56 protein-coding genes (2 of these 56 cut by a window edge) are annotated in these 54,940 nt (G+C 65.0%); 24 read left to right on the top strand and 32 right to left on the bottom strand.

Annotated features, from left to right (window positions below):
* The 4 genes from AC3A43_RS13685 to sdhA form a co-directional block, all read left to right on the top strand.
* Nucleotides 1-136: the 3' portion of a hypothetical protein gene (locus AC3A43_RS13685; protein ID WP_487793107.1), read on the top strand. 119 nt of this gene lie to the left of the window's left edge; 136 of the gene's 255 nt are visible here — the last part of the coding sequence; the start codon falls outside the window, past its left edge; the stop codon is at nt 134-136.
* 216 nt (nt 137-352) lie between these two features.
* Complete coding sequence (gene sdhC / locus AC3A43_RS13690) at nt 353-796, top strand: succinate dehydrogenase, cytochrome b556 subunit (protein ID WP_487793108.1); 444 nt, start codon at nt 353-355, stop codon at nt 794-796.
* Nucleotides 796-1,200 (top strand): succinate dehydrogenase, hydrophobic membrane anchor protein, encoded by a 405-nt coding sequence (gene sdhD / locus AC3A43_RS13695; protein ID WP_487793109.1) that lies wholly within the window; start codon nt 796-798, stop codon nt 1,198-1,200. The genes sdhC and sdhD overlap by 1 nt, the downstream gene beginning before the upstream one ends.
* A 1-nt stretch (nt 1,201) precedes the next feature.
* Entirely contained in the window at nt 1,202-3,004 is a 1,803-nt protein-coding gene (gene sdhA / locus AC3A43_RS13700; RefSeq protein WP_487793110.1) for a succinate dehydrogenase flavoprotein subunit, read from the top strand.
* A 105-nt stretch (nt 3,005-3,109) separates the two neighbouring features.
* Here the strand turns inward: sdhA and AC3A43_RS13705 are convergent, their stop codons facing one another.
* The 5 genes from AC3A43_RS13705 to leuC all read right to left on the bottom strand — a co-directional run bounded on the left by AC3A43_RS13705 (nt 3,110) and on the right by leuC (nt 6,804).
* On the bottom strand, nt 3,110-3,403 hold the full coding sequence (locus AC3A43_RS13705; protein ID WP_487793111.1) for a hypothetical protein: 294 nt from the start codon (nt 3,401-3,403) through the stop codon (nt 3,110-3,112).
* A gap of 77 nt (nt 3,404-3,480) precedes the next feature.
* Complete coding sequence (locus AC3A43_RS13710; protein WP_487793112.1) at nt 3,481-3,723, bottom strand: DUF167 domain-containing protein; 243 nt, start codon at nt 3,721-3,723, stop codon at nt 3,481-3,483.
* A gap of 32 nt (nt 3,724-3,755) precedes the next feature.
* The gene (locus AC3A43_RS13715) at nt 3,756-4,751 is read right to left on the bottom strand and encodes an NADPH:quinone oxidoreductase family protein (RefSeq protein WP_487793764.1); all 996 of its coding nucleotides are present in this window, start codon (nt 4,749-4,751) and stop codon (nt 3,756-3,758) included.
* 26 nt (nt 4,752-4,777) lie between these two features.
* The gene (leuD, locus tag AC3A43_RS13720) at nt 4,778-5,377 is read right to left on the bottom strand and encodes a 3-isopropylmalate dehydratase small subunit (RefSeq protein ID WP_487793113.1); all 600 of its coding nucleotides are present in this window, start codon (nt 5,375-5,377) and stop codon (nt 4,778-4,780) included.
* Nucleotides 5,374-6,804 (bottom strand): 3-isopropylmalate dehydratase large subunit, encoded by a 1,431-nt coding sequence (gene leuC, locus AC3A43_RS13725; RefSeq protein WP_487793114.1) that lies wholly within the window; start codon nt 6,802-6,804, stop codon nt 5,374-5,376. The genes leuD and leuC overlap by 4 nt, the downstream gene beginning before the upstream one ends.
* A 114-nt stretch (nt 6,805-6,918) precedes the next feature.
* Here leuC and AC3A43_RS13730 point away from each other — a divergent pair, with 114 nt between their 5' ends.
* Complete coding sequence (locus AC3A43_RS13730; RefSeq protein WP_487793115.1) at nt 6,919-7,437, top strand: sterol desaturase family protein; 519 nt, start codon at nt 6,919-6,921, stop codon at nt 7,435-7,437.
* On the opposite strand, the gene AC3A43_RS13735 is transcribed toward AC3A43_RS13730, so the two are convergent.
* The 7 genes from AC3A43_RS13735 to AC3A43_RS13765 all read right to left on the bottom strand — a co-directional run bounded on the left by AC3A43_RS13735 (nt 7,434) and on the right by AC3A43_RS13765 (nt 13,157).
* Nucleotides 7,434-8,114 carry a glutathione S-transferase N-terminal domain-containing protein gene (locus AC3A43_RS13735; RefSeq protein WP_487793116.1) on the bottom strand — a complete coding sequence of 227 codons (681 nt, stop codon included), beginning with the start codon at nt 8,112-8,114 and terminating at the stop codon, nt 7,434-7,436. The genes AC3A43_RS13730 and AC3A43_RS13735 overlap by 4 nt on opposite strands.
* Complete coding sequence (locus AC3A43_RS13740) at nt 8,102-9,079, bottom strand: NAD-dependent epimerase/dehydratase family protein (protein WP_487793117.1); 978 nt, start codon at nt 9,077-9,079, stop codon at nt 8,102-8,104. The genes AC3A43_RS13735 and AC3A43_RS13740 overlap by 13 nt, the downstream gene beginning before the upstream one ends.
* Nucleotides 9,080-9,149: 70 nt before the next feature.
* Complete coding sequence (locus tag AC3A43_RS13745; RefSeq protein ID WP_487793118.1) at nt 9,150-10,454, bottom strand: serine hydrolase domain-containing protein; 1,305 nt, start codon at nt 10,452-10,454, stop codon at nt 9,150-9,152.
* A 43-nt stretch (nt 10,455-10,497) separates the two neighbouring features.
* The gene (locus AC3A43_RS13750) at nt 10,498-10,947 is read right to left on the bottom strand and encodes a hypothetical protein (protein WP_487793119.1); all 450 of its coding nucleotides are present in this window, start codon (nt 10,945-10,947) and stop codon (nt 10,498-10,500) included.
* Nucleotides 10,940-11,575, bottom strand: coding sequence for a CoA transferase subunit B (locus AC3A43_RS13755; protein ID WP_487793120.1), 636 nt, complete (start codon nt 11,573-11,575; stop codon nt 10,940-10,942). Before AC3A43_RS13755 ends, AC3A43_RS13750 begins: the two co-directional genes overlap by 8 nt.
* The gene (locus AC3A43_RS13760) at nt 11,572-12,447 is read right to left on the bottom strand and encodes an HAD family acid phosphatase (protein WP_487793121.1); all 876 of its coding nucleotides are present in this window, start codon (nt 12,445-12,447) and stop codon (nt 11,572-11,574) included. The genes AC3A43_RS13755 and AC3A43_RS13760 overlap by 4 nt, the downstream gene beginning before the upstream one ends.
* On the bottom strand, nt 12,447-13,157 hold the full coding sequence (locus AC3A43_RS13765; protein ID WP_487793122.1) for a CoA transferase subunit A: 711 nt from the start codon (nt 13,155-13,157) through the stop codon (nt 12,447-12,449). The genes AC3A43_RS13760 and AC3A43_RS13765 overlap by 1 nt, the downstream gene beginning before the upstream one ends.
* A 90-nt stretch (nt 13,158-13,247) precedes the next feature.
* On the opposite strand from AC3A43_RS13765, the gene AC3A43_RS13770 reads away from it, so the two are divergent.
* The gene (locus AC3A43_RS13770) at nt 13,248-14,141 is read left to right on the top strand and encodes a LysR family transcriptional regulator (protein ID WP_487793123.1); all 894 of its coding nucleotides are present in this window, start codon (nt 13,248-13,250) and stop codon (nt 14,139-14,141) included.
* Nucleotides 14,142-14,331: 190 nt separating this feature from the next.
* On the opposite strand, the gene AC3A43_RS13775 is transcribed toward AC3A43_RS13770, so the two are convergent.
* The 5 genes from AC3A43_RS13775 to AC3A43_RS13795 all read right to left on the bottom strand — a co-directional run bounded on the left by AC3A43_RS13775 (nt 14,332) and on the right by AC3A43_RS13795 (nt 18,310).
* A complete protein-coding gene (locus tag AC3A43_RS13775) occupies nt 14,332-14,991 on the bottom strand; it encodes an HAD-IA family hydrolase (protein WP_487793124.1) in 660 nt (219 codons plus the stop codon).
* 16 nt (nt 14,992-15,007) lie between these two features.
* Entirely contained in the window at nt 15,008-15,412 is a 405-nt protein-coding gene (locus AC3A43_RS13780; protein WP_487793125.1) for a hypothetical protein, read from the bottom strand.
* A 50-nt stretch (nt 15,413-15,462) separates the two neighbouring features.
* Nucleotides 15,463-16,566: a DUF2855 family protein gene (locus tag AC3A43_RS13785; protein WP_487793126.1), complete on the bottom strand. Its 1,104-nt coding sequence runs from the start codon at nt 16,564-16,566 to the stop codon at nt 15,463-15,465.
* Between the two features lie 124 nt (nt 16,567-16,690).
* Entirely contained in the window at nt 16,691-17,380 is a 690-nt protein-coding gene (locus AC3A43_RS13790) for a VIT1/CCC1 transporter family protein (RefSeq protein ID WP_487793127.1), read from the bottom strand.
* Nucleotides 17,381-17,389: 9 nt separating this feature from the next.
* Nucleotides 17,390-18,310 (bottom strand): SMP-30/gluconolactonase/LRE family protein, encoded by a 921-nt coding sequence (locus tag AC3A43_RS13795; RefSeq protein WP_487793128.1) that lies wholly within the window; start codon nt 18,308-18,310, stop codon nt 17,390-17,392.
* A 46-nt stretch (nt 18,311-18,356) separates the two neighbouring features.
* Between AC3A43_RS13795 and AC3A43_RS13800 the strand changes: the two genes are divergently transcribed.
* A complete protein-coding gene (locus tag AC3A43_RS13800; protein ID WP_487793129.1) occupies nt 18,357-18,956 on the top strand; it encodes a TIGR02466 family protein in 600 nt (199 codons plus the stop codon).
* 49 nt (nt 18,957-19,005) lie between these two features.
* Nucleotides 19,006-20,439 (top strand): NAD-dependent succinate-semialdehyde dehydrogenase, encoded by a 1,434-nt coding sequence (locus AC3A43_RS13805; RefSeq protein ID WP_487793130.1) that lies wholly within the window; start codon nt 19,006-19,008, stop codon nt 20,437-20,439.
* A 59-nt stretch (nt 20,440-20,498) separates the two neighbouring features.
* On the opposite strand, the gene AC3A43_RS13810 is transcribed toward AC3A43_RS13805, so the two are convergent.
* Nucleotides 20,499-21,260, bottom strand: coding sequence for an SDR family oxidoreductase (locus AC3A43_RS13810; protein WP_487793131.1), 762 nt, complete (start codon nt 21,258-21,260; stop codon nt 20,499-20,501).
* Entirely contained in the window at nt 21,257-21,628 is a 372-nt protein-coding gene (locus AC3A43_RS13815) for a dihydroneopterin aldolase (RefSeq protein WP_487793132.1), read from the bottom strand. The genes AC3A43_RS13810 and AC3A43_RS13815 overlap by 4 nt, the downstream gene beginning before the upstream one ends.
* A gap of 90 nt (nt 21,629-21,718) precedes the next feature.
* Here AC3A43_RS13815 and AC3A43_RS13820 point away from each other — a divergent pair, with 90 nt between their 5' ends.
* The 4 genes from AC3A43_RS13820 to AC3A43_RS13835 all read left to right on the top strand — a co-directional run bounded on the left by AC3A43_RS13820 (nt 21,719) and on the right by AC3A43_RS13835 (nt 24,909).
* On the top strand, nt 21,719-22,222 hold the full coding sequence (locus tag AC3A43_RS13820) for a GNAT family N-acetyltransferase (RefSeq protein WP_487793133.1): 504 nt from the start codon (nt 21,719-21,721) through the stop codon (nt 22,220-22,222).
* Nucleotides 22,223-22,535: 313 nt separating this feature from the next.
* Nucleotides 22,536-23,120, top strand: a complete 585-nt coding sequence (locus AC3A43_RS13825; RefSeq protein WP_487793134.1) for a DUF1285 domain-containing protein — start codon at nt 22,536-22,538, stop codon at nt 23,118-23,120.
* Nucleotides 23,120-23,704, top strand: a complete 585-nt coding sequence (locus tag AC3A43_RS13830; RefSeq protein WP_487793135.1) for a CoA pyrophosphatase — start codon at nt 23,120-23,122, stop codon at nt 23,702-23,704. The genes AC3A43_RS13825 and AC3A43_RS13830 overlap by 1 nt, the downstream gene beginning before the upstream one ends.
* A complete protein-coding gene (locus tag AC3A43_RS13835; protein WP_487793136.1) occupies nt 23,692-24,909 on the top strand; it encodes a CCA tRNA nucleotidyltransferase in 1,218 nt (405 codons plus the stop codon). The genes AC3A43_RS13830 and AC3A43_RS13835 overlap by 13 nt, the downstream gene beginning before the upstream one ends.
* Here AC3A43_RS13835 and AC3A43_RS13840 read toward each other — a convergent pair.
* Together AC3A43_RS13840 and parC are read right to left on the bottom strand one after the other, a co-directional pair.
* Complete coding sequence (locus AC3A43_RS13840) at nt 24,882-26,564, bottom strand: putative bifunctional diguanylate cyclase/phosphodiesterase (protein WP_487793137.1); 1,683 nt, start codon at nt 26,562-26,564, stop codon at nt 24,882-24,884. The two genes, AC3A43_RS13835 and AC3A43_RS13840, sit on opposite strands and share 28 nt — an antisense overlap.
* Nucleotides 26,565-26,653: 89 nt before the next feature.
* Nucleotides 26,654-28,957: a DNA topoisomerase IV subunit A gene (parC, locus tag AC3A43_RS13845; RefSeq protein ID WP_487793138.1), complete on the bottom strand. Its 2,304-nt coding sequence runs from the start codon at nt 28,955-28,957 to the stop codon at nt 26,654-26,656.
* 331 nt (nt 28,958-29,288) lie between these two features.
* On the opposite strand from parC, the gene AC3A43_RS13850 reads away from it, so the two are divergent.
* Nucleotides 29,289-30,629 (top strand): acyltransferase family protein, encoded by a 1,341-nt coding sequence (locus AC3A43_RS13850; RefSeq protein ID WP_487793139.1) that lies wholly within the window; start codon nt 29,289-29,291, stop codon nt 30,627-30,629.
* 41 nt (nt 30,630-30,670) lie between these two features.
* Here the strand turns inward: AC3A43_RS13850 and AC3A43_RS13855 are convergent, their stop codons facing one another.
* Nucleotides 30,671-31,048 (bottom strand): hypothetical protein, encoded by a 378-nt coding sequence (locus AC3A43_RS13855; RefSeq protein ID WP_487793140.1) that lies wholly within the window; start codon nt 31,046-31,048, stop codon nt 30,671-30,673.
* A 198-nt stretch (nt 31,049-31,246) separates the two neighbouring features.
* Nucleotides 31,247-32,923 (bottom strand): M20/M25/M40 family metallo-hydrolase, encoded by a 1,677-nt coding sequence (locus tag AC3A43_RS13860; RefSeq protein WP_487793141.1) that lies wholly within the window; start codon nt 32,921-32,923, stop codon nt 31,247-31,249.
* Between the two features lie 108 nt (nt 32,924-33,031).
* On the opposite strand from AC3A43_RS13860, the gene AC3A43_RS13865 reads away from it, so the two are divergent.
* Both AC3A43_RS13865 and AC3A43_RS13870 read left to right on the top strand, forming a co-directional pair.
* Entirely contained in the window at nt 33,032-34,108 is a 1,077-nt protein-coding gene (locus AC3A43_RS13865; RefSeq protein WP_487793142.1) for an endonuclease/exonuclease/phosphatase family protein, read from the top strand.
* A 54-nt stretch (nt 34,109-34,162) separates the two neighbouring features.
* Nucleotides 34,163-34,888 carry a 2OG-Fe(II) oxygenase gene (locus AC3A43_RS13870; protein ID WP_487793143.1) on the top strand — a complete coding sequence of 242 codons (726 nt, stop codon included), beginning with the start codon at nt 34,163-34,165 and terminating at the stop codon, nt 34,886-34,888.
* A gap of 8 nt (nt 34,889-34,896) precedes the next feature.
* Here AC3A43_RS13870 and AC3A43_RS13875 read toward each other — a convergent pair whose 3' ends face one another.
* The 3 genes from AC3A43_RS13875 to AC3A43_RS13885 all read right to left on the bottom strand — a co-directional run bounded on the left by AC3A43_RS13875 (nt 34,897) and on the right by AC3A43_RS13885 (nt 38,445).
* The gene (locus AC3A43_RS13875) at nt 34,897-35,349 is read right to left on the bottom strand and encodes a MarR family winged helix-turn-helix transcriptional regulator (protein ID WP_487793144.1); all 453 of its coding nucleotides are present in this window, start codon (nt 35,347-35,349) and stop codon (nt 34,897-34,899) included.
* A gap of 115 nt (nt 35,350-35,464) precedes the next feature.
* On the bottom strand, nt 35,465-35,860 hold the full coding sequence (locus AC3A43_RS13880) for an Ohr family peroxiredoxin (RefSeq protein ID WP_487793145.1): 396 nt from the start codon (nt 35,858-35,860) through the stop codon (nt 35,465-35,467).
* A 431-nt stretch (nt 35,861-36,291) separates the two neighbouring features.
* The gene (locus AC3A43_RS13885; RefSeq protein WP_487793146.1) at nt 36,292-38,445 is read right to left on the bottom strand and encodes a prolyl oligopeptidase family serine peptidase; all 2,154 of its coding nucleotides are present in this window, start codon (nt 38,443-38,445) and stop codon (nt 36,292-36,294) included.
* 229 nt (nt 38,446-38,674) lie between these two features.
* Between AC3A43_RS13885 and pip the strand changes: the two genes are divergently transcribed.
* Nucleotides 38,675-39,766 (top strand): prolyl aminopeptidase, encoded by a 1,092-nt coding sequence (gene pip, locus AC3A43_RS13890; protein ID WP_487793147.1) that lies wholly within the window; start codon nt 38,675-38,677, stop codon nt 39,764-39,766.
* A gap of 61 nt (nt 39,767-39,827) precedes the next feature.
* On the opposite strand, the gene AC3A43_RS13895 is transcribed toward pip, so the two are convergent.
* A complete protein-coding gene (locus AC3A43_RS13895; RefSeq protein WP_487793148.1) occupies nt 39,828-40,208 on the bottom strand; it encodes a glycine zipper 2TM domain-containing protein in 381 nt (126 codons plus the stop codon).
* 309 nt (nt 40,209-40,517) lie between these two features.
* Between AC3A43_RS13895 and AC3A43_RS13900 the strand changes: the two genes are divergently transcribed.
* Complete coding sequence (locus AC3A43_RS13900) at nt 40,518-42,317, top strand: DUF885 domain-containing protein (protein ID WP_487793149.1); 1,800 nt, start codon at nt 40,518-40,520, stop codon at nt 42,315-42,317.
* A 177-nt stretch (nt 42,318-42,494) separates the two neighbouring features.
* Nucleotides 42,495-44,069 carry a serine hydrolase gene (locus AC3A43_RS13905; protein ID WP_487793150.1) on the top strand — a complete coding sequence of 525 codons (1,575 nt, stop codon included), beginning with the start codon at nt 42,495-42,497 and terminating at the stop codon, nt 44,067-44,069.
* A 68-nt stretch (nt 44,070-44,137) separates the two neighbouring features.
* Here the strand turns inward: AC3A43_RS13905 and AC3A43_RS13910 are convergent, their stop codons facing one another.
* Nucleotides 44,138-44,731: a hypothetical protein gene (locus AC3A43_RS13910; protein ID WP_487793151.1), complete on the bottom strand. Its 594-nt coding sequence runs from the start codon at nt 44,729-44,731 to the stop codon at nt 44,138-44,140.
* A 380-nt stretch (nt 44,732-45,111) separates the two neighbouring features.
* Between AC3A43_RS13910 and AC3A43_RS13915 the strand changes: the two genes are divergently transcribed.
* Together AC3A43_RS13915 and AC3A43_RS13920 are read left to right on the top strand one after the other, a co-directional pair.
* Complete coding sequence (locus AC3A43_RS13915) at nt 45,112-47,379, top strand: FdhF/YdeP family oxidoreductase (protein ID WP_487793152.1); 2,268 nt, start codon at nt 45,112-45,114, stop codon at nt 47,377-47,379.
* Nucleotides 47,376-48,026 (top strand): DUF1345 domain-containing protein, encoded by a 651-nt coding sequence (locus AC3A43_RS13920; protein ID WP_487793153.1) that lies wholly within the window; start codon nt 47,376-47,378, stop codon nt 48,024-48,026. Before AC3A43_RS13915 ends, AC3A43_RS13920 begins: the two co-directional genes overlap by 4 nt.
* Here AC3A43_RS13920 and mobA read toward each other — a convergent pair.
* The 3 genes from mobA to AC3A43_RS13935 are packed head-to-tail and all read right to left on the bottom strand — an operon-like array spanning nt 48,021 to nt 50,278.
* Nucleotides 48,021-48,530, bottom strand: coding sequence for a molybdenum cofactor guanylyltransferase (gene mobA, locus AC3A43_RS13925; RefSeq protein ID WP_487793154.1), 510 nt, complete (start codon nt 48,528-48,530; stop codon nt 48,021-48,023). The two genes, AC3A43_RS13920 and mobA, sit on opposite strands and share 6 nt — an antisense overlap.
* A complete protein-coding gene (fdhD, locus tag AC3A43_RS13930) occupies nt 48,527-49,330 on the bottom strand; it encodes a formate dehydrogenase accessory sulfurtransferase FdhD (protein WP_487793765.1) in 804 nt (267 codons plus the stop codon). The genes mobA and fdhD overlap by 4 nt, the downstream gene beginning before the upstream one ends.
* A gap of 33 nt (nt 49,331-49,363) precedes the next feature.
* Complete coding sequence (locus AC3A43_RS13935) at nt 49,364-50,278, bottom strand: LysR family transcriptional regulator (RefSeq protein WP_487793155.1); 915 nt, start codon at nt 50,276-50,278, stop codon at nt 49,364-49,366.
* A gap of 88 nt (nt 50,279-50,366) precedes the next feature.
* Here AC3A43_RS13935 and AC3A43_RS13940 point away from each other — a divergent pair, with 88 nt between their 5' ends.
* Genes AC3A43_RS13940 through AC3A43_RS13950 form a run of 3 tightly spaced genes read left to right on the top strand, consistent with a single transcriptional unit; the run spans nt 50,367 to nt 53,279 of the window.
* Complete coding sequence (locus tag AC3A43_RS13940) at nt 50,367-51,401, top strand: aldo/keto reductase (protein WP_487793156.1); 1,035 nt, start codon at nt 50,367-50,369, stop codon at nt 51,399-51,401.
* Nucleotides 51,402-51,415: 14 nt separating this feature from the next.
* Nucleotides 51,416-52,579 (top strand): MFS transporter, encoded by a 1,164-nt coding sequence (locus tag AC3A43_RS13945; RefSeq protein WP_487793157.1) that lies wholly within the window; start codon nt 51,416-51,418, stop codon nt 52,577-52,579.
* Nucleotides 52,580-52,619: 40 nt separating this feature from the next.
* Nucleotides 52,620-53,279, top strand: coding sequence for an MOSC domain-containing protein (locus AC3A43_RS13950; protein WP_487793158.1), 660 nt, complete (start codon nt 52,620-52,622; stop codon nt 53,277-53,279).
* Here AC3A43_RS13950 and AC3A43_RS13955 read toward each other — a convergent pair.
* Nucleotides 53,276-54,172 (bottom strand): AraC family transcriptional regulator, encoded by an 897-nt coding sequence (locus AC3A43_RS13955; protein ID WP_487793159.1) that lies wholly within the window; start codon nt 54,170-54,172, stop codon nt 53,276-53,278. The two genes, AC3A43_RS13950 and AC3A43_RS13955, sit on opposite strands and share 4 nt — an antisense overlap.
* Before the next feature lie 98 nt (nt 54,173-54,270).
* On the opposite strand from AC3A43_RS13955, the gene AC3A43_RS13960 reads away from it, so the two are divergent.
* A protein-coding gene (locus tag AC3A43_RS13960; protein ID WP_487793160.1) for an SDR family oxidoreductase crosses the window boundary here: on the top strand, nt 54,271-54,940 show its 5' portion. The gene runs 71 nt beyond the window's last position; only the first 670 of its 741 coding nucleotides appear in the window; it begins with the start codon at nt 54,271-54,273; the stop codon falls past the right edge of the window.

Genomic DNA, 54,940 nt, shown 5'->3' on the forward strand with positions numbered 1-54,940 from the left:
AGCCGCGGACAAGGAAGCGACCAAGGGCGAAAACGGCAAGCGCGGCTGGAAAACCGCGGCTGCCGCCGGTCTCGGCATCGGCTCGGCCGCAGTGATCGCTGCTTTGCTTTACGCGAACCGCGGCAAGATCAAGTGACGCATCGGCCCGTTCGGCGATGCTGAACGGGTTGGCAATGCATTATCCCGGGCTTGAGCCGGGATCGGGAAGGGCGGCCGCGTGCCGCCCTTTTGGTTGCCAGGGACTGTCGCCGAACCGCCCGAATTAATCCCCTATGCTCCTAAGCAATTGCATATCGCGGCTGGAAGGATTACCGGCACCGCATCGACCGTTTAGAGTCAAGACAGGGCTGATATGGCTGGCAACAAACCGAGCGCGCGTCCGCGCGCCCCGCATCTGCAAGTATATAAATGGACCCCCGCGATGACGGTCTCGATCCTTCATCGTGCGAGCGGCGACGGTCTTGCGATCGTCGGTGCAGGCATGTTCCTCTGGTGGCTCGGTGCACTGGCGGCCGGGCCCGACGCCTATGCGGCGTTCGTCGCCTGCGTCTGGCACGATCCCAGCCCCGAAGTGGGCCTGTTTCACCAGATCACCAATGTTCTTGGCAAGATCGTGCTGGTCGGGCTGACCTGGGCCTTCTTCCAGCATCTTTTCTCGGGGCTGCGCCATTTCGTGCTCGACACCGGTGCGGGCTATGAACTCAAGACCAACAAGCTCTGGTCGATCGTCGTGATCGCCGCGGGCGTGCTCGCGACCGCCGCGACCTGGCTCTTTATCATGGCAGGGGCACTCTGATGGGCAATGGCACGCACATGGGCAAGGTCCGCGGGCTCGGCTCGTCGGGGCATGGCTCGCAGCATTGGCTGCAACAGCGGCTGACCGCGCTCGGCAACATCCTGCTCGTCGGCTTCCTCTTCGTCTCGCTGATCCGGTTGCCGCTCGGCGACCATGCCGCGGTGCTGCGCTGGGCAACAAACCCCAGCGTCGCGCTCGCGCTGATCCTGATGGTGGTCAGCGTCTTCTGGCACCTGCGTCTCGGCCTGACGGTGTTGATCGAGGATTATATCCACGGCGAGGCGACCAAGCTGTTGTCGCTCGTCCTTCTCAACTTCTACGCGATCGGCGGCGCCGCTTACGGCATTTTCGCGATCGTTCGCATTGTATTGGCGCCCCTGTCCGTCGCGCCGGGGGGCATGTGACATGACCGAAGCCTACAAGATCATCGACCATATCTATGACACCGTCGTCGTCGGCGCTGGCGGTTCGGGCCTGCGCGCCACGATGGGCAGCGCCGAAGCGGGGCTCAAGACCGCGTGCATCACCAAGGTGTTCCCGACGCGCAGCCACACCGTCGCAGCGCAGGGCGGCATCGCGGCATCGCTCGGCAATAATTCGCCCGACCATTGGCAATGGCATATGTACGACACCGTCAAGGGCTCCGACTGGCTCGGCGATCAGGACGCGATCGAATATATGGTCCGCGAAGCGCCGCAGGCGGTGTATGAGCTGGAACATGCCGGGGTGCCCTTTTCGCGCAACGCCGACGGCACGATCTATCAGCGTCCGTTCGGCGGCCATATGCAGAATATGGGCGAAGGCCCGCCGGTCCAGCGCACTGCGGCGGCGGCTGACCGTACCGGCCATGCGATGCTCCACGCGCTGTACCAGCAGTCGCTGAAGTATGACGCCGACTTCTTCGTCGAATATTTCGCGCTCGACCTGATCATGGAAAATGGCGAGTGCCGCGGCGTCATCGCTTTGTGCATGGACGATGGCAGCGTCCACCGTTTCCGGTCGCAGGCCGTGGTGCTCGCGACCGGCGGTTATGGCCGCAGCTATTTCACCGCAACCTCGGCGCACACCTGCACCGGCGATGGCGGCGGCATGGTGCTTCGCGCCGGCTTGCCTTTGCAGGACATGGAGTTCGTCCAGTTCCACCCGACCGGCATTTACGGCGCCGGGGTGCTGATCACCGAAGGCGCGCGCGGCGAGGGGGGGTATCTCACCAACTCCGAAGGCGAGCGGTTCATGGAACGCTATGCCCCGTCGGCAAAGGATCTGGCCTCACGCGACGTCGTGTCGCGCTCGATGGCGCTCGAAATCCGCGAAGGCCGCGGCGTCGGCCCGCACAAGGACCACATCTACCTGCACCTTGATCATATCGATCCTGCGGTGCTCCATGAACGCCTGCCCGGCATCACCGAAAGCGGCAAGGTATTCGCGGGCGTCGACCTGACGCGCCAGCCGTTGCCGGTCGTTCCGACGGTTCATTATAATATGGGCGGCATCCCCTGCAATTATCATGGCGAAGTCGTGACTTTGGGCAAGGACGGCCCCGACACCGTCGTCCCCGGCCTGTTCGCGGTCGGCGAAGCCGCGTGCGTGTCGGTCCATGGCGCGAACCGCCTCGGCTCGAACAGCCTGATCGATCTCGTCGTCTTTGGCCGCGCGACCGGGCACCGCCTGCGCGACATCATCAAACCGGGTGCGGCGCAGCAGGCGCTTCCCAAGGACAGCGCCGACCTCGCGCTCGGCCGTCTCGACCATTTCCGCAACGCCAATGGCGGTTCGCCGACGGCAGAGATTCGCCTCGAAATGCAGCGCGCCATGTCGGCGCATGCCGCGGTGTTCCGCACCGACGAGCTGATGGCTGAGGGTAAGGAAAAGCTGACCAAGACCTATCAGCGGATGAACGACATCGGCGTTACCGACCGCAGCCTGATCTGGAACACCGACCTCGTCGAAACGCTCGAACTCGACAATCTGATCAGCCAGGCGACGGTGACGATGCATTCGGCGTTCAATCGCAAGGAAAGCCGCGGCGCCCACGCGCACGAGGATTTCCCGAACCGCGACGACGCGAACTGGATGAAGCACACGATCGGCTGGTTCGATGGCTGGGGCGGCAAGGGCGGCGGCGTCCGCCTCGATTACCGCCCGGTCCACGAATATACGCTGTCCGACGATGTCGAATATATCAAGCCGAAGGCGCGCGTCTATTAAGACGGGTGAACTGACAGCTTAGCCTTCATTTCGGCGAAGGCCGGGATTTACCGCTGCGTCTTGATTGTTCGGGACTATGGTCTTCGCAGGCCAGCGCAAGCGGCGTTATTCGCCGAGGATGTCGTCAACCGGATTGAGGTCGGAGAAAGGCTTCTCGACATTCTGGCCCATGATCCAAAGCTTCTGGCACGCGATGGCGAAGAACATCAGCGCGATCGTCCAGACGATGAAAGTCTTGCGAGCGACCCAGCGGCGCTCGGCTTCGGCCGCCTTGGCGCGGGCCTTGTGATCGATGCCCAGCTCGCCCTCGAATTCGGCAACAAGCTGTGCGCGGCGGGTACGCGAAATATTCGCGATACTCGCGTCACTTTCATCGCTTGTCGATCGGCGAGTCGCCATAGTTTCACCTTGGCCCCAGCTAGTCCTGGCCCCCGGATATAACGCCCAGCCCCTGCCAATTGGTTAACCCGGTACGCTCAATCGGGCGCAACGCCGATTAATTTTATGCGGGCGGACGCACCTCGCAGCAGCGTCAGATCGCGCGGCGGGCGGCCGAGCGCCGCGGCGAGCAGGCGAAGTACGGCGTCGTTCGCGGCGCCATCAGCGGGTGGGGCGGTGACGCGGAGCTGCACCATGTCCGCCTCGACTCTCACCTCGTCGCGGCTCGCGCCCGGCGTGACCCGCACCGCAATCCGCCCCGATGCGGCGAGTGCGCGCAAGGCTTCGGTCAGTGCGGGGTCGGGCCGGTATTTCAGATCGTGACGACCAGCTTGCCTACCGCGCTGCGGTCGCCCAGCTTGGCGATCGCCTTGCCGCCGTCGGCAAGGGCAAAGCTTTCGGTGACCCGCGGCTTGATCTTGCCCTGTTCCCACAGCTGGAACAGCCGCGCGATATTGGCGCGGTTGCGGACCGGCTCGCGCGCGACGAAGGCGCCCCAGAAGACCCCGGCAACATCACAGCTTTTCAGCAGGGTCAGGTTGAGCGGCAGGCGCGGGATGCCCGCGGGAAAGCCGACGACAAGATAGCGGCCTTCCCAGGCGATCGAGCGCAGCGCAGGCTCGGCATAATCGCCGCCGACCGCGTCATAGATGACGTTGGCGCCGTTCGGACCGACCGCCGCCTTGAATTTTTCGGCGAGCGCCTTCGACGCATCCTTGTCGAAGGGTTGATAGCCATAGACGACAACCTCGTCAGCGCCGGCTTGGCGTGCGATCTCGGCCTTGGCTTCGCTCGACACGCCCGCGACGACGCGCGCGCCGAATGCCTTGCCGAGCTCGACCGCCGCGATGCCCACGCCGCCCGACGCGCCAAGCACGAGCAATGTGTCGCCCTCGGCAATGTGGCCGCGATCGACGAGCGCGTGGATGCTGGTGCCATAGGTCATCAGCAACGAGGCTCCTTCGGCGAAATCATGCGCTTCGGGCAAATGATAGACATTGTGGACGCCAACCGCGACGGCTTCGGACATGCCGCCATTGCCGCAGCCCGCGAGCACCCGGTCACCGACCTTGAACTCGGTCACGCCTTCGCCGACCTCGGCAACCAGCCCCGCGACTTCGCCGCCCGGGGCAAAGGGGCGTTCGGGGCGGAACTGATATTTATCCTCGATGATCAGCACGTCGGGGAAGTTGACCGCACAGGCCTTCACATCGATCACGATCTGGCCCTTGCCTGCGGTCGGGCGCGGCAGTTCGCCGAGCGTCAGCGTTTCGGGGCCGCCGGTTGCGGTCGACAAGAGAGCCTTCATCATCTTCTCCTTTTGTGGTGTTTTTATCAGCCTTGGAATTCTGCCGGGCGCAGCCACGGACGATCCGCGTCGAGCTTCGTCTCGTAGGCGCCGATCGCCGCGTCGCTCTTTTCGGTCAGCGAAATCTCGTCGAGCCCGCCGAGCAGGCACATCTTGCGGAACGGATCGATCTCGAAGGAGAAGCGGTCCTGAAAGGGCGTCGTCACAGTCTGTGTGTCGAGGTCGACGTGCACCGGGTCGGTCTGCGCAACCTCCATCAGCCGGTCGATGGCGGTTTGCGGCAGCACGACGGGAAGGATGCCGTTCTTTACCGCATTGCCCGAGAAAATGTCCGAGTAGGACGGCGCGATGACGACGCGTATGCCAAGGTCGCCAAGCGCCCACGCCGCATGCTCGCGGCTCGACCCGCAACCAAAATTGTCGCCCGCGATCAGGATCGGCGCGCCTTTAAACTCAGCGCTGTCGAACAGATTGTCGGGGTCGGCGCGCAGGCTTTCAAAGGCGCCGCGGCCCATGCCCTCGCGCGTCGTCGTCTTCAGCCAGTGCGCCGGGATGATGACGTCGGTGTCGACATTCTTGAGGCCAAACGGGATCGCGCGGCCTTCGACCTTTTCAATCGGGGTCATGCCATCAACTCCCGGACGTCGGTCAGCTTTCCGGTCACTGCGGCGGCCGCAGCCATCGCGGGGCTGACCAAATGGGTCCGCGCCCCCGGACCCTGACGGCCAACGAAATTGCGGTTGCTCGTCGAGGCGCAGCGTTCGCCTGCGGGCACCTTGTCGGGGTTCATCGCGAGGCACGCCGAACAGCCGGGCTCGCGCCACTCTAGACCCGCGTCGGTGAAGATGCGGTCGAGTCCCTCGGCCTCGGCCTGCGCTTTTACCAGACCCGATCCGGGGACGACGATCGCCCATTTGACATTGTCGGCCTTGTGGCGGCCCTTCAGCACCGCGGCGGCGGCGCGCAGATCCTCGATGCGGCTGTTGGTGCAGCTGCCGATGAAGATATTCTCGATCGCCACGTCCTGCATCCGCGTACCGGGTTCGAGGCCCATGTAAGCGAGCGACTTGGCCGCGGCACTTTGCTTCGACGGATCGGCGAAACTGTCGGGGGCGGGGACGACGCCGGTGATCGGCACGACATCCTCGGGGCTGGTGCCCCAGGTCACGCTGGGCGCGATATCGGCGGCGTCGATGACGACGGTCTTGTCATATGTCGCGCCCGGATCGGTCGCGAGGCTCTTCCAATAAGCCACCGCAGCATCCCAGTCGGCGCCCTTCGGTGCGTAGGGGCGCCCCTTGACGTAAGCAAAGGTCATATCGTCGGGCGCGATCAGCCCCGCGCGCGCGCCGCCTTCGATCGCCATATTGCTGACGGTCAGGCGGCCTTCGACCGACAAGGACCGGATCGCGCTGCCGGTATATTCGATGACATGGCCGGTGCCGCCCGCTGCGCCGATCACACCGGTGATGTGGAGGATGATGTCCTTCGCCGACACGCCGGGGCCTACTTCACCCTCGACGCGCACTTCCATCGTCTTCGACGGCTGAAGCAGCAAAGTCTGCGTCGCGAGCACATGTTCGACTTCGCTCGTCCCGATCCCGAAGGCGAGCGCGCCGATGCCGCCGTGGCAGGCGGTGTGGCTGTCGCCGCAGACGATCGTCGTGCCGGGCAGCGAAAAGCCCTGCTCGGGGCCGACGACATGGACGATACCCTGCTCGGGCGCGACCGCGTCGATGTAGCGGATGCCGAATTCGGGCGCGTTGGTTTCGAGCGCTGCCAGCTGCGCCGCGCTTTCGGCGTCGGCGATCGGCAGTTTCTTGCCCGCGGCATCGAGTCGCGCCGTCGTCGGCACATTATGATCGGGCACCGCGAGCGTCAGATCGGGGCGGCGCACCGTGCGCCCGTTCGCGCGAAGACCTGCAAACGCCTGCGGGCTGGTGACTTCATGGACGAGGTGGCGGTCGATGAAGATCAGGCAGGTGCCATCGGGGCGCTGTTCGACGACATGCGCGTCCCAGATTTTCTCATAGAGGGTGCGGGGCCGGGTCATGCGGATCACTTAAGCTGCCCGCATAACAATGCAAGCGAGTGGGAAGCAAAAACGCAATTTTCGGTCGCGCCGATTGCGGTGGCCGCGCAGGCGTGAGCGGCCTATATTCCACGCATGTCGATCGTTGCCATCATCATGCTTGTCCTCGCCACAGTGGTCGCGATGGAGGGCGTCGCCTGGGCGAGCCACAAATATATCATGCATGGCTTCGGCTGGGCGTGGCACCGCGATCATCATGAGCCGCATGACCGCTTGCTTGAGAAGAACGACCTGTTCGCGATTTTCGGCGCCGCGATGAGCATTTCGATGTTCGTCGTCGGCAGCCCGATGATCATGGGCGCCGCGGCGTGGGAGCCGGCGACGTGGATCGGCCTTGGCATCCTCTTCTACGGCATCATCTATACGCTGGTGCACGATGGGCTCGTCCACCAGCGCTATTTCCGCTGGGTGCCGCGGCGCGGCTACGCGAAACGATTGGTACAGGCGCACAAGCTCCACCACGCCACGATCGGTAGGGAAGGCGGGGTGAGCTTTGGCTTCGTCTTTGCGCGCGATCCGGCGAGGCTCAAAGCCGAACTCAAGGAACAACGCGCGGCGGGGATCGCGGTGGTGCGCGAAGCGCTCGCCGACTAGGCGGTGCGATAATCGGCGGTGATTGTGCCGGCGGCCATCAATTCTGCTTCATGACTTTCCTCGCGCCAGCTCTCGATCAGCGCTTGCCGTTCCCATTCGACCATCGCTGGTTGCACGAGCATATGATCGACCCACGCCTGACCCCTGCCAACATCGAGGCCATAGGTCCGGATGCGGAAGGCCACGGGCGCGAAGAAGGCATCGACCGCGGTAAGGCGATCGCCCGCAAGGAAGGGCCCGCCGAATCGCGACAGGCCTTCCGCCAGCAATTCGCGGATGCGTGCGATGTCGAGCCTCAGTGCGCCCGACGGGGGTTTCGGCGTGACGCGCACGCCGACGTTCATCGTGCAATCGTTGCGCAACGCCGAAAAACCGCTGTGCATTTCCGCCGCCGCGCACTGCGCCCAGGCGCGCGCGTCGGGATCGGCCGGCCATATACCCTCGTGCCGGTCGGCGAGATAGAGCGTGATGCCGAGCGAGTCGTAAACCGTCCGGCCTTCGTCGAGCAGCGCGGGCACCTGTCCGGTCGGCGAAAAGCTGCGAAACTCGTCATAATTGATCGGGTTGGAGAAGGGCTCGATCTGGTCCTCGAATGCGATGCCCAGCGCGCGCATCAGCACCCAGGGGCGGAGCGACCAGCTCGAATAATTCCGGTTGGCGGTGATCAGCACATACATGCTTCGCGCTCCTGTGCGATGATGGGCGAGGTATAGTCGGGATCGTGCGCAAACGGCAGTTCGGTGCCGCCGCGCAGCGCCGCCAGCACGCTGCCGAAGTCGCTTTGCGCGCGCCAGCCAAAGCGGCGCTCCGCGCGCGACGGGTCATAGACGCGGTCGATGGTCTCGGGGAGCACCCAGCCTCTGGCGGCATAAAGCTCGGCGGCGTCGGGATGGTAGCGCGCAATCACCGCGCGCGCGTCGCGCGCAAGCTCTTCGGCGTCCTCGCGCGCAAAGGGCGGCGGCGCCGAGAGGATGAAGGTGTCGCAGCCGATCGTCGGCGCGGCCTCGAGCGCCGCGAGATGCGCGGCGGCGGCATCCTCGACCGTCAAACGCCGGTTGAGCAGCTCATTCGCTTTCAGGTTCGGACCGCTCGGCACGGCATGCGTGTCATCATCCTCGGGGAAGAAGCGGCCGGTGCGCAGGATCGCGACCGCAATTCCATGCTCGCGGTGGACCAGCTTGCACGCCTGTTCGGCGGCGAGCTTGGTGATGCCATAGATGTTGCGCGGTTCGATCGGACCGAAATCCTCGTCCATCCACCACGCGCCGGCCTCGCCCGCGCCCTCGCGTACATCGGCGCGCACCATCAGCGAGGTCGTCGAGGTGAAGAGGAAGCGATCGTTGCCCGCCGCAACTGCCGCCTCGATCAGGTTCAGCGTACCGCTGACATTGACGTCGATGAACGCCTGCCGCGGATAACGAACGATGTCGGGCTTGTGCAGCGCGCCGCCATGGATGATCGCTTCGATCCCATACTCGGCCATCGTCCGGTCGATCAGCGCGCGGTCGGCAACGGTGCCGATCACCTGCGTGTGCGTGCCGGGCACGACGTCGAGGCCGGTGACCTGATGGCCGTTGCGGGTGAGCAAGGGGGCGAGATAGCGCCCCAGCCAGCCAGACGAACCGGTCAGCAGCACGCGCATCGATGATTCTCCTCTCGGCCTTGGAAGCGGTGCCTGATACACAGGCAGCGGGCGGGGGGGCAAGGGTGGGTTACCCTTTCGGAACCCCGGCAGCAGGGCTCGCAGCAGCGCCGCCCGCCGGTGGGGGCAATTCGCTGAGGTCGAGCCAGCCCGCGTCGTCGCGCTTGTGATAGCTGTCGATCACCGTGAACGGGATACGGAACGGAAATCCCCAATCGCTGTTCCACAGCGCAACGACGCCCGTCCGCGTGGACGGTTCGAAAATCATCGTCGCGCGATAGCCTTCGACCGCGCCCGAATGGCCCTCGAGCCGGCTGCCGCCATAGGTGAAGCTTCGCCAGCCGAGGCCATAGCCTGCTTCGCCCGTGGCAGCCCGCAAGGTGCCGCCATAGAGCCGCCCGGTGCCAACGCGCGGGCGATGGGCAAGCTGTAACACGGGACCCGGCAGCACATCGGGGCGCTTCCCCATCATCGCCTGCATCCATGTCGCGAAATCGACGATATCGCTCTCAACGCCCGCAGCGGCGGGAACGCGCCAATAGGCTTCCTTGATCGGGCGGACCTGCGCGCCGCGGTGCGGCTTTGCCCAATCCTTTGCGCCCGTCAGTCGTTCCTTACCATAGCCTGCGCTGACCATGCCGAGCGGGCGGAAAAACCGGTCCTCGACCGCATCGGGGAAAGACTCGTTCGCGGCCTGCGCCAATATCTCGCTCGCGGCGTCGAAGGCGACATTCTGATAGGTGTGGCAGGTGCCGGGTTCGCATTGCAGCGGTGCAAGGGCGAGGCTCGCGCGCAGCAACTGCGGGCTCTGCCCTTCCTCCAGCTTTTCGTCATAGGCATTCTTGGTGAGGCCCGTGCGTTGGGCCAGCAGATCGCCCACCGTGATCCGTCCCTCGGCCCCGCCGGGCAAGCGGAGCGACGTGCGCCAGCGGGAAACCGGACGGTCGAGGTCGAGCGCGCCGTCATTGGCCAGCGCCGCCGCGAGCGCGCCCGTCGCGGTTTTGGAAACCGAGGCCCAGCGGAACAGCGTCTGCGGCGTGACCGGCGCTCCGGTCGTTTTGTCGGCGACGCCATAGGTGCGGACGAAGCGCAATTCGCCGTCTTCGACCACCGCCACCGCCAGTCCCGCCATCTCGGGCCGCTGCGAGAGGGCTGTGAGTTGTCGATCGAGCGCACCATAGTCGATCCGACCCCGCCATTCCGCAGGCGTGTCGGGCAGGTTTTCAGGCGCCTTGATTGGGATTTCGACGCTGGCAAGCGGGTGCTTGCCGCCGAGCGCGTGAATGCCAAACCAGCCTACAAGTCCCAGCGCGATGATCGCGATGAGATATGTGAAAACCGGCTTCTTGGACTTGCGTTTAGACTGCGACCTCATAATTGGCCGTCGTCTTAGCCGCGACATCCGCTGCCGTCACCCCTCAGGGCGCAAGATGGTCCCACGCCTTGAACGTCCCGGCGGCATAAACCGCGCCATAGATCAAGACGATCAGCGACGACCAGATCGCGAAACTGTCGCTATGCTGCGGTCGCCACAGATGCAGCGGCACGAAAATCAGTCCGCGCAGCAGGTAGATAGCGGCGATGGCGATCAGCCCCGTCCGCAGCAGCGGCAGGCGCGGCAAGCTGCCCGCCCCCGAAAAGGCATAGGCGGCCCAGATTAGCAGGATCGCACCGATCGCCAGCGTAATCAGCGTCGGGCGCAGGTCGCCGCGCGCCGCCGCGCGCGCCATGCCCTCGCCAGCGCCGAAAAAGCGATACCAATCGGGACCGCCGAAAATGCAGGCGATGTGGAGCAGCGCGGCCAGAACCGACAGCCACCCGCCGACGATCAGCCAGGTGGAGCCGGGATTGGCCGCGACATTATGCAATATAATGCGCCGTCGTTTTCTTGGCGAGTTCCTCCGCCGTCACGCCCGGCGCAAGTTCGATCAGGCGGAACGGGCTGTCATGGTCTTCGCGCCGGAACACCGCGAGGTCGGTGATGATCATGTCGACGACATTCTTGCCGGTCAGCGGCAGCGTGCATGCGGGAATGAATTTCGGGCTGCCGTCCTTGGCATTATGCTCCATGACGACGATGATCTTCTTGACGCCGGCGACAAGGTCCATCGCGCCGCCCATGCCCTTGATCATCTTGCCCGGGATCATCCAGTTGGCGATGTCACCATTTTCGGCAATCTCCATCGCGCCCAATACGGTCAGGTCGATATGCCCGCCGCGGATCATCGCAAAGCTGTCCGACGATGAAAAATAGGCCGACTGCGGCAACTCGCTGATCGTCTGCTTGCCCGCATTGATCAGGTCCGGATCCTCGTCGCCTTCAAAGGGGAAGGGGCCGATGCCGAGCATGCCGTTTTCCGACTGGAGCGTGACGGTCATCCCCGCGGGGATATGGTTCGCGACCAAGGTCGGGATGCCGATGCCGAGGTTGACGTAATAGCCGTCCTGCAGTTCCTTCGCGGCGCGCGCCGCCATGTCATCACGCGTCCAGCTCATTGGCTTGGCTCCCATTGCTTGTCGGAGGGGAAGGCATCATCCCAGCCCAGTTTTTCCCACGGGCCGTAGACGGGGTTGGGAAAAAGGAACCAGCCCTTGTCCCAGAGTGCGGCGGCGCCCGCGCTGGTCGCGAGCGCCATGCGCGCCGCGGCAGGCAGGTCCTTGACGTTGAACTGCTGGCTGAAATCGCCAAGCTGGTCGCCGCCGAGAATGATCACGCAATATTTCGACGCGATCGTCGCGCGCCGCGGGTCCTTGCTCGACCCGCCGCTATCGTCGCCCATCAGGAACAACGTCTCGCCATGTTTGAATTCGCCAAGCCCGGCGGCGCGGAGCGTGTCTTCGCTGCCCTTGGCATTGGCGGCGCTGCGGTTCGTGTTGGCGATGACGGTGATGCCCGCTGCGCGGAGCTTGTTCACCATCTCGACCGTGCCGGGCATCGCGGCCGCTTTGCCCGCGCCGGTCTTTTCCCACTGGTCCCAGACTTTCACGTCGAACGCCGTGCCCTTTTCGGCGAAATAGCGCATCGGGCCGAGGTTCCAGATCAATGTTTCGTCGGCGTCGAACACCGCGGCGAAAGGCTTGTTGCCACACGGCTCGAAGGCCGGTGCGTCCATCGTCGCACCCGCGGCCAGGACGACGCTGTCCTTCGGCCGCTCCTTTATCCGCCACACGCCATAGTCGGCGATCCGTGCATTGGTCGCGCGCACGGCGACGGCGGCTTCGGGCGAGCCGTAGAGATATTGTAGCGCGACCGGCGGCTTTGCGGCCTCGGCGGGTGCGGCGGCGGGCGGCGGGGTCGTCGCGACCTCCGCCGGCGCGCTCGCGCAGCCGGCAAGCAACAGCGCACCCGTCAGGGCAAAGCCGCGCATCACGCGGCCTCGCGCGGACGCGTCGTGCGGAATTCGATCTTCTTGTCGTACGGCGCGCCGACGATCAGGCGCTTGACGTAAATGCCGGGCAGGTGGATCGCGTCGGGATCGAGGCTACCGACGGGGACGATTTCCTCGACCTCGGCGACGCAGATTTTCGCCGCGGTCGCCATCGGCTGGTTGAAGTTGCGCGCGGTTTTGCGGAAGATGAGGTTGCCGCTCTCGTCGGCTTTCCAGCCCTTGATGATCGCAAGATCGGCGAAGATGCCGCGTTCGAGGATATAATCCTGTCCGTCGAAATTCTTCACTTCCTTGCCCTCGGCCACCAGTGTGCCGACGCCCGTCTTGGTATAGAAGCCGGGAATGCCCGCGCCGCCCGCGCGGCAGCGTTCGGCGAGCGTGCCCTGAGGGCAGAATTCGACCTCGAGCTCGCCCGCCAGATATTGCCGTTCGAATTCCTTGTTCTCGCCGACATAGGACGAGATCATCTTCTTGACCTGCTTGGTGCGGAGCAGCTTGCCGAGCCCTTCGCCGTCGATCCCGGCGTTGTTGCTGGCGATCGTCAGATCCTTGGTGCCCGCGTCGCGGATCGCGTCGATCAGCCGTTCGGGAATGCCGCAAAGGCCGAAACCACCTGCGCAAATCTGCATGCCGTCAAACAGCAGGCCTTCGAGGGCGGCGGCGGCGTCGGGATATTGCTTCTTCCCCATGGGACGGCTCTCCTGAATGGTTTCGCGCGCGACCTTGGCGCATTTAATCCATCAATTCTAATTGTTCAATTTTTGGATTATATATAAACAATGTCTATCAATCGCGTCTCGCTCTATCATCTTGAAACCTTGCTGTGGATCGACCGGCTCGGTACCTTTTCGGCCGCCGCTGAGCGGCTCAACACCACCCAGCCGACGGTATCGGCGCGGATGCGCGAGCTCGAACAGCGCCTCGGCACCGCGCTGTTCCGCCGCGAGGGGCGCGCGATGTCGCTCACCGCGGCGGGACGCAAGCTCGTGCGCGACTGCGACCCGCTGCTCCGCGACATGCAGGTCGCGCTGCTCGGCAGCGGCGGATATGGCGAGGCGAGCGGGGTGGTGCGGATCGGTGCGGGCGAGATCGCGGCGGCGAGTTGCCTTCCCGCCTTCGTCGCGGGATTGAAGGCCGATATGCCCCATGTCGGGCTCGAAATCGAAATCGACCTTACCGCGAATCTGATCCAGCAGCTTCTGACCGGCCGCACCGACATCGCCTTTGCCGCGGGTCCGATCGCGCACCCGGCGCTGAAAACCAGCCCGATCGGCGCGGTCGAACTGGTGTGGCTCGCGAGTCCCACGGTCACATCGGCCTTTGCCGGAGGCGAGGCGGCGCTTCCCGTCTGGTCGCTCGCCAGCCATTCGCCGATCCACGGCCGGATGCGCGAGGCGATCGCCGCGTCGCGCATCGCGCAGAAGTCGCTCAACCTCTGCAACAATGCGCGCACGATGATCGACATTGCGAAAGCGGGCGGGGGCATCGGCATCTTCCCGCAGCCGATGGTACGCGGCGAAATCGCGAGCGGTGCGCTCGCCCGGATCGACGGCATGCCGACGCTCGCGCCGGTCGAGTTTCAGGTCGCGATGCGCGTCGCCGACACCGAACCCGTGCTCACGCAGATCTTCGAGCGCGCGGCGGAGCTGAACCTTGCTGAGGCGGTGGTTTGAGTCGACCGCCGGGTTTCACCGGAAGCTGCCTTACTGATCATCGTCACCCCGGACTTGATCCGGGGCCTGCCTTGCCTTTTCGGTGTTCGCCAGAAGGCAGGCGGGTCCCGGGTCAAGCCCGGGATGACGAACAGGGAACGTCCGCTCCCCATCCCAAAACGGTCATCCGTCACCACCGAACCACCAATTATCAGGGCAACCGCATCCCCAGCACCGCCGACAGCTCGGCCAGCGCCTGCTCGCCGCTCGTCACCTTGATCGCATGCATCCCAAGCTGAGCGGCCGGTTTGCAGTTGATGCCAAGATCGTCGAGATAGATGCACTCGCCGGGTTCGACGCCGAGTTTCTCGCACATCATCTCATAAATCCGCGGATCGGGCTTGCGCACACCCGCCTTGCTCGACTCGATGACATGCTCGAACCGCGCCATGATCTTCGCGACCTCGTTCGCTGCTTCTTCGCTGCGCGTCATGCCCGCCCCTTTGATCCCCATCTTGCCGCCGGGAACATTATTCGTGATGCAGCCGATGCGCAGCCCATTGGCCTTCAACGTGTCGAGCGCCGCCACCATCGCCGGGCGCACCGCCCCCGCGATGACCGCGAGCACGGCTTCGCCCTCCAGCTCATGCCCCAGCGCCCGCGCTTCGTCGGCGAACAAAGTGTCAAAGGTCGCGGCGTCGATCTCGGCGCGCTCGAATTTCGCCCAGGCATTGCCGTCGGGATCGGCGCTGTTGACCCGGCGCACGAAATCGCGCGGCAGCCCGCGTTCTTCCTCGAGGCGATTGAAGGCTTCAAACGGCGACGCCGTGATGACGCCGCCGAAGTCGAATATAACCGTCGAGTAAGTCATGCGGGAGAAAACAACCTTATTTCTTGGCGGGGGTGGCGACGCGATTTCCCGACCAGCTTGCATCGCCGATGGTGAGGTCGAGCCGGTCGGGCGACCGCACCGTGTCGAGGAGAAAGACATAGGGGCCGCTCGCCGCAAGGATCGCGTCCATCGCCTTTTCGAGCGGGATGGTGACGGTCGGGATGCGCGGATAGTCCGACTTGATCTCGATCTTGTTCGGTCCCGTGCGGGTCACGGTGATCGTGACATCGTTCCGCGACGATCCGCGCGCGTCCGAGGCGACATTGCCCGTGTAGGTGCCCGCGACGCGGTCGGCGAGGTCGGCCTTGTGCGCGGGCGCGGCTTTGGGCGTTTCGGCAAGCGCCGCTGCTGCCGGAAGCAGGAGCGCAAGCGAGGTGGCGACAATAAGGGTACGAAGCATGGTTGGTCCTTTCGTCCGGCGGCGGTGAAAGGGATTGCTCCGTGCGACCCTCATGGAACGACAACGATCCCCGTTCTGGGGTCGGCCTGTCCCGAGAGCATCTCCCGATAAGCGGCGAGCGCCGCGTCGCCGCCGCTGCGCTTATCGACCGATGCCAGCCGCGGTGCAACGTCCATGAACGCCAGCCACGCCTCGGCGATCTTCTGCCCGAACGCCGCACCGCCCCAGTCGGCAATGCGCTTCTGGCTGCGGCCCGGCGCGAAAAAGCCCTGCCGCTCGGGGCCCGGCAGCCCCTCGACATCGGCCTGCGCATCCCAGTGCGACTTGCCGACGATGATCGACGCCTGCAGCTGATTACCGAAATGGCTGTGCACGACGCGGGTCACCGCGCCATTGCCCGCCATGTCGACGAGCGCGGCGGGGGTGGTCGCGTTCAGCGTCATGATCTGGTCGTAGCTGATCACACGGTCGTAGATGCCCTGCGCCGCGAGCGCCTCGACATTGGCCGCACTCGTGAGCCCTATCGTTTCGGGGCGGTCGGCGCGCTGTTTAAGCGCGAAGCCGAGCCCGATCGCGGTCTTGCTCGACGCGCTCGCGATCAAAATCTGCTGGACGCCATAATCGCCCTCATCCTCGAACTGGTCGGCGATCAGCCAGCCGGTGAGGAAAAGGGGACGGAACACCGGCCAATAATCATGGTCGGCGGCGCGATAGTCGGGCAGCGCCTCGATCCGCTGATAATTGTTATAGATGGGGGGCAGGGTGGTGCGCCGCGGCGTCACATCGGTGAAGCCGCCAGGACCCGCCTTGCCGACGCTCAGCACCGCCTCGCTCGCCATCGGATAATAGCCGTAGAAGCGGTCGCCGACCGCCACCCCCTCGGCCGCACTTTCGGTGACGGTCGCAAAACCCCAGACGGGCAGGCGGCCCGGGGTGTCGCGCTCGGCGAAGAAATCCCAATAACCCTGATCGTTACCGAACAGCCCGGCGGGCTTGCCGAACACGGCATAAGTGATGTTGTTGGCGGTCATCGCATAGCTGTCGAGGTGAACGCGAACCTGTCCCTGTGCGAGCGGAGCGCTCTCTTGGGCAGTCAATGTGGCTTGCGTGATATCGTCGCGATCGATGTCGATCGCCCAGCTCGTTGAACTCATTCCGGACCCCTCCGATTGTCTTGCCCGCGATTGCGGGATGACCGATAGTCATACAGATGGGAACGTTCCTGACAATCGCGGTCGGACGCATCGGCAAGGCATCCGGTCCCTGTCGCGGCGCAGATCAGCCCACCGTCGTCCCCAGCAGCGACCCGATCGCGATCGTCACGGCCATCGCCATCGCACCCCAGAAGGTGACCCGAACGACGGGGCGCAGCATCGGCGCATTGCCTGCGCGCGCGCCGAGTGCTCCGAGGATCGCGAGAAAGACCAGTGACGCTGCCGACACCGTCCACGGCAGCGATGTGCCCTGATCGATCAGCGCCGTCGCAAGCGGCAACGCTGCGCCTGCGGTAAAACTCGCCGCCGAAGCCGCCGCCGCTTGAATCGGCCGCGCCGCCATCGCGTCGGTCATGCCCAGTTCGTCGCGCAGATGCGTATCGAGCGCATCATGTTCGGTCAGCTGCACCGCGACCTGCTCGGCGAGCGCGCGGTCGAGCCCGCGCTCCTGATAGATTAAAGTCAGCTCCTCGAGTTCGAATTCGGGGTCGGCAGCAAGATGCCGCTTCTCCAGCTCGACGTCCGATTTTTCGGCGTCGCTCTGCGAACTCACCGAAACATATTCGCCCGCCGCCATCGACATCGCGCCGGCGACAAGTCCCGCGGTACCGGTCACAAGGATCGACGATTGGCTCGCACCCGCCGCCGCAACGCCCGCAATCAGGCTCGCGGTCGATACGATCCCGTCATTGGCGCCAAGAATCGCGGCGCGCAGCCAGCCGATCCGTGTGACGGCGTGGGTTTCCTCGTGCATCTCGCTCCTTCAATATTGCAGTTGCAGTCCCGGGCGCGCCCAGCGTGTCTTCACCAGCCGCCCGGTCCCTGACAGGGTCAGATAGGCATCCTGGCGGTCGGAGCCACCAAAAGCGATATTGGTTGTGAAGATATCGTCGGTCGCGACAAATTCGACCAGCTCGCCTTGCGGCGATACCACGCTGATCCCGCACTCGCCGATCGTCGCGATGCAGATATTGCCGTTCGCCTCCATCGCGAGGCTGTCGAAGAATTTATAGCCTGCGGGGCGATAGAGCGGGATCCCCGGGCCGCCCGGCCCTGCGGCGTCGTCGACCTTGCCCGGCGCGATGATATTGAACTTCATCAGGCGGCATGTGTAGGTTTCGGCCGCGTAAAGCGTGTTGCCGTCGGGTGAGAGGCCGACGCCGTTCGGATTGTTCGACGGGAAGATCACTTCTTCGATAAAACTGCCGTCGGCCTTCGCGTAGAAAATCCCGACGATATCGTGGCAGCGCTTCGCATAATCGACCTTGCCATGGTCGGTGAACCAGAAGCCGCCGTGGCTGTCGAACATGATGTCGTTCGGCCCGCGCAGCACGACGCCATGATCGCCCGTTTTGTACAGGACTTCGACTTCGCCGGTCTCGATATCGATCCGCTCGATCCGCCCACCCGAATAATCGTCGGCGATGCCGTGCGGCGCGAGATAGCCGTTCGATTCGACATAGTTGAACCCGCCGTTGTTGCAGCAATAGAGCTTGCCATCGGGGCCGATCGCCAGCCCGTTCGGACCGCCTCCGGGGGTCGCGATGACCTCCTTCCGGCCACCGGGCCAGCAGCGCGTGATGCGCTTCGCCTCGATCTCGACGACGATGACGCTGCCGTCGTCCATCACCACCGGCGCCTCTGGAAAGCGCAATCCGTCGGCGATCAGTTCAAACCCGGCCATCCTTGTCTCCCTTGCGTGCGCGCACTTGCTGTGCTTTGCGGCCATCATGCCCGTTCGCACGCTCTTCGCCACCAATTTTTACGAGGCCGATATCGGCACGCCCGACCTGCTCGAAGAGCTGGAGGAAAGCAGCCGCCTGTTCGCCGAAGAGGATGGCGCGGGCCGGCGCTGGAGCCGCGAGCATGGCTATAAAGGCTATACCAGCTACGCGAGCCTGAACGACCTGCCCGAACGCGATCCGGCATTCGATGACCTCAAGCGCCTGCTCGACAAGGAAGTCAAAGCCTTCGCCAAGGCATGCCACTTCGACCTCGCCAAACCGCTGAAGCTCGACTCTATGTGGGTCAATGTCCTGAAACCCGGCGGCACGCACAGCGGCCATATCCACCCCCACAGCATCGTGTCGGGAACCTTTTACGTCGCCGTCCCGCCGGGATCGGGCGCGCTCAAGCTCGAAGATCCGCGGCTCGCAATGTTGATGGCGGCGCCGGGCCGCACCGACGAGGCACCCGAACATCTGCTGCCCTTCATCTATGCCAAGCCCGCCGCCGGCCGCGTCTTCCTGTGGGAGAGCTGGCTGCGCCACGAGGTGATGCCACATTCGGGCAAGGGCGAGCGGATCAGCATCAGCTTTAACTATCGCTAAGCCACCCTATATCGCCGCCATCCCCCATTTCCTTGGCAAAGGACCATCCATGACCGCGACCTACGACGCCGACCTCCAGCTCTTCATCAACGGCGCCTGGCGGAGCGGTGAGGGGCGCGAAGGGCGGCCGGTTTATAATCCCGCGACCGCAGGCACGATCGCCGAACTGCCGGTGGCGACTGCCGCCGATCTCGACGAAGCGCTCGCCGCGGCAGAACGCGGCTGGCCGGTGTGGCGCGCCAAGACTCCCGACGAACGCGCGGCGCTGATGCACAAGGCGGCAGGGATCATCCGCGAGCGTGTCGAGCATATCGCAACGCTGCTGACGCTCGAACAGGGCAAGCCGATTGCCGAGGCGCGCGGCGAAGTTCTGTCGGCTGCGGGGCTGTTCGACTATTTCGCCGAGCAGGGCAAACGCATCGAAGGCCGCGTGCTCCAGCGCCCCGCGGGCCAGCGCGCGATGGTCACCAAACATCCGGTCGGCCCGGTCGCGGGGTTCAGCCCGTGGAACTTCCCGGTCAATCTGATGGTCAAGAAAATCGCCCCCGCGCTCGCCGCGGGCTGCGTCGTGATCGCGAAAGCGCCCGAGGAAACCCCCGGCTGCACCAGCGCGATCATGCGCTGCATCGCCGATGCGGGTATCCCCGGCGATGTTGTGCAACTCGTCTATGGCGACCCCGACATGATCAGCCGGCATCTGCTTGCGAGCCCCGTTATCCGCAAGGTCAGCTTCACCGGCTCGACCGCGGTCGGCAAACATCTGATGAAGCTCGCCGCCGACGGGGTGAAGCGGATCACGATGGAGCTCGGCGGCCATGCGCCGGTCCTGATTTTCGACGATTGCGACCTCGAAGCGACGCTGGACAAGGTCGTGTGGCAGAAATTCCGCAATGCCGGACAGGTGTGCATTTCGCCGACGCGCTTCTATGTGCAGCAGGGCATCTACGACGCCTTTGTGAAGGGCTTTGCCGAGCGGACCGCGAAGGTGAAGATCGGCAGCGGGTTTGACGGCGACACCCAGATGGGCCCGCTCGCCAATGCGCGCCGCATCCCCGCGCTGGAAGCGCTGGTCGCCGACGCCAAGGCGAAGGGCGCGCGCGTCATCGCGGGCGGCGAGGCGACCGGCGACGGCTATTTTTTCCAGCCGACCGCGATCGCCGACGTGCCGATCGAGGCTGACGCGATGAACAACGAGCCGTTCGGGCCGATGGCGCTGATCCGGCCGTTCGGCACCGAGGAAGAGGCATTGGAGCAGGCGAACCGGCTACCCTACGGCCTCGCCGCCTTCGCGTTCACCGAAAACGGCCGCCGCATCAACCGCATCGTCGACACGATCGAAAGCGGTATGGTCGGCGTCAACAGCTTTATGATCTCGACGCTCGACACGCCGTTCGGCGGAATCAAGGAATCGGGTTTCGGCAGCGAAAGCGGACCCGAGGGGCTGGATGGCTATCTGGTGACCAAGGCGGTGCATATCTACTGAGGCCGCCGCCCACCGAGGGGCAATAAATAGGGACAGTCCCTATTTATTGCAGAGCGCCGTCAATCCCGCTCCAGCGCCACGAAATCTCGCGCCATCGGCGCGAGATGCGCGCCGCCGTCGACGAAGATCGTCTGCCCGGTCACCGCCTCGGCACGGGCGAGATACGCAACCGCATCGGCGATCTGGCCCGGTACGGGGAGCAGCCCCAGCGGCATAAGCTTTGCCAGCCGCTCGACCTGCGCCGCCGAATAATCGTCGGTCGCCATCGTCAGTCCCGGCGCCACGGCATTGACCCGCGCCCGGCTCCCGAAGGCGACCGCCAGCGTCGCGGTCGCCCGCCACAGCGCGGATTTCGACAGGCTGTAGGCGATCTGGTCGGGCACCGGATGCACCACACGCTGATCGACGATATTGACGATCGCAGGGCGCGTGCCTTCGCTCGCCGCGACGAGCGCCTTCGCCAGCATCACCGGCGCGGACAAATTGACCTGCATCATCTCGGCGAGCGCCGCGGCCGACAGGTCGGTCCACTCGCCCTCGGCGAAAAGTGCGGCGTTGTTCACGAGCAGATCGGGTGCGCGACCGAATTTTTCGATCACGGCGGGGATCAAGGCATCGACCGCCGCCGGATCGGCGAGGTCGGCGGCGAAGCGATGGCTGACCGCACCGGTCTCGGTGAGCGCTTCGGCGAGCACCGGGTCGGCGTCGCCCGGGCTGCGCTTGTGGATCGCCAGCGCATAGCCTTCGCGCGCCAGCCGCGCCGAAATCGCGGCGCCGACGCGGTGGAGCCCACCCGTCACCAACGCCAGCTTCTGTGTCATTTGCGCGCCCGCCGCATCGTGATGCCGATCGCTTCGCCTTCTTCGGCGATCGCGAGCTTGACGATCTTCACCTCGACCTCGTCGATCTTCTCATCCTGCAGGAACAAAGTGTCGATGATATGGTCGGCAACGCTCTCGATCAGCACGAAATGCACATCCTTCGGGATGCCCTCGGTCGCCGCGAATTTCAGGTGCATGTAATTTTTCGATGCGCTCAGCGGCGTCACCGGATCATAATGATCGGCCATCGCCAGCTTCGCGCGGACCGAGATGCGCAGCGGCTGCGGCAGATGGGTTTCTTCGGAATAAATGCCGGTCAGCACCTGAGCGGTCAGCCCGTCCACTTCCAGCCACAAACTATCGGTCACGCGATCATCCTGCAGGCGGGCGCGACATTCGGCTTTGCATCGCCGGGCCCGCACCCCTAAAGCGCCGCCGCATTAGCGAAAGGGTAAGCATTGGTCGAGTTACTTCCATTGTCGAATGTCGAGCCGCAGTCGGTCGAGGATCTGCTCGACGCGGCTTTCGGAACGGATCGCTTTGGACGAACCGCCTATCGCATTCGTGAAGGCATGGATGCGGTGGGTGCGCTCAGCTTCGCGCTTGTCGATGGCGGCGCGCTGCTCGCCACGATTCAGTGCTGGCCGGTCGCGCATCTTGCCGCCGACGGCACGGCAACGCCGCTCGTGATGGTCGGCCCCGTCGCGGTGCGCCCCGATATCCAGCGCGGCGGGCACGGCCGCACGCTGATGGCGCATATGCTGGGCGCCGCCGAAACACAGGCCGATAGCGCGTTGATGATGATCGGTGACCCCGAATATTACGGCCGCTTCTTTGGTTTCGACGCCGACGCGACGGGCGAATGGGATTTGCCCGGGCCGTTCGAGAAACGCCGCCTCCTCGCCCGGGCGGTGAACGGGCACAGTCTGCCGACCGGCGCGGGGATGATCGGGCCGAGGTAGACGGCCCCGAAAAATGCTGTCCTACATTATCCGGGCCGCATAGCCTTGCGGGATGAACCCGGGTTTCCACCTGCAACAGCGATTTGCGAATGAAGTTGCGCAGTTTTCCGCCCTTTCGCGGGATTCGCTCGCACGCCCCCCTCGTCATCCCGGACTCGATCCGGGATTCATTCCCGATGGCCGAAAATTTGCATGTCAAAAGCGCAGCGCGAGTGAAGTTACGCAGTTTTCTGCCGCTTTTCTCGGCACGTCGCTCCCCGCCTTCGCGAGGATGACGTCTTTACTTGAGCACCCACCTTCCTATGTCAGACGGATGGTTACCCCCGCGCCCTCGCTTCCCAAGGACTTCGCACAGCTTTCGCTGGCCGAGGCGGCAGAACTGCTCGCAGCGCGCAAGCTGCCGCCGGTCGAGCAATGGCATCCCGAGCGGACCGGTGACAGCTTTATGGAAATCCGCACCGACGGCAGCTGGTATCACGAGGGCGGGCGGATCAACCGGCCCGCGATGGTCAGGCTGTTTTCCACGATCCTGCGCCGCGAGTCCGACGGGAGCCATGTTCTCGTTACACCCGCCGAGAAATTGAGCCTCGTCGTCGAGGACACAGCCTTCCGCGCCGTAGAGATGAAGGCCGAAGGTGAGGGAGAGGCGCGTAAGCTCGTGTTCCGCCTCGATACCGACGACCTCGTCATGGCGGGTGCGGATCATCCGCTCAGCTTTGGCAACGATGCCGACAACCCGGACCCGCGCCTGCATGTGCGCGGCGTGATCGGCAATGGCCTTGAGGCCCGAATCGACCGCGCGCTCTATTATGAGATCGTCGAAATGGCGCTCGTCGAGAGTGCCGACACGCCCGCGATCTGGTCGAACGGTGCGCGCTTTCCACTGGTCGACGCCTGATGCTGTCCAAAAAACTGCGCACCGCGCTCGATAATCTTCTTCCCGACGCCGGTGAGGACGAGGCCTATCTGGGGACGCCGACGCTGCGCGATGCCGCGGTTCTGATCGCCTTTACCGACCGGCCCGATCCGGGCGTGATCCTGACCCAGCGCCCGCAATGGCTGCGCAGCCACGCGGGGCAGGTCGCGTTTCCGGGGGGCAAGATCGATCCGGGCGACCGCGACGCGGTCGATGCGGCATTGCGCGAAGCCGAAGAAGAAATCGGCCTCAGTCGTCACGACGTCACCGTCGCGGGCGCGACCGAACCCTATCGTTCGGGCAGCGGCTATATCATCACCCCGGTATTGGGCGTCATTCCGCCCGACCTGCCGCTCGACCCCAATCCCGAAGAGGTCGAGGACTGGTTCGAGGTGCCGCTCGACACCTTGTTCGATCCCGGCAATTACCAGCGCCAGCATGCGAATTGGCAGGGGCATGATCGCCATTTTTATGACATGGACTGGCAAGGGCGACGGATCTGGGGCGTGACGGCGGGTATTATCATCAATCTGGCGCGGCGTTTGCCGGCGGGATGGCATCGGTGACGGGGCTCCCCGTCGCCGAATGGCGTGACCGGCCGGGGCTGCGACGGATCGTCGCGGCGCTGTCGGCCGATGGCGGCGCGGTCAAGGTCGTCGGCGGCGCGGTACGCGACACATTGCTCGGCCTCGCCGCCACAGACATCGATCTGGCGACCCCGCTGCTTCCAGAGGAGGTGACCCGGCGACTTGAGACGGCCGGCATAAAGGTGATTCCGACCGGCATCGCGCATGGGACGGTGACGGCGATCGCCAGCGGCGACCATCACGAGATCACGACGCTGCGCCGTGACCTCGAAACCGACGGGCGCCGGGCCACGATCGCGTTCGCCGACGACTGGCGCGACGATGCGGCGCGGCGCGATTTCACGATCAACGCGCTGTACGCCGATCTCGACACCGGCACGATCGACGACTGGTTTGGCGGTCTCGCCGATCTGAAGGCGGGACGCGTCGCCTTTATCGGCGATGCCGCAACGCGCATTGCCGAGGATCATTTGCGCATCCTGCGTTTCTATCGCTTTGCGGCGCGTTTCGGACGCGGCGAGCTTGATGCCGTCAGCCATGTCGCGGTCGTCACGGCGCGGCAGTCGCTCAAAAGCCTCTCGCGCGAACGGATTGCGGACGAACTGCTCAAGATATTGTCGCTACCGGACCCGCGTAAGATCGTCGGGCAGATGGCGTCCGACGGCATGTTCGAGGTGCTGCTGCCCGAACTCGATCCAGCCTTCGTGGCGACGCTCGACCGGCTGGTGACCAATGAGGAAGCCGCGGCAGTCGCGGTCGCTCCGCTGCGCCGCCTCTCGGCGCTGCTTCCCGCCGACGCAGCTACGGCTGAACAGGTCGCGAGCCGCCTGCGCCTGTCGACGCGGCAGCGAAAATATCTCGCCGCACTCGGCGGATGCCGCGCCGACTATGCGCGACCGGCGCGGCAACTGGCGCATGCGATCGGGGTCGATGGCGCGCGCGACGTGCATCTGCTCACGGGCGATGCCGCTTCGGCATGCGCGGCGGTCGAAGCCCTGTCGGGCTGGACCGTCCCCGAAATGCCGATCAAGGGCGGCGATATTGTCGCGCGCGGGATTGCGGTCGGCCCCGACGTCGCCCGCATCCTGAAAGCGGTCGAAGCCGAATGGGTGGCGGAAGATTTTCCGGATGCCGCGCGCGTCGCGCAGCTTGTCGATCAGAAGATTGGTCGCACCAGCGACTGACGCCAGTAATCGAGCGCCGCGGCGCTATCCATCGGCCGCGCGAACAGGAAGCCCTGCCCGAAATCGCATCCGAGCGCCGAGAGCAGCCGTGCCTGATCGGCGGTCTCGACGCCCTCCGCCGTCGAGCGCATCCCCAACACTTCGGCGAGGCTCTGGATCGTGCGGACGATCGCCACCTTGTCGCGGTCGTCGACCATATGCTCGACGAAACTGCGGTCGATCTTGAGTACGTCGATCGGCAGGCGCTGCAGATAGGCGAGATTGGAATAGCCGGTGCCGAAATCGTCCATCGCGATGCGCGTATCGAGCGCCTTCAACTCGCTGAGCACCGACAGCGCCAGGTCGGGGTCGCCAATGATGGCGCTTTCGGTCAGCTCGATCATCAGCCGTTCGCCGCCGATCTTGTGTGTTTCGAGCGCCTGGCGGACAACCGCCGCGACATCGTCGCGCACCAGCTGGATGGCCGATACATTGACCGAGAAATAGGCATCGACGATGTTGCCGCCATTCTGACGGTCCCAGTCGGCGAGCACCGCAGCCGCCTTGCCGATCGCCCATTGGCCGAGCGGGACGATCAGTCCCGAATCTTCGGCAATCGGGATGAATTCGTTGGGAGAGACCGACGTGCCGCGGCTGTTGTCCCAGCGCGCGAGCGCTTCGAACCCGGCGACACGGCCGCTCGACAATTCGATCAGCGGTTGAAAAGCCAGGTGGAGCCGGTCTTCCTCGATCGCGTTGCGCAGCTCGGTTTCAAGCCCGAAACGATTGTCCGACAGCATTGCCGCTTCGGGTTCGTAGATTTCGATGCGGTCGGTTTGCTTCGCACGCTTCAGTGCGATCTGCGCGTGACGGATCTGATCGGCGACATCTGTGTCAGCTGCGGGTTGGATCGCGCAGCCGAGCGCGCAGTCGACGCTCACCTTCAGCTCGCCGATGCGGAAGGGGTGATCGAAGCAGCCGCGGATGCGCCGCGCCATTTCGCGCACATCGGCGCGGCCGCCTGCGACGCGCGAGGATATGGCAAATTCGTCGCCGCCAGTGCGCGCCAATATGTCGCCGCTGCGCAGGCTCGATTTCAGGCGGCGCGCGACGGTGATGATCAGCTCGTCGCCCGCCATCGGTCCGATATGTTCGTTGATGCGGCTGAACCGTGCGAGGTCGAGCAACAGGATCGCATGGTCGGCGCCGGCGCCTTCGAGGCGCGGGCGCTGTTCGACCAGCTCCTCAAACCCGGCGCGGTTGGGCAGGCCGGTCAGGCTGTCGGACACAAGCTCGCGGCGCAAATTGCGCTCGGTCATCATTTCCTGCGTCCGGTCGATCAGCGTCAACAGAAAGAGCCCGTCGTCGCCCGATTCCGTGGGCAAGGGGCCAATCGAGCCACGCAGGTCGCGCGCCGCGATGCCTTCGCCCAGCTGGCACGAGAATTCCTGCGATTCTTCCGGGAATTGCGATGCGCGTTCGATGGCGCGCAGCAATGCGATCGGCGCGTCGGCCCCGACGGGGGAGAGTCTCAATCGGTCGAACGCGGCGTTGCTGGCGTGGAGCCGAAAATTGCCGCGCGCCATCGGTCTGATCAGCGCGGCCGGAACGGGCAACGCGTCGATCCAGCCGACGAACAACAAGGGCCGGTCTTCGCCGGTTCTATCGATAGGCATAACAGAGGGTTTTGTGCGACCTTTCCCCATTGCCCCATGCCTAGGTGACGGGAAGTAAATAAGGGATTTACGGCTACATCGAAATACGATTAGCCGAAGCGATTGTTCCTTGGGAAACCGGTTGGCGGCATCCGGCCTGCAGCGCCGCGGGCGACGCGCCAGGGGGCAAGGTCGGTTTCGGTCCGCGTCCTGCCGGTGTCGCCGCCCATCGCCCAGCTCAAGCCGTCGGCAAAGGCAAAGCTGACCGCGTCGGACAGGCCGCCGTCGCGATAGCGTTGCAGCATCACGCCCTGGCCGCGCGCCATCACCGGCACTTCGGCGACCGGGAAGACCACGAGCTTGCGATTTTCGCCGACCACGGCGACGCTGTCGTCGCTCGTCAGGATCGGTCGGACGATGGCAAGCGAGGCCTTGGGCTTCAGATTGACGACGTTGCGGCCCTTGCGCGTCTCTGCAACCACGTCAGCCATCTGGGCGACGAAGCCATGGCCGCTGGTCGACGCCAGCAGAAGGCGGCCTTCGGCGCTCGCCGGGATCATCGCGACGATCCGCGCATCGGGATCGATGTCGACCATCAGGCGCAGCGGCTCGCCGAACCCGCGTCCGCCGGGCAGCTTGTCGGCGCCGACGGTGAAGAAGCGCCCATCACTGGCCGCGATAAGCAGCTTTTCGGTGGTTTGAGCATGCGCGGCGAACAGCAGTTCGTCGCCTTCCTTGAACTTGAACTCGGCCCATTGATCGGCCGCGACATGGCCGCGCTGGGCACGGATCCAGCCGCGTTTGGACAGGATCACCGTCACCGGCTCCTTCTCAATCATCGCGTCGAGCGGAATGTCGCGCGCCGGCGCGGCTTCGGCAATTGTCGTGCGGCGCGCGCCGAGCAAGGTCTCAAGGCCATAGACCGCGCGCAGCTTTTCGAGGTCCTTGCGCAGCCGCGTCTTCTGGCGCGCCGGGCTTTCGACCAGCTTGACCAGCTCCTCGCGCTCGGCGGTCAGGTCGGCTTGTTCGCGCTTCAACTCCATTTCCTCGAGCTTGCGCAAGGACCGCAGGCGCATGTTGAGGATCGCTTCGGCTTGCCGGTCGGTCAGGATGAATTCGGCGATCATCACGGGCTTCGGCTCATCCTCGGTACGGATGATCTCGATGATCCGGTCGAGGTTGAGAAAAGCGATGATATAGCCTGCGACGAGTTCGAGCCGGTCGTCGATCTTCGCGATCCGGTGCTGCGCCCGGCGGACGAGGACGACGATCTGGTGCTGCAGCCATTCGCTGAGCAGCTGGTGCAGCCCCATCACCTTCGGCGTACGCGTCGCATCGAGGACGTTCAAATTGAGCGCGAAGCGGTTTTCGAGGTCGGTCAGCCGATAGAGGCTTTCCTTGAGGATGTCGGGGTCGACGTTGCGGCTCTTGGGTTCGATGACGATGCGCAGGTCCTCGGCGCTTTCGTCGCGAACATCCTCGAGGATCGGCAGTTTCTTGTCGGCGATCAGCTGGGCGATCTGCTCGATCAGCTTGCCCTTGGCGACGCCGTACGGGATTTCGCTGATGACGAGTTGCCAGGTGCCGCCCGACTGCTTCTCGATCCCGCTGTCTTCCCAGCTGCCATCATCCAGCCTGCCGGTCGAAAAACGTGCGCGGAGGCGGAATCCGCCGCGGCCGGTCTCGTAAGCGTGGGCAATCGTTTCGGCGCTGTCGACAACAATGCCGCCGGTCGCGAAATCGGGGCCTTTGACATGCTCGAGCAGTTCGGACAGTTCGGCCTGCGGATTCTCGATCAGCACCAGCGCCGCTCCGATCACCTCGGCGGCGTTGTGCGAAGGAATGTTCGTCGCCATGCCCACCGCGATCCCGCTCGCGCCATTGGCGAGCAGGTTCGGGAACAGTCCCGGCATGATTTCGGGCTCTTCATCTTCGCCATTATAGGTCGGGCGGAAATCGACCGTGCCCTCGTCGAGCCCCTGCATCAGGTCGACGGCAACGCGCGTCAGCCGCGCTTCGGTGTAACGATAGGCCGCGGCGTTATCGCCGTCGATATTGCCGAAATTGCCCTGGCCGTCGACGAGCGGATAGCGGAGCGAGAAATCCTGCGCGAGGCGGACCATCGCGTCATACACCGCGACATCGCCATGCGGGTGGAATTTACCGATGACGTCGCCGACGACGCGCGCCGATTTCTTGTAGCCTTGGCTCGGGTCGAGCCGCATCGCGCGCATCGCCCACAGCAGGCGGCGGTGAACAGGCTTCAGACCGTCGCGAAGGTCGGGCAGCGACCGCGCGGTGATCGTCGACAGCGCATAGACGAGATAGCGCTCGGACAGCGCGCTGCCGAACGGGGTATCGGTCATGCCGGGAACGGGTTCTGGATTGTCGGGATCGTCGGTGGTGCTGGCCATTGTCCCGAGCCGATAGCAAGGCTGGTGCGCCAAGGCAAAGGCGAAGCGCGCTTGCCCTGTCGGCAGGACGATCAGAGCCCCTTAAAGCGACAAAAGATACGCATGTGCGCTTCGAAACTGTCTCCTTTGTCGCTTTAGTGCGGCTGGGAGGCGTGCCTCTTCAATGGGTTGGGGGCGGACAAATCAAAGAGCGAAATGGAACGCTGCCACAGCGCAATAATGTAGGAAAGAGCCGATTAGCGAGATGATGTCCTTCGCTTCCCTTTGCATGGCGGCTTGCTTTGGAGGCGCGCGACACTAGCTTGGAGTTTCCATCGGGAGGGACGGTATCTTGAGCGAAACCACGGACGCCGTTCGGAAGAGCATCTGGTCGCGGGCAAAGACCATGGCGCTGCAGGCGCCGCCCGAGCGCAATCGCTATGTCGATTTTCTCCGCGCGTTGTCGATCCTCGCGGTCGTCGTCGGCCATTGGCTGGTCGCCGCACCCTATATGAAGGACGGCGCGGTCGAGGGCGGACATCTGCTCGGCATATTGCCGTGGACGCAATGGCTGACCTGGGGGTTCCAGGTTATGCCGCTGTTCTTCCTCGTCGGCGGTTTCTCGAACGGCATCTCGTGGGCCGCGACGCAGCGCAAGGGCGGCAGCTATGAAAGCTGGTACAGCGGGCGGCTGCAGCGGCTGATCAATCCGGTGCTGCCGCTATTCCTGATCTGGACGCTCGTTGCGCTGTTCGGCACGTTGATGGGGATCGAGCGCGGCGTCGTCGCTATGGCAGCGCAGCTCGCGCTGATCCCGGTTTGGTTTTTGTCGGTCTATCTGATGGTTGCAGCGGTCGTGCCGCTGACGTGGAAGGCGTGGAAGCGTTTCGGCTTCGCGTCCTTCTGGATGCTCGTTGCGGGCGCGGCCCTGATCGACGTCGCAGCGCTGCGCTTCGACGTGCCTTATGTGAATTTTCTCAACTTCGCCTTCGTGTGGCTCGCGATCCACCAGCTCGGCTTTGCATGGAGCGAAGGGCGGCTGGCGCCGCGCAGCGCGCTTTTGTGGGGAATCGGCGGGCTGGTCGCGCTCGGCCTGCTCGTTGGCCTCGGACCTTATCCGGTCGCGATGATCGGGGTGCCGGGGAGCGGCCTCAGCAATTCGATGCCGCCGACGCTTGCGCTGCTCGCGCTCGGGGTCGCGCAGGCGGGATTCGCGCTCGCGCTGGAACCCGCGGGGCGGCGGATGCTCGACAATATCCGCATCTGGACCAGCGTCGTGCTTGTCAACGGCATGATCATGACGATCTACCTGTGGCACCTCACTGCCTTCGTTCTTGTGATGATCGCGGCGTGGCTGCTCGGCGGGATCGGGCTCGACGTGGCGCCGGGCAGCGCGGCGTGGTGGCTCGCGCGACCAATCTGGTTTGTGCTCTATATCGCCGCGCTCTTTCCGCTGATCATGGCCTTTGCGCGCTACGAGCGCGCGAGTGGCAGTGACAAGGAAGTGCCGCACTGGCGACTGATTGTCGGGCTGCTGCTGATCTGCGCTGGCCTCGGCGCCACTGCAGCGATCAGCATCGCAAGCCCGCTGGGCGTGACCGGCGTGCGGTTATGGCTTGTTGCACTGCCCTTTGTCGGTGCGGCGGTTGCGCAGTTCGGGCCGGTGCATCGGTTGACGCAGTCGCGTGCCTGACCGGCGGTTTTGGGGTGGGGAGCTGAATGTCTGGTTGTGGCTTACCGAGGCTTAAAGCTTTCCCTAAAATCTGCGTAGTCGACAGCCGAATCAAATTTATAAAGATCCGGATATAAGCCAGTACAGTCGAAATTCGTTTTACTGCCAATAGAATTATAGCTTGCAAAAAAGTCTACAAACTGCACCGCCAGCTTTTTATTCTTTATAAGATATATATCGTTTCTTATGATTTTTCCAGAGACGGATTTCCTCGTACTTTCGAGATTATTGCCAAACCTATATTCAAATCCTTCAACAAATTCGGGGATAGCCATTTTAGTATCCGGGAACTCTTTTTTTCTTTTTAAGTATGATTGACTGGCGCCGCCGACATACTCCGTCCAAAGGCTTCGGTCGTGAACCACGATTTTACCGTGCATCCTGCACATTTTCTCGTGGTCTCGGATTAGGTTGCCGGTCAAATCGCATCCCAAGAGTGAAAATATTACGGCAACGCCGGTAACGGTTTTGAGTATCAATGGGTTCATACGAGACGTTTGAACGAACGACCGGTTTCCGGCAAGGTCGAGTTCCAGCGCAGCGGCCGGGAATGGTCGATTGCCGTCACCGTCACCCGCTTATTTCCGCGACGCGGCGCTCTGGTCGCGGATCGCCTTGAATTCGCTGCCGTCTTTCCAGCCCGGCCATCTGGCCGAGCGCGCGAGTTCGTCGCCGATCGTGTAGAAGACCGAAATGTCCTGCACCGCGCCGGCGAGGTTCCAGCTTTCGTCCCACGCGTCGCACGCCTGATGATAGCATTTGCCGGTATAGGCATCGACCCATGCCTGCCCCGCGGGCTTGCCGCCTTCGGCGAGGTCCGAGGCGCCCGCGATGCCCATCATGAGGAGGACGGGGACGCCGCGCTTGGCGAGGCTGAAATGATCGGCGCGGTAGAAGAGGCCGCGTTCGGGGAGGCTTTCGACGCTGACCGTGCGGCCTTGCGCCCCGGCAACGCGCGCCAGATCGTCTTCGAGACTGCCCTGTCCCTTGCCGACGAGGATGACGTCTTTTGCCTTGCCGGCGGTTTGGAGGATGTCGAGGCCGAGGTTCGCGACGGTTTTCTCGACCGGGAAGATCGGGTTCGCGGCATAGGCTTCGGAGCCGAGCAGCCCGCGTTCTTCGGCGGTCCAGAAGGCAAAGGCGATGGTGCGGTCGGGCGCCGGGGCGGCCTTGAAATTGCGGGCGATTTCGAACAGGCCGGCGACGCCGAGCGCGTCGTCATTGGCGCCGGCGCGGTAGATGCGGCCCGCCTCGTCGGGCGCGCCTTCGCCATAGGCGTCCCAATGTGCGCCGTACATCACGACCTCGTCGGGGCGTTTGGTGCCGGGGATTTTCGCAAGGACATTCTGGCTCTTCACGACCGCCTGCGTCACCGGGACCGCGGCATTGAAGCTGGTCCCGAGGTCGACGGGTTTGAAATCCTTGCGGCGCGCGGCGATGCGGAGCTTGGCGAGATCCTGTCCCGCGCCCGCAAAAAGGCTCGTCGCGGTTTCGCCCGAGATCCAGCCCTGGAGCGCGAGGCTCGTCACTTTTTCGGGGGGCATGACGAGACCGTAATTTTCGCCGCCCGGTGCCTTGATGACGTTCCAGCCGTAGCCGACGCCGTCGGTGTCGTGGACGATCAGCGCGGCGATCGCACCGCGGCGCGAGGCTTCCTCGAACTTGTAGGTCCAGCGGCCATAATAGGTCATCGTCCGGCCGCCGAACTTGCCGAAGCTGTCCTCGCCCTTGGCGGCGATGAAATCGGGGTCGTTGATCAGGAAGACCGCGACCTTGCCCTTGAGGTCCTGCCCCTTGAAATCGTCCCAGCCGCGTTCGGGAGCGGTGACGCCATAGCCGACGAAGACGAGCGGGGCGTTCCGGACGACCGCCTGATCCCTGGGCTGGAGGGTCGAGAGATAGATGTCGGTGCCGACGGTCAGCGGCGTGGTGCTGTCTTTGCGGTCGAAGCCGAGCGTCGTCGGGGTGCCGAGGCGCGTGTGGAGCAACGGCACGGGCTGGGTCCAGCCGCCGTCGGTGCCGGCGGGTTCGAGGCCGAGCGCCTGAAGCCGGCCGATCAGATAACCGATCGTGCGTTCCTCACCCACCGTACCCGGCGCGCGGCCCTGAAACTGGTCGGAGGCGAGCGTGCGCACGGTCTCGGTGAGGTTCGCGGCGTCGATGCCGGCGGAGGGCGCGGGCGCCGCCGAAGATTGCGCGGCGGCGGGGACGGCGATGGCGGTGAGCAGCAGGGCGGAGGAGAGGCGCAAGGACATAATGAATCGGTTCCGCTGTTTCGAGGGAGACCCTGCCCTAGCATGGTCATGCGCTTTGTGAACCGGCGTGGCGGTGACGCGAACGGCCAAGTGCATTAGGAGCGGGCCGTGATTCGGGTTATTTCTTCCCCGCTTTGGCGATCCTTTGTCGCGGTCGGCGCGCTCGCGCTGGCGGCGTGCGGTCCGAAGCCGCCGCTGCGCGTGATGGCGTGCGATGCCGCGCCCGCCGCGCCGGTGGTGCTGGCCGGCGATGGCCAGTCGGCGACCGCGACCTTGTCGGTCCTGACCTATAATCTGGAGGGGCTTGGCTGGCCGGCGCGCAAAGGGCGCGCGCGCGAGTTGAAAGAGATTGGCGAACGGCTGGCGGCGATGCGCGAAGCGGGGACGGGGCCCGACGTCATACTGTTCCAGGAAATGTTCAGCGGCGCGGCGAAACGCGCGGTCGCCGCGAGCGGCTATCCCGCCATCGCGCCGGGTCCGCAGCGGACAACCCCGCCGATGATCGCCGACCATGACAAGATCGCGGGCAAGGCCAAGCCGTTGAAGGGCGAGCTGGGCATCAAGCTGGTCGGCGGCGGGCTGGCGATCGCGTCGCGCTATCCGATCGTTCAGACCGCGCTCGACGCGTATGGGCGGCGCGCCTGCGCAGGGCTCGACTGCCTGTCGAACAAGGGGGTGATGCTGGCGCGGATCGCGATGCCGGGGGTGCCCGCGCCGATCGACATTTATAACACGCATATGAATTCGCGCGGGGCGTCGGGGGTGTCCGAGGTCCGCGACCGCGAGGCGCATGCGCGGCAGGCGCTGGCGGCATCGGATTTCATCGCGCGGACACAGGATATGGCGGTGCCGCTGATTTTCGGGGGCGATTTCAATATGCGCCATTCGGAGGACCGCTGGGCGGGATTTTCCGAATATCATCCGCTGACGTTGGTGCACGAAGTGTGCGTCGACCCGGCGTCGGGGTGCGAGGTGAAGCTGTCGTGGGATGGCGACGCGCCGTGGATGGATACGCAGGATTTGCAGTTTTTTGCCGACGGCGAAAAGCTGACGGTGCGGCCGGTCCGCGTCGAGGCGCTGTTCGACGGCGGCGCGAGCGGGCCGCAGCTGTCGGACCATGATGGTTTCCTGGTGACCTATGAATTGCGCTGGCCGGTGGGGATGGCGGTGAAGCCGGGTTGTTGATTTGAGCGCAAGAAACGGGGCGTGCCTGCCGGGACGGGATGGCATGGACCGGGCATGACAAAAACAATCGAAACGCCCGTCGCCGACCGGATCGCATCGTTCGACTGGGACGCGGTGTCGGCCGCGCTCGACCGCGACGGATGGGCGGTTCTTCCCGGCCTTCTTGCCCATGACGAATGCGAGGCTGTCGCCGCAATCTATGCGCTGGAAGGGCTGTTCCGCAGTCATGTGCATATGGCGCGGCACGGTTTCGGGCGCGGCGAATATCGCTATTTCGCCTATCCGTTGCCGCCGTTCGTCGCGACGTTGCGCGCACGGCTTTATGCGCGGCTCGCGTGCCAAGCGAACCGCTGGCACGAACGGATGGGGATGGCGGTACGCTTTCCCGCCGAACATGAGGCATTTCTGGCGCGATGCCATGATGCGGGGCAGCGGCGGCCGACGCCGTTGCTGCTGCAATATGGGCCCGGCGATTATAATTGCCTGCATCAGGATCTATATGGCGAGCATGTCTTTCCGTTGCAGGTTGCGGTGCTGCTGTCGGCGCCGGGTGAGAGTTTCAGCGGCGGCGAGTTCGTGCTGACCGAGCAGCGGCCGCGAATGCAGTCGCGCGCCGCCGTGGTGCCGCTGGCGAAGGGCGATGCGGTGGTGTTCGCGGTAAATGCGCGGCCGGTGAAGGGCGCGCGCGGCGATTATCGCGTCGCGATGCGCCATGGGGTCAGCGAAATCCGGTCGGGGCGGCGGCACACGCTGGGGGTGATCTTTCACGACGCGGCGTGAACGCGGGGTCAGCTCTCCAGCGAACGCATCAGATTGTCGCGCAATTTGGCGATCGATTGCTGGACCGCGACAAAATCGTCGCCGAGGCCGGTCGCGTCGAACAATTCATTGCCGATATCGTGGCGGCGCAGCTCGCTTCCCTTGGGGGTCAGCTTGATGCGCACCTGACGCTCGTCGGCTGGGTCGCGGCGGCGTTCGATAAAACCCGTCTGTTCGAGTTTCTTGAGAATCGGGGTGAGGGTGTTCGATTCGAGGAACATCTTGTCGCCGAGTTCGCCGACGGTCTGGTCGTCCTTTTCCCACAAGGCGACGAGCGCGACATATTGGGTATAGGTGAGCCCGAGCTTGTCGAGGATCGGCCGGTAGGCGCGGCCGAAGGCGAGGTTCGCCGAATAGACCGCGAAGCAGAGGAATTCGCCGAGCTTGCGCGGGTCGGCATCAGGGGCTGTCGGCTTGGTCATCTGGGGGTCCTTGGCGAATGTCCGATAAATCAAGCGCATACGATGAAATCGGAAGCGGGCTGTGTCAACCGGGCGGTGCTGTTGGGGGAGGGGGCGGCACCGCCCGGTCGAAACATCAGACGAGGTTGAGTTCGATGTCGATATTGCCTGCGACCGCTTTCGAATAGGGGCAGATCTTGTGCGCGGTGTCGACCAGCTCGCGCGCGATGTCGCGGTCGATGCCGGGGACCTCGATGTCGAGACGGGCGCGGAGGACGAAACCGCCATCGCGGCTCAGAACCTCGATCGTGGTATTGGCTTCGGGCGAGGCGGGCAGCTTGATCTTGCGCTGTCCGGCGGCGAGTTCGAGCGCCCCGATGAAGCAGGCCGACCATGCGGCGGCGAAGAGATTTTCGGCGGCGGGGTGCGGTTGGGGCAGCGCGAGGTCGAGGACGTCGTTGGTGCTGCGGGCGTAGCCGTCCGCGCCGCCTTTGACGTGGGTGGTGCCGGTGAAGATGATTTTGTCGGTCATGATGGTTCCTTTCGGGATGGTTTTGATCGTATCCGTTTAGATCGGATGCGATGCAAATAGGTGAGTCGCGACGAGGGGTCAAGCGTAGCCGATTAAATCGTATACGATATAATCATAAGCTATTGGAATCGCGCTGAGATAATTTGAGGGTCAACGGTGTTTCGGTCAATTATATTCGCTGGATGACCGGAAACGACCATTAATGGACGTCAATCGTCGCTGTCGCGCAGCGATGGGGAGGGGCAGCGCGAAGCGCTGACGGGAGGGGCAATGAAGCGACGTCGGGCCCCTCCATCACCGCTTTGCGGCGGTCTCCCTCCCCATGGCTGCGCCACAGGGAGGATATTTGACCATCGTCGCCCTCGACTTGATCCGGGATGACGTAAGCGTGGGGATGTCCGCCGCCGCAAAGCCGCGCGGCGACGAGCGGCCTATTTTGCCGCCGCACCTCCCGCGGGCCGCGTCCAGCCCTTTTTGTATTTCTCGAACCAGGCGAGGATCGCCGAGGCCTTCGCGGCCGATTGCGAAGGGCGCGCGGCGATGCCGCCGTGGCTGGCGCCGGGGACTTTGATCAGCGCGGTGGGGACGCCGCGGAGGCGGAGCGCGGAGTAATATTGTTCGGATTCGCTGACCGGGGTGCGGTAATCCTCGGCGCCGACGATGACGAGCGTCGGGGTTTCGACATTGCCGACGAGCGACAGCGGCGAGCGCGACCAGAAAAGTTCGGGCTTTTCCCACGGCTGCGCGCCGAGCCAATAGGGGCCGAACAGCGCCGAACCGTCGGCGGTCAGCGCCTGCGTCGTCCAGTTGATCACGGGCTTCTGCGTCACCGCCGCCTTGAAGCGGTTGGTCTTGCCGACGATCCAGCTGGTCAGCACGCCGCCGCCCGAACCGCCGGTGACGAAGAGCGCGTTCGGGTCGGCGACGCCGAGCTCGATCGCGCGGTCGACGATGCTGATGAGGTCGAAATAGTCATTGCCCGGATAGGTTTTGTCGATCTCGTTCGCGAAGGCCGCGCCATAGCTGGTCGACCCGCGCGGATTGGCCGAGAGCACGGCGTAGCCGCCCGCAGCGTAAAGCTGGTTGTCGGTCGAGAAATGGCCGCCATAGGCCGCGAAGGGCCCGCCATGGATTTCGAGGATCAGCGGCACGCGCTGACCGTCGCGGTAGCCGGGCGGGAGGGTCAGCCAGCCCTCGATCGTCTTGCCGTCGTGGCTGGAGGCGACGGTGATCTTGCGCACCTCGCCGAGCGACTTCACTTCGCGCAAGCTGCGGTTGAGGTCGGTGAGGATGCGCGCGGTGCCGCCGCGATTGATCTGAACCTCGGCGGGGCGCGTCGCGGTGCCGCCGGTGAAGGCGATCGCGCCGCCGTCGGACACGCTGAAGCTGCCGCCGGTATAGGGCCGGTCGAGCCCGCCACCCGACAGGCCGGTCGCGGCGGTGCGTACCGCGCCATCGAGGCCGATGCGCGCGACCTTGGTTTCGCCATGGTCGTCATATTGGGCGTAGACCGACTTGCCGTCGGCGGCCCATAGGATCGCATCGACGCCATAATCCCAATTGCCGGTGAGGCTGCGCTTGCCCGATCCGTCGCGGTTCATGACGTAGAGCTGCGTATTCTCGTACGCGCGCAATTTGTCGTCGAAGCCGAGGTAAGCGATCTTGCCGCCGTCGGGCGAGACGAGCGGGTTGGCGTCGGGGCCGTTGCGGTCGGTGAGCGCCGTAATGCCGCCGCCGGTGACGTCGAGCGCGTAGACTTCGCTTTCGACCGGGTCGGTTTCCCAGTCTGGTTTGCGGTTCGCACTGAAATAGAGTGTGCGGCCGTCGCGCGACCAGCTCAAAGGGCCGCCGTCATGATAGGGGCCGAAGGTCAGCTGGCGCGGCGATCCGCCGGTTGCGGGGACGAGGAAGATTTTTTCGAAGCCCGGCTCGACATAGCCCTGCCCGTCGGCGCGGTAGGTCAGGAGGTCGCGAACCTCGAGCGGCTCGGCCCATTTCGCGCCCTCGGGCTTGTTCTTCGGCGCCGAACCGAACGAGGGGCCGTCGTCCTTGACGAGCATCGTGTAGGCGATCGAGCGGCCGTCGGGCGACCAGGCGAGGCTCGACGGGCTGGTGGGAAGGCCGGTGAGGCGCACCGCTTCGCCGCTGTTCATCCAGCGCACCCAGAGCTGCGCGCTGCCGCCCTCGGTCGAGGCGAAGGCGAGGCGCTTGCCGTCGGGCGACCAGCGCGGCGAAAAGGCGCCGCCGCTGCGCCCCGCGACCGGGGTTTCCTCGCCCGTCGTGGTGTCGATCAGCCAGATCGAGCTGACTGCCCGGTCGGACATAATGTCGTTCGAACGGCGCACATAGGCGATGTGGCGGCCGTCGGGGCTGATCTGCGGATCGGAGGCGATCGAGAGGTCGAAGAGGTCGGCGCCGGTGAGGCGGCGTTCGGGACTGAGCCTTGCGCTGCCAGCGGCCGCGGCGGACATGGGCGCAGGCGCAGGGGTTTCCGTGGCGGCGGCGGGCGCCGGTTCTTGCTGGGCGAGGGTCGGCTGCGAGGAAAGCGCGAGGAGGCTCGCGCCGAGAAATGCGAGTTTGTGCATGAAAAGCAGCCCCTTGTTGGATTGTCCCGGTCTGCTCCGTACCCACTATCGGCCAGCCGCGCGCAAGGGGTCGCAAACTATCGCGACTTCTTCAACCCAAAATGCGGAGGCGATGCCGGTCTGTTCGTCGCACCTGCTTTGCGGGAGCGGTGGACATGCCGGCACGGGAGGCTAGGGTCCGGGCGCCGCGGACCGGCGGGCGGCGGAATCATCTGGTGAGGCTGACGATATGGATTTTTCGCGGTTGCAGGCGACAAGCAAGATCGGCGATGGCTGGGCCTATCCGCAGCCGCCCTTGCTCAACTTCGGCTGGCTTGAGGTCGATCGCGATCCTGCGCACCGGATTTACTGGGAGGAATATGGCAATCCGGCGGGCGAGCCGGTGATGTTCCTCCATGGCGGCCCCGGTGGTGCGTGCGCGCCCGCGATGGCGCGCTTTTTCGATCCCCAGCGCTATCGCGTCATCCTGTTCGACCAGCGCGGCTGCGGCAAGAGCGAGCCCAATGTCGCGTCGGCGGGGCCTGCGGTGGCGCTGAGCAAAAACACGACGGCCGACCTGATCGGCGACATCGAAAAATTGCGCCAGAAGCTGGAGATCAGCGGGCCGATGCATGTGTTCGGCGGCAGCTGGGGCAGCACGCTGGCGATGGCCTATGCGACCCAGCATCCGGCGCATGTCGCGAGCCTGATCCTGCGCGGGATCTTCCTCGGCGCGCCGGAGGACCTGCTGTATCTGTATCAGGGCAATGCCGCGACGTGGGAGCAGGACCCGTACGGGCTGACCGAACCCGGCGCCTATATGAAATATCCCGGCGAGTGGGCGGACCTGCTGTCGGTGCTGACGCCCGCCGAGCGCGGCGACGTGATGGCGTCGTACAAGGCGATCTTTGACATGGTGCCCGCGAACGAGGTCGAGAAGGCGCGCCAGCTGAAGGCGGCGCTGACCTGGTCGTTGTGGGAAGGCGTGATCTCGAACATGATCCCCGAGACCGCCGACACCGGAAAGTTCGGCGAGGCCGATTTCGCTTTATGCTTCGCGCAGATCGAGGCGCATTATTTCGCCAATGCGCTGTTCATTCCGGCGGGGCATTTCTTCGATAATATCGCAACGCTCGCGGCGATCCCGGTGCATATCGTCCATGGCCGGTTCGACGAGGTTTGCCCGCTGACGCAGGCCTCGCGACTGGTCGCTGCGCTGCGCGGCGCCGGCGCCGAGCCGGCCTCTTATGTGGTGACCAACGCCGGCCATAGCGCGATGGAGCGCGAGAATGCGCTGGCGCTGACGGCGATTATGGACGGGTTGGCGCCGCTGCGGACCTGATGGCCGACCTGGACGCCGCTGCCCGCGCCGGACGCGGGCAGCGGCGTTCGGCCATCGCCAATTAGCAGCGGCGGCCGCCGCGATCGATCTCGCGTCCGATCAGCGCGCCGGCGGCGCCGCCGATGATCGTGCCCGGCAGCCGGTCGCCGTAACGGTCGACCTCGCGGCCGAGCAGGGCGCCCGCGGCACCCCCGACGATCAGGCCCGTCGTTCCGCTGCCCCGTCGGCAATAATGGCGGCGGCCGCGATAATCGTTGCGCCGATAGTCGCGGCGGTAGTCACGGCGGTAATCGCGCCGATAGTCGCGATACCGGTCATTGTCGCGGTGGCCATAATAGGAATGGCGGTGGTGCCGGTCGCGCGCATCGGCTTCGGCGGGCAGCGCGGCAAGCGTGCTGGCGCCGATCAGCGCGGCCAGTGCCAGTTTCTTGAACAGGAACATCAGTCTTCTCCATATTGGTCCCTGTTATCAGATTAGAAACGCAAAGATTGAGCGCGGCTGAATTGTCGTCGACGCCGGACGGCAGGCGCATCGATTCGGCCAGCTTTCGGGGCGGCTTGTCGCGCGTTTTGTCGGCCTTGCGCCGCCGGGTGCGCGGCGCGGCGCCAGAACAGGGGCGCAGCGACGCCGCATCTGCGCCGCCGCTGTCGGCCATTTATCCGTGGCCGGGGGACGCCAATCGCGGTACCGCTGATCGCAACAACAAGCGAAGAAAGGGGTCCGGTGCGGCTATCACGACGGGAATTTTCATTGGCGCTGGCTACCAGCGTATTTGCGGCGCCGGCCGCCCGCGCTGCGGGCGCAGCGGGTAAGCGCGGCGCGAGCGACGCGGCGCTCACCGCCTTCCTCGATGCCGCGTTCGAAGCCGAATTGGCGCTCGATCCCGAACAGCTCACCAGCCTGGGGCGCAAGGAGCAGCAGGACCGGTTCACCGACCCCAGCGACGCCGCCGCAGCCGCGCGACTTCAATGGCGCCGCGCCAATGTCGCCGAATTGAAGACGCGCTTCGACCGTGCGGCGCTCGGCGAAGATGCGCGGGTGTCGTACGACATGTGGGTGCTCGAACTGGAACGCGCCGAGGCAACGACGAAATGGCGCGGCCATGGCTATATCTTCGACCGCAATGGCCCGCACACCGGCCTGCCCAATTTCCTGATCAACCAGCATCGCGTCGACACGCCCGCCGATATGGAGGCCTATATTGCGCGCGTGACCGCGCTTGGCCCGACGCTCGATATCTATCTGGACCGCGCGAAAGCGTCGGCCGCCAAGGGCATCCGCATGCCGGCCTTCGCCTATGACCAGTCGATCGAACTGATCGGGCGCCTGACGAGCGGCGCGCCGTTTGGCGATGGCGCCGACAATGCGCTGTACGCCGATGCAAAGACCAAGGCGGCGGGCCTTGTCACCGCGGGCAAGATCGACGCCGCGGCCGCCGATGCGGCCACCGCGCGGGTTGCCAAGGCGATGACCGGGTCGGTGAAGCCCGCCTATGACCGGCTGCTGGCGTGGCTCCAATCCGACCGCGCCGCCGCCGACGCCGCCCCGCGCGGAGCGGGGCAGCTTCCCGATGGCGCGGCTTATTATAATGCCATGCTGCGGTTGCAGACGACGACCGGCATGACCGCGGGCGAAATCCACGACCTTGGCCTGTCCGAGGTCGCCCGCATCCGCGCCGAGATGGAGACGCTCAAGGCGCAGATCGGCTTTGCGGGCAAGCTTGAGGATTTCTTCGTCTTCCTGCGCAGCGACGACCGTTTCTATGTCGCCAACGACGATGCGGGGCGCGCGGCGTATCTTGCGAAGGCCGAGGCCTATCTGGCGGGCATGCGCGCGCGGCTGCCCGAACAATTCGGCCGGCTGCCCAAGGCCGACCTGGTCGTCAAGCGCGTCGAATCTTTTCGCGAAGAGCCGGGCGGCGCGGCGCATTATTCGCCCGCGGCGCTCGACGGGTCGCGGCCGGGCATCTTTTACGTGCATCTCGCCGACACCCGCGCGACCCCGACTTACGAGATCGAAGGCACCGTCTATCACGAGGGCCATCCCGGCCATCATATGCAGATCGCGCTGGCGCAGGAGATGACAGGCACGCCTGAATTCCGGAAGAATTATTTCTACGGCGCCTATGGCGAGGGCTGGGCGCTCTATGTCGAGCGGCTGGCGAAGGAAATGGGCTTCTACACCGATCCCTATAGCGATTTCGGCCGGCTCGGGCGCGAGATCTGGCGCGCGATCCGTCTGGTGGTCGATACCGGCATCCATGCCAAGGGATGGAGCGAGGAACAGGCGCTGGCCTTTTACACCGCCAATTCGCCGCAGCCCACGGCCAAGATCCGCTCCGAAATCCGCCGCTATTTTGTCAGCCCGGGGCAGGCAACCTCGTACAAGGTCGGCATGCAGCGTATCCTCGCGCTGCGTGAAAAGGCCAGGGCGGCGCTGGGCGGGCGCTATGACCAGAAGATGTTCCACGAGATCGTGCTGGGGAGCGGGTCGGTGCCGCTGCCGGTGCTCGAGGCGCAGGTCGACCGCTGGATCGCCGCGCCGGCCTGACCGCGCGGCGGCGGGTGCCGTTTCTGCTCGTCCACATCCCGAAAATTCCCGCGCGTTCGGAGGTCTTCCGATTTCGCGTGCGCCGGCCGTTGACAATTTCCATTCAGGGAAGTTATGCTCGTATGTGAAAATATTCTCTAATCAGAAATATCGGGCCCGAAGGAAGAGGATCGCGTCATGATCTCCAATATGCGTTTGAGGCATGTCATCCTGTCCGCCGCGAGCTTGGCCCTGTTCTCCACGCCGGCCTTTGCGCAGACCGCTGCCGGGACGCCGGTTCAGGCGCCCGCAACGGCGGACGCACTCGCGGGGCTCGACGCCTATATCGAAGGCGCGCGGCAGGCGTGGCAGGTTCCGGGCCTGTCGATCGCCATCGTCAAGGATGACCGGATTATCTATTCGCGAGGGTTCGGGTTCCGCGAGGAAGGCCGACCCGGCAAGGTCGACGTCGACACGGTCTTCGCGATCGGATCGGCAACCAAGGCCTTTACCGCCGCGGCGCTCGGCATGCTGGTCGACGAAAAGAAGCTCGCGTGGGATGGCGCGGTGCACGATTATATGCCGTCGTTCGAGCTGCACGATCCCTATGTCACGCGCCATGTGACGGTGCGCGACCTGCTGTCGCATCGCACCGGCGTCGTCACCAACGGCAACCTCTGGTATGGATCGGGGTTCGACCGCGAAGAAATCATCCGGCGGCTGCGCTTCCAGACCGAGACGCTCGGTTTCCGCAACCAGTATCAGTATCAGAACGAGATGTTCATCGTCGCGGGCGAGGTGGTCTCTGCGGTCGCTGCGACCAGCTATGACCGGTTCATCGCCAGCCGGATCTTCGAACCGCTCGGCATGCGGCGTTCCAACACCAGCATTACCGGCCTTAAAGGACTGGCAAATGTCGCGATCCCGCATGTGCTGGTCGATGGCAAGGCGGTTCCGGTGGCATATCGCATGATCGACAATGTCGGCGGCGCCGGCGCGATCAATTCGAGCGCGCGCGATATGGCGCAATGGGTGCGCCTGCAGCTCGGCGGCGGGACATTCGAGGGCAAGCAGCTGATCGCTCCTGCAACGCTGAGCGAGATGCACACCGGCCAGATCGTCCCGCGCGGCGGCGGCAATGCGCTGTTCAAGTTCAGCGAATATGGGCTCGGCTGGGGTGTGCAGGAGTATCGCGGTGAAAAGATCATCGCGCATTCCGGCGCGATCGACGGGATGCAGAGCCTTGTCGCGATGATGCCCGAAAAGAAGCTGGGTCTGGTCGTGCTGACGAACGGCTTGCGGACCAGCCTGCCCGCCGCGGTCGAGCTGCGCGTGCTGGACGCGTTCCTGGGCGGCCCGATAACCGATCATAGCGCGGCCATGAAACAGAAAGACGACGATGCAGCGCGGATCGCCCGCGAAAAAGCCGCGGCAACCGCGCCCTCGGCGGCAACGGTTGCACCGGCGCGGCTGCCGCTCGACCGCTATGTCGGCACCTATTCGAGCGACCTGCTCGGCGATGTCGCGATCACGCTGGCCGATGGAAAGCTTGCGCTCGCGCGTCCGCAGGCGACAGCGGTGCTCGACCATGATCGCGCCGACATGTTCAAGGCGCGGTGGAACAGCCTGGCCCAGAACGCTATTTTCGGCGAGACTCCGGTGGGTTTCAGCTTTGCCCCCGATGGAAGGATTGCGACGCTGGACGTGGGTGGCGATATATTCACGCGCAAACAGGCGCTTCCCGATGGCCGCGGAGCGCCGACCGATCGATGACCAGACGATTACGCCCCCGTTTATAGCGATCCAGAACTTCCCGCCTAGTCGTCGGGAGACCAGCCGGTCTAACGCCACTTGTTGCCATACTCGATCCGGATCCGGACCCATGCGCCGACGAGGGACTGGCCACCGCGTCGCGGCGGCCGCACCTGAAAGGCCCACGCCGCGGCGAGCACGGCGCGATTGATCTGCGATCCGTTTGGATATTCGTCGAGGCCGACGCAATCCTCGACGCGGTAATCGGGCGCCGTGCGGCACGCGATCAACCCCCAGCCGGGCCCGCTGGCGGTCGACAAATAGCCGCGCAGCTCGTCGTCTCGCGGCTCGCGATACCATTTCGCCGCGTAGAGCGGTTCGCCATTGGGCGCCGTTCCCACCCGCTCCGAGTCGCCCGACGAGGCGGACGAGCCCCCTGTGTTGGGCGGCCCGTAAACGCGCCCGCCCGGCGGACGAAGGGCGGTTGGCGGACTCGCCGGCGCGGGGGTGGTCGGCGCCGCCTTCAATTCGGTCGGCGGCGGGGGCAATGGTTTGGCCGGTTCGGGCGGCGGAGGCTGCTTGGCAACGGGCTGCGGCGACACCGGCGGTTCCTTGGCCTGCTCGCGCTCCGTGCTGGGCGGTTCGGGCGTTTCTTCCGCGAACTGGTTGGCCTTGATGCTCACGACGCTGACGTGCTCCTCCCGAAATTCGGGTGGCTTTTCCGGGCCGAAAGACATCAGCATGAACAGAAGGAGCGCGGGGATCAAAACGGCCAGGCCGATGGCGAGCGTGCGCCGCCCCGCCCCGATGCTGAGCTGTTCGACGTTGGAAGTGGCTGGAACAGGGCTCAGCTGAAGCAATCTTTGGTGGCGGCGTCCGCCGTTCGGGGCGTGCCGGGGCGACGTGCGCGAGATAGTTGGGTGCCCGACCTTTGACAAGTGCGGGCGTCGTCTGACGAACGAAAGGGTGGACGGAGGCTCCCGTTAGCTCGGACCGGGGGTGCTTCGACATGGGCTAAAGATCAATGGATATGCCCGCGCCGCTATGCTTTAGTCGTCGGGCAATGGCCGACGATAAACCTCGCTACAAAAGCTATAATAGTCCCGCTGGCGGTTGGGGCGCGGCGGCGGCGACCGCGAAGGTGCTGCTCGAACAAAGCGTCGTCACCAAAGGATCGCGCGCGCTGTTGTCGATGAATCAGCCGGGCGGATTCAAATGCCCGAGCTGCGCCTTTCCCGACGCGGCGTGCACCAAGAAGCTCGAATTTTGCGAAAATGGCGCGAAGGCGCTCGCGCATGAGGCGACGAAGTTCCGCGTTACGCGCGAATTCTTCGCGCAGCACAGCGTGTCCGAGCTGATGGAACAGTCGGATTATTGGCTGGAGATGCAGGGCCGGCTGACCGAGCCGATGCGCTACGATGCTGCGACCGACCATTATGTGCCGGTGAGCTGGGACAATGCCTTCGCGCTGATCGGGCGGCACCTGCGCGCACTCGACAGCCCGGACAGGGCCGAATTCTATACCTCGGGGCGCACCGCGAACGAGACGGCCTTCCTCTATTCGATCTTCGTTCGCGAATTTGGCACGAACAATTTTCCCGACTGTTCGAACATGTGCCACGAACCGACGAGCCGCGGGCTGCCGCATTCGATCGGAATCGGCAAGGGCACGGTGATCCTTGACGATTTCGAGCATGCCGAGGCGATCTTCCTGATCGGTCACAATGCCGGCACCAACGCACCGCGGATGATGACGCCATTGGTAGAGGCGCGCAAACGCGGGGTGCCGATCGTCGCGGTCAACCCGATGCCCGAACGCGCGCTGATCAAATTTACCGAGCCGCAGGATATCGTCCAGATGGCGACCTTTGGCGCGACCGAGATCAGCAGCGAATTCGTCCATATCCGGATCGGCGGCGACCTCGCGCTGATCAAGGGCATGATGAAGGTGATGTTCGAGCGCGAGGCGGCGGGCGAAACCGTGCTCGATCACGCCTTCATCGCCGAACATACCGAAGGCTTCGCGGCGCTTCAGGCCGATATCGCGGCGCAGAACTGGCCCGAAATTGTCGCCGCGTCGGGCCTCGACGAGGCGCAGATCCGGCGCTGCGCCGAAATCTATATCCGATCGAACGCGACGATCATTTGCTACGGCATGGGCGTCACCCAGCATCAGCAGGGATCGCAGCTTGTCCAGCAGATCGCGAACCTGCTGCTGCTCAAGGGCAATTATGGCAAGCCGGGCGCGGGCATCTCGCCGATCCGCGGTCATTCGAACGTGCAAGGCGACCGCACCGTTGGCATCGACGAAAAACCGAGCCAGGCCTATCTCGACAAGGTTCGCGATGTCTTCGGGTTCGAACCGCCGCGCGAGCATGGTCATCATTCGGTCGAATCGGTCGAGGCGATGATGGCCGGTACGGCGAAGGTCTTCATCGGCCTCGGCGGCAATTTCGTCCGCGCCATTTCGGATACCGATCGCTCGTACGACGCGATGCGCAAGCTCGAGCTGACCGTCGGCATCGCGACCAAGCTCAACCGCGGGCATCTCGTCCACGGCCGCGACGCGCTGATCCTGCCCGTGATCGCGCGCTCCGAACGCATCGAGACCGCGGCGGGTGAACAGTTCGTCACGATCGAGGATTCAATGTCGAACGTCACCGCCTCGCGCGGCGTGCTCGAACCCGCGAGCGAGCATCTGCTGACCGAGACCGAGATCGTCTGTCGCATGGCGATGGCGACATTGCCCGACAGCAAGGTCGATTGGGCCAGCTATATCGACGACTACAGCCTGATCCGCGACAAGATCGCCGCAGTCTATCCCGCGATCTACAGCGATTTTTCGGAGCGGATCAAGGCGCCGATGGGCTTTCACCTCGACATCCCGCCGCGCCGCCGGGTGTGGGCGACCCCGAACGGCAAGGCCAATTTCCTGATCCTGCCCGGGCTCGCGGTCAATGCGCCGGTCGCCGATCCCGCCATGCTGCGGCTCGCCACCGTCCGCTCGCACGACCAGTTCAACACGACGATCTACAGCTATAATGATCGCTATCGCGGCGTGTATAACGACCGGATGATCCTGTTCATGAACGCCGACGATATCGCGGCGCGCGGGCTGGAGGCAGGTACCAAAATCGCGCTCGAGACGATCAGCGATGACGGCGTTCTCCGCCGCGTCGAGGGGCTGACGATCCTCGACTATCCGATGTCGCGCGGATCGGTCGCGGGCTATTACCCCGAGCTCAACCCGCTGCTCCCGCTCGCGCATTTCGACCGGACCAGCGGCTGCCCCGCGGCCAAGTCGATCCCGGTGCGCATCGTCGCCGCATGACACCGCACCGGCCTGCCGCCGTCGGTCACCGCATCGCCCCGGCGCGCTTCCTGACCTTTGCCGCGGCGCTGGTCGTCGCGGGCGGCGGCGCATCGGCGCTCGGTTGCGATCCGCGCACCGCGCTGCTGATCGGCTTCGATATCGCCGCCTTTCTCTTCCTCTGCTCGCTCGCGCCGCTTCTCAAAGCCGACCCCGAGCAGATGCGCCGCACCGCCGAAGCGAATGACGCCAACCGCGCCGGGCTGCTCGCGATTACCGTGCTGCTGTCGCTCGTCATCCTGTTCGCGATCGGGACATTGATCGCGAGCCCGGGCAAGCTCGATCGCTGTGACATCGTCCTGATCGTTGCGACGCTCGCGCTCGCGTGGCTGTTCGCGAACATGGTGTTCACGCTCCATTATGCGCATCTCTATTATCTGCAATCGCATGGCCGCGATCAGGGCGGGATCGAGGTGCCGGGGACCAAGGAGCCCGGATATTGGGACTTCCTCTATTTCGCCTTCACGCTCGGCATGACCTTCCAGACGTCGGACGTGACGATATCGGGCGCGCATATGCGGCGCGTCGTGCTGGGGCATTGCATGGCGGCGTTCGTCTTCAACATGGGCATATTGGCGTTCACCGTGAACGCCATCGGCGGGTCATGACCCCGTAAGGCGATCGAGGTCGTCGGGGCTGTTGACATTCGGCGGCACGAAGTCGCTCTGTACCGCGCGGGCACCGATCCGCCGCGCATAGGCCCGCACCGCGAGGTCGTCTGCGTCCTCCAGCATCGCCCTGAGTTCGCCGAGTGCCGACACCGGCCACAGCGCGATCACCGGCTGCGTTTCGAGGAAGGCGGGGGCGGGTTCGAGCAAGGCCCGGAGGTTCGCGGGCAAGCGGACGCAATCGACCGACGCGGTCAGCACGCGGTCGAAACCGGCCGCCCCCGCATGGATCAATGCCCCGGCGATCCCGCCGAGCGGTCCCATGTCGGGGCGCGGCCAGTCGGCGATGTCGTCCCGGCCAACGATGATCACCGCATCGCAATGCGGGCGCAGCGCCGACACCGCATGATCGAGCAAGGTCTGCCCGTCCAGCATCGCCAGCGCCTTGTCCGATCCGAACCGGCTCGACCGCCCGCCGGCAAGCACCGCGCCGAGCGTTCTCATGCGATCATTCCGTGCGGATCGCTGACGATCAGCGCCGAATCGGCCCGCGCCAGCGTCACCAGCGTCAGCCCAGCCTGCACCGCGCGTGTCGCGGCAAGGCTGGTCGGCGCCGAGATGGTGACGAGCATCGGGCAGCCCGCGCGCACGGTCTTTTCGACGAGTTCATAGCTGCACCGTGCCGACAGCAGAATGAAGCCGGTCGCCGCGTCGATACCCGCGCGCGCCAATGCCCCGACCAGCTTGTCGAGCGCATTGTGCCGGCCGACATCCTCGCGCGCGAGCCGGATCGTGCCATCGGGCGAACAAAAGGCCGCAGCGTGAACCGCCCCGGTCGCGCGGCCGAGCGGTTGATGGTCGTGCAGCGATGCCAGCGCCGCGGCAATGGCGGTGCGGTCCGTCCTGATCCGCGCGGTCACGGGCGGCAGCGGCCGCAGCACCTGCTCGATATTCTCGATCCCGCACAACCCGCAGCTGCTTTCGCTCACGCGCGTGCGTGCGCGTTCGAGCGCGATCGCGTTACGCTCGGGCGGCAACCAGATGCGCAGCGCCCAGCCGCCCTCGATCGGGTGCGCATCGACCCGCCCGATCTGATCGGCGGCGTCGACCAGCCCTTCGTTCAGCGCAAAGCCGACGGCATAGTCTTCGAGATCGGCGGGCGTCGCCATCATCACCGCGTAGCCGATGCCGCCGACCTCGACCGAAACCGGCGCCTCGATCGGCACGCTGCGGGTAAGGGCTTCGTCGCCGGGTTCGGCAAGGCCCAGCCGTTGGACCGGAAGGTCGATCATTGCGTCGTTCATGCCCGGATCGTAACGCATCGGCGCCGTCTTGTCTCAACCGCCACGGCCGAGCCGTTCGGCGAGAAAATCGACGAACACCCGCACCCGCGCCGGGGTGTTGGCGCCGCCCGCGAACACCGCATGGATCGCCTCGACGTCACCCGGATTATAATCCTCCAATATCGGTACGACCTGTCCGCTCGCGATCTCGTCGGCGATGCTGAACGCGCCGACGCGCGCGATGCCGACCCCGGCGGCGGCGAGCTGCCCCAGCGTCTCGCCATTGTTTGCCTCGATATTTCCCCGCACGGGCAGCGAATATTCGCGCGCGCCGTCGCGGAACGGCCAGGTCGGTTCGGCGCGGCGAAAGTTGAAGTTCAGGCAATTATGACCGTGCAGATCCTCGGGCACCTGCGGGGTGCCATGCTTCGCCAGATAGGCGGGTGCGGCGATGATGACGCGGCGGCTTTCGCCCAGCTTGCGTGCGGTGAGCGGGCTGTCGGCGAGCGGGCCGAAGCGGATCGCGACATCGGCCTGCCCCGCGGCGAGGTCGACCAGCCGGTCGGCCAGACTGATATCGACCAAGATATGCGGATGCAGGCGGACGAAATCGCCGAGCAGCGGCACGATGCTCAGTCGCCCGTGCGCCTGCGCCGCGCTGACGCGAAGCCGCCCGCGCGGCGCGCCCTGATCGGCGATCACCTGTTCGGCGTCGTCGAGATCGGCGAGGATGCGGCGTGCGGCGCGCAGATAGGCCTCGCCCTCGGCGGTCAGCGCCAGCGCGCGGGTCGAACGCAGCAGCAGGCGCACGCCCAGCCGCGCCTCGATCCGGTCGATCGTCCGGCTGACCGCCGACGGCGTCAGCCCCAGACAACGGCCCGCGGCCGAAAAACTGCCCTCGGCGACCGCGACGGTAAAGACCTCCATCGCGCGCGCGCGATCGCTGGTTTCATTGATCTTTGCGTTCATTTCAAAAATCCTTCGCTTCCAAGCCCGCTACTACGGCAGCCATTGCGCGTCCATCTATGCCTTCAATGCGCAACCGAAAGGGTGGATCATGGAATATCGTCAGCTGGGATCGTCGGGGCTTCGCGTTCCGGCGTTGAGTTTGGGAACCGGAACCTTCGGCGGGCGGGGGCCTCTGTTCAGCGCCTGGGGCACGAGCGATGCCGCCGAAGCGCGGCGGCTGATCGACATCAGCCTCGACGCCGGGGTCACCCTGTTCGACACCGCCGACGTCTATTCGAACGGCGCGTCGGAGGAGATTTTGGGCGAGGCGATCAAGGGGCGGCGCGGGGACGTGCTGATCTCGACCAAGACCGGGCTGCCGATGGGCGAGGGTCCGCAGGATTGGGGCGCCGCGCGCAGCCGCCTGATCCGCGCGGTCGAAGATTCGCTCCGCCGCCTCGGCACCGACCATATCGACCTGCTGCAACTGCACGCCTTCGACGCCTCGACCCCGGTCGATGAATTGATCGATACGCTCGCGGCGCTGATCGCGGCGGGTAAGCTGCGCTACGCGGGGGTTTCCAACTATCCCGGCTGGCAGTTGATGAAGGCGCAGGCCGCCGCCGACCGCCTCGGCAAGCCGCGCCTCGTCGCGCATCAGGTCTATTATTCGCTGATCGGCCGCGCTTATGAGGCCGACCTGATGCCGCTCGCCGCCGATCAGGGTATCGGCGCGCTGGTGTGGAGCCCGCTCGGCTGGGGCCGCCTCACCGGTAAGATCGGGCGCGACCGTCCGGTCCCCGCGGGCAGCCGCCTGCACGAAACCGAGCAGTTCGCGCCGCCGGTAACCGAGGAACTGCTCTACCGCGTCGTCGACGCGCTCGAAGCCGTCGCCGCCGAAACCGGCAAGACGGTGCCGCAGATTGCGATCAACTGGCTGCTCCAGCGACCGACCGTCTCGTCGGTGATCATCGGCGCGCGCAACGAGGAGCAGCTGCGACAGAATCTCGGTGCGGTCGGCTGGGCGCTGACCGGGGAGCAAGTGGCGGCGCTCGATGCCGCGAGCGACGTCCTGCCGCCCTATCCGCACACCCCCTATCGGCAGCAGGCGGGCTTCGCCCGGCTGAACCCGCCGCTCGTCTGATCGGAAGAACCGACATGAAAATCAACTTTCCCCTCCTCGCCCTCGCCACGGGTGCCTTTGGCATCGGCATCACCGAATTTGCCCCCATGGGCTTGCTGCCCGATATGGCCGAAGGGCTGGGGGTTTCGATCCCCGCCGCGGGCCTGCTTGTCTCGGCCTATGCGCTCGGCGTGCTGATCGGTGCGCCGCTGATGACGTTGACCACGGCAAAGATGAACCGGCGGACTTTGCTGATCGGCCTGATGGCGATCTTCACCCTTGGCAATTTTCTGTCGGCGATCGCGGGCGATTATTCGACGTTGATGGCCGCGCGCGTGATCACTTCGCTCAACCATGGTGCTTTCTTCGGCGTCGGGTCGGTCGTCGCGGCGAGCCTTGTTGCGCCCGAAAAACGCGCGAGCGCGGTGGCGGCGATGTTCATGGGGCTGACGCTCGCCAATGTGATCGGCGTGCCGCTTGCGCCATGGGTCGGCGAAACCTTCGGCTGGCGCACCGCGTTCGGCGCGATCGCGGTCTGGGGTCTGATCACGATGGCCGCGCTGCGTTTCGCGCTCCCCGATCTTCCGCGCGCCGAGGGTGGCAATATGTTCGCCGAACTTGGTGTGCTGAAACGGCGCGAGGTGCTCGTCGCGCTGGCGCTCACCGCGATCGGTTCGGCGGCGATGTTCACCGTCTTCACCTATATCGCGCCGATCCTGAAGGAAGCGACGGGGGCAGGGACGTTGTTCGTCACCGCGATGCTGGTGATCTACGGCCTCGGGCTGACCGCGGGCAACTGGTTAGGCGGCATCTTTGCCGACCGCTCGATCGACCGCACGTTGATCGTTTCGCTGACCGGGCTTGCCGCGATGCTGTTGCTGTTCGCGGTCACGATGTATTCGCCGATTGCGGCGGCGATCACGATCTTTCTGTGGGGCATCGCGACCTTCGCGATCGTCCCGCCGCTCCAGATGCGGGTGATGGAGGCGGCGTCGGATGCACCCAATCTGGCGTCGGCGGTCAATATCGGCGCGTTCAACCTCGGCAATGCCATCGGTGCGGCGGTCGGCGGCGGAGTCATCGGCCTCGGTCTCGGTTTCCCGGCGGTGTCGATCGCCGGCGCGGCGATGGCGGTTGCCGGTCTCGGGATCGTGCTTGCCTCGCGGACGCCGAAATCTCCGGCACTCGCCGAGGCCTGACGATTGCCATTTCGGCGGCGGGGTCTATGCAATCGACGGCATGGAAACGCAGATTCTCGCTGTCCTGCTTGGCAAGTCACAGCCCTTTCGGGACGACGAACCCAGCGCAATTGGCAAGCTGCCGGTGACGAAGGCGGTCGCGGTGGGGCCGATGGGCCTCGCCGGCGACGAGCAGGCCGACCGGACAGTCCACGGCGGCATCGACAAGGCGATCCACCATTATCCCGCCGATCATTATGACTGGTGGCGCGGGTATCTGGGCGATGCGCCGCTGCTCGATGCGCCCGGCGCGTTCGGGGAGAATATCTCGACCTCGGGCCTCGACGAGACGAACGTCTTCCTCGGCGACCGCTTTCGCCTTGGCACCGCGCTCGTCGAAGTGACGCAGGCGCGCCAGCCGTGCTGGAAACTCGATCATCGGTTTCAGGCGAAGGGCGTGATGGCGCAGGTCGTGAAGACGCGGCGCACCGGCTGGTATTACCGCGTGATCGAGACGGGGCAGGTGCAGGCGGGCGATACGCTCGATCTTGTCGAGCGACCCTATCCCGAATGGTCGCTGGCATCGCTGTTCGCGCTGCTGATCGGCGGCGAGGCGAAGGCGCGCCCGGCGGACCTGCGCGCGCTGTGCGACGTGCCCGTGCTCGCCGAAACATGGAAAGTCCGGCGCGCCAAGCTCGCCGAACAATTCGGCGCCGATTAGGCGGCCATCGCATAGCGTTTCGGCGGCAGTCCGACATGGCGCGCAAAGGCGGTGCTGAACGCGCTCGCCGACCCATAGCCGACGCGTTCGGCAATTTCGGCGAGCCCGCCCGCCTTGCGGCGGAGCAGATCTTTGGCGAGGCTCATGCGCCAGCCTTGCAGATATTCCATCGGCGGCACCCCGACGGTGCGCGCGAACCGGTCGAAGAAAGCCGAGCGCGACAGCGCCGCCTCCTTCGCGAGTTCGGCGACGGTCCATGGATGCGCGGGTGCGCCATGAATCTGCCGGATCGCCGCCGCGAGCCGCGGATCGCCTAAGCCGCGCAGCAGCCCCGGCGGTGCGTCGTCCCCCTCGATCGAACGCAGCGCCTCGACGATCAGCACCTCGACGAGGCGTGAGAGGATGAGGTCGCAGCCCGGCCGTTCGGCGCCCGCTTCCTCGCGCACCAGCCGGACGAGCGTCACGAGCCGCTCGGCACCGCGCAGGTGGATCAGTGCGGGAAGCTGCGACACGAGAAGATTTGTATCGGGCGACCCGAAGATAAAATAGCCGCCGAGCATCTGCACATCGGCGGCGCCGTCCTGCCGGCCGTGGCGTACCTCTCCGGCCAGATCGGCCGCGGCGTGCGGATCGAGGAAGACGGGCTCGGCGGGCTCGAAGCCCGACATGGTGAACCCCGGCGTTGCGGGCAGCAGGACGAAATCACCCGCCTCGAGTGTCACCGCCTCTGCGCCGTCGACCGCGAGTCGGCAACGTCCCTCGATGATCGTGCAAAAGCCCGGATGCCCGAAATCGCCATAACGTACCGCCCAGCCGCCGGCGCCGCTGATCCCCTTGGCAAAAACGGTGCGCGGGCGGAGCAGCGCGATGAGGTCGGACAAGGGATCGAGCATGACTGGACTATCAATAATTAATATCGGATTTTGGATTATAGATAGTCCGAACGGCTTTGGCTAGACGCATTCCACCAACTTCAACAAGGAACGCATCCATGAAAACCATCCTGATCACCGGCTGCTCGTCGGGCTATGGCCTTGAGACTGCCCGCCATTTTCATGCGCAGGGCTGGAATGTCATCGCCACGATGCGCAAGCCGCGCCGCGAGATTTTTCCGGCGTCGGAGCGACTGCGCGTCCTCGCGCTCGACGTCACCGACGCCGACAGCATCGCGCTGGCACTCGAACTCGCGGGTCCGATCGACATACTCGTCAACAATGCGGGCATCGGCCTGTTCGGCGCGCTCGAACATTCGCCGATACAGAAGATCCGCGACATCTATGCGACCAACACGCTCGGCACGATTGCGATGACGCAGGCGGTGATCCCGCAGTTTCGCGAACGCGGCGAAGGGACGATCGTCAACGTGACCTCGTCGGCGACGCTCGCTTCTTTCCCGCTCGCCGCCGCCTATACCGGCAGCAAGACCGCGATTCAGGGCTTCACCCGTTCGCTCGCCCACGAACTGCTGCCGCTCGGCATCGCGGTGAAGCTGGTCGAGCCCGGCTATGGTCCGACGACCGCCTTTGCGCAGAACACCGAGATCCGCCTCGAAGATGTCCTGCCCGAACCTTATTGGTCCTATGCCGAACCGATTCTTGCCGCGATGGCCGAGCCTGTGCTGTTCACGACCGAAGCCGATGTTGCCAAGGCGGTGTGGCAGG

It is taken from the genome of Sphingopyxis sp. Soil_C_28, from assembly GCF_057657055.1.

What these genes read in the sequence shown, in the direction of transcription:
- AC3A43_RS13895 (WP_487793148.1), bottom strand. Translation starts at nt 40,208, where the DNA reads ATGTTCCTGTTCAAGAAACTGGCACTGGCCGCGCTGATCGGCGCCAGC.
- AC3A43_RS13795 (WP_487793128.1), bottom strand. Translation starts at nt 18,310, where the DNA reads ATGGCCGGGTTTGAACTGATCGCCGACGGATTGCGCTTTCCAGAGGCG.
- AC3A43_RS13730 (WP_487793115.1), top strand. Translation starts at nt 6,919, where the DNA reads ATGTCGATCGTTGCCATCATCATGCTTGTCCTCGCCACAGTGGTCGCG.
- AC3A43_RS13915 (WP_487793152.1), top strand. Translation starts at nt 45,112, where the DNA reads ATGGCCGACGATAAACCTCGCTACAAAAGCTATAATAGTCCCGCTGGC.
- AC3A43_RS13835 (WP_487793136.1), top strand. Translation starts at nt 23,692, where the DNA reads ATGGCATCGGTGACGGGGCTCCCCGTCGCCGAATGGCGTGACCGGCCG.
- sdhA (WP_487793110.1), top strand. Translation starts at nt 1,202, where the DNA reads ATGACCGAAGCCTACAAGATCATCGACCATATCTATGACACCGTCGTC.
- AC3A43_RS13940 (WP_487793156.1), top strand. Translation starts at nt 50,367, where the DNA reads ATGGAATATCGTCAGCTGGGATCGTCGGGGCTTCGCGTTCCGGCGTTG.
- AC3A43_RS13770 (WP_487793123.1), top strand. Translation starts at nt 13,248, where the DNA reads ATGTCTATCAATCGCGTCTCGCTCTATCATCTTGAAACCTTGCTGTGG.
- fdhD (WP_487793765.1), bottom strand. Translation starts at nt 49,330, where the DNA reads ATGAACGACGCAATGATCGACCTTCCGGTCCAACGGCTGGGCCTTGCC.
- AC3A43_RS13705 (WP_487793111.1), bottom strand. Translation starts at nt 3,403, where the DNA reads ATGGCGACTCGCCGATCGACAAGCGATGAAAGTGACGCGAGTATCGCG.
- AC3A43_RS13830 (WP_487793135.1), top strand. Translation starts at nt 23,120, where the DNA reads ATGCTGTCCAAAAAACTGCGCACCGCGCTCGATAATCTTCTTCCCGAC.
- AC3A43_RS13805 (WP_487793130.1), top strand. Translation starts at nt 19,006, where the DNA reads ATGACCGCGACCTACGACGCCGACCTCCAGCTCTTCATCAACGGCGCC.
- sdhD (WP_487793109.1), top strand. Translation starts at nt 796, where the DNA reads ATGGGCAATGGCACGCACATGGGCAAGGTCCGCGGGCTCGGCTCGTCG.
- AC3A43_RS13760 (WP_487793121.1), bottom strand. Translation starts at nt 12,447, where the DNA reads ATGCGCGGCTTTGCCCTGACGGGTGCGCTGTTGCTTGCCGGCTGCGCG.
- AC3A43_RS13860 (WP_487793141.1), bottom strand. Translation starts at nt 32,923, where the DNA reads ATGTCCTTGCGCCTCTCCTCCGCCCTGCTGCTCACCGCCATCGCCGTC.
- AC3A43_RS13880 (WP_487793145.1), bottom strand. Translation starts at nt 35,860, where the DNA reads ATGACCGACAAAATCATCTTCACCGGCACCACCCACGTCAAAGGCGGC.
- AC3A43_RS13950 (WP_487793158.1), top strand. Translation starts at nt 52,620, where the DNA reads ATGGAAACGCAGATTCTCGCTGTCCTGCTTGGCAAGTCACAGCCCTTT.
- AC3A43_RS13825 (WP_487793134.1), top strand. Translation starts at nt 22,536, where the DNA reads ATGGTTACCCCCGCGCCCTCGCTTCCCAAGGACTTCGCACAGCTTTCG.
- AC3A43_RS13800 (WP_487793129.1), top strand. Translation starts at nt 18,357, where the DNA reads ATGCCCGTTCGCACGCTCTTCGCCACCAATTTTTACGAGGCCGATATC.
- AC3A43_RS13740 (WP_487793117.1), bottom strand. Translation starts at nt 9,079, where the DNA reads ATGCGCGTGCTGCTGACCGGTTCGTCTGGCTGGCTGGGGCGCTATCTC.
- AC3A43_RS13780 (WP_487793125.1), bottom strand. Translation starts at nt 15,412, where the DNA reads ATGCTTCGTACCCTTATTGTCGCCACCTCGCTTGCGCTCCTGCTTCCG.
- AC3A43_RS13855 (WP_487793140.1), bottom strand. Translation starts at nt 31,048, where the DNA reads ATGCACGGTAAAATCGTGGTTCACGACCGAAGCCTTTGGACGGAGTAT.
- AC3A43_RS13790 (WP_487793127.1), bottom strand. Translation starts at nt 17,380, where the DNA reads ATGCACGAGGAAACCCACGCCGTCACACGGATCGGCTGGCTGCGCGCC.
- leuC (WP_487793114.1), bottom strand. Translation starts at nt 6,804, where the DNA reads ATGACCCGGCCCCGCACCCTCTATGAGAAAATCTGGGACGCGCATGTC.
- AC3A43_RS13840 (WP_487793137.1), bottom strand. Translation starts at nt 26,564, where the DNA reads ATGCCTATCGATAGAACCGGCGAAGACCGGCCCTTGTTGTTCGTCGGC.
- AC3A43_RS13765 (WP_487793122.1), bottom strand. Translation starts at nt 13,157, where the DNA reads ATGGGGAAGAAGCAATATCCCGACGCCGCCGCCGCCCTCGAAGGCCTG.
- AC3A43_RS13755 (WP_487793120.1), bottom strand. Translation starts at nt 11,575, where the DNA reads ATGAGCTGGACGCGTGATGACATGGCGGCGCGCGCCGCGAAGGAACTG.
- sdhC (WP_487793108.1), top strand. Translation starts at nt 353, where the DNA reads ATGGCTGGCAACAAACCGAGCGCGCGTCCGCGCGCCCCGCATCTGCAA.
- AC3A43_RS13945 (WP_487793157.1), top strand. Translation starts at nt 51,416, where the DNA reads ATGAAAATCAACTTTCCCCTCCTCGCCCTCGCCACGGGTGCCTTTGGC.
- parC (WP_487793138.1), bottom strand. Translation starts at nt 28,957, where the DNA reads ATGGCCAGCACCACCGACGATCCCGACAATCCAGAACCCGTTCCCGGC.
- AC3A43_RS13935 (WP_487793155.1), bottom strand. Translation starts at nt 50,278, where the DNA reads ATGAACGCAAAGATCAATGAAACCAGCGATCGCGCGCGCGCGATGGAG.
- AC3A43_RS13785 (WP_487793126.1), bottom strand. Translation starts at nt 16,566, where the DNA reads ATGAGTTCAACGAGCTGGGCGATCGACATCGATCGCGACGATATCACG.
- AC3A43_RS13955 (WP_487793159.1), bottom strand. Translation starts at nt 54,172, where the DNA reads ATGCTCGATCCCTTGTCCGACCTCATCGCGCTGCTCCGCCCGCGCACC.
- AC3A43_RS13810 (WP_487793131.1), bottom strand. Translation starts at nt 21,260, where the DNA reads ATGACACAGAAGCTGGCGTTGGTGACGGGTGGGCTCCACCGCGTCGGC.
- AC3A43_RS13745 (WP_487793118.1), bottom strand. Translation starts at nt 10,454, where the DNA reads ATGAGGTCGCAGTCTAAACGCAAGTCCAAGAAGCCGGTTTTCACATAT.
- leuD (WP_487793113.1), bottom strand. Translation starts at nt 5,377, where the DNA reads ATGACCCCGATTGAAAAGGTCGAAGGCCGCGCGATCCCGTTTGGCCTC.
- AC3A43_RS13735 (WP_487793116.1), bottom strand. Translation starts at nt 8,114, where the DNA reads ATGTATGTGCTGATCACCGCCAACCGGAATTATTCGAGCTGGTCGCTC.
- AC3A43_RS13715 (WP_487793764.1), bottom strand. Translation starts at nt 4,751, where the DNA reads ATGAAGGCTCTCTTGTCGACCGCAACCGGCGGCCCCGAAACGCTGACG.
- AC3A43_RS13885 (WP_487793146.1), bottom strand. Translation starts at nt 38,445, where the DNA reads ATGCACAAACTCGCATTTCTCGGCGCGAGCCTCCTCGCGCTTTCCTCG.
- AC3A43_RS13905 (WP_487793150.1), top strand. Translation starts at nt 42,495, where the DNA reads ATGATCTCCAATATGCGTTTGAGGCATGTCATCCTGTCCGCCGCGAGC.
- AC3A43_RS13870 (WP_487793143.1), top strand. Translation starts at nt 34,163, where the DNA reads ATGACAAAAACAATCGAAACGCCCGTCGCCGACCGGATCGCATCGTTC.
- AC3A43_RS13875 (WP_487793144.1), bottom strand. Translation starts at nt 35,349, where the DNA reads ATGACCAAGCCGACAGCCCCTGATGCCGACCCGCGCAAGCTCGGCGAA.
- AC3A43_RS13920 (WP_487793153.1), top strand. Translation starts at nt 47,376, where the DNA reads ATGACACCGCACCGGCCTGCCGCCGTCGGTCACCGCATCGCCCCGGCG.
- mobA (WP_487793154.1), bottom strand. Translation starts at nt 48,530, where the DNA reads ATGAGAACGCTCGGCGCGGTGCTTGCCGGCGGGCGGTCGAGCCGGTTC.
- AC3A43_RS13775 (WP_487793124.1), bottom strand. Translation starts at nt 14,991, where the DNA reads ATGACTTACTCGACGGTTATATTCGACTTCGGCGGCGTCATCACGGCG.
- pip (WP_487793147.1), top strand. Translation starts at nt 38,675, where the DNA reads ATGGATTTTTCGCGGTTGCAGGCGACAAGCAAGATCGGCGATGGCTGG.